The sequence below is a fragment of the Nocardiopsis sp. LDBS0036 genome, from assembly GCF_041228755.1.
Lineage (GTDB): Bacteria > Actinomycetota > Actinomycetes > Streptosporangiales > Streptosporangiaceae > Nocardiopsis > Nocardiopsis dassonvillei.
Genome location: NZ_CP141103.1, coordinates 1,483,943 through 1,541,613 on the forward strand (window position 1 = coordinate 1,483,943; position 57,671 = coordinate 1,541,613).

The 57,671-nt window shown below is 74.4% G+C and carries 38 protein-coding genes (2 of these 38 running past the window's edge); 21 read left to right on the forward strand and 17 right to left on the reverse strand.

What is annotated here, in order from left to right; genetic code table 11:
• The 5 genes from UIS43_RS06255 to UIS43_RS06275 form a co-directional block, all read left to right on the forward strand.
• Positions 1 to 15,493, forward strand: the 3' portion of a protein-coding gene (locus UIS43_RS06255) for an ADP-ribosyltransferase (RefSeq protein ID WP_370012738.1). 7,328 nt of this gene lie to the left of the window's left edge; 15,493 of the gene's 22,821 nt are visible here — the last part of the coding sequence; its start codon lies beyond the left edge, outside the window; its stop codon occupies positions 15,491 to 15,493.
• 13 nt (positions 15,494 to 15,506) lie between these two features.
• Positions 15,507 to 15,932: a hypothetical protein gene (locus UIS43_RS06260; protein WP_013153555.1), complete on the forward strand. Its 426-nt coding sequence runs from the start codon at positions 15,507 to 15,509 to the stop codon at positions 15,930 to 15,932.
• Positions 15,933 to 16,063: 131 nt separating this feature from the next.
• Positions 16,064 to 16,438: a hypothetical protein gene (locus UIS43_RS06265; protein WP_231972682.1), complete on the forward strand. Its 375-nt coding sequence runs from the start codon at positions 16,064 to 16,066 to the stop codon at positions 16,436 to 16,438.
• 410 nt (positions 16,439 to 16,848) lie between these two features.
• Positions 16,849 to 18,642 (forward strand): hypothetical protein, encoded by a 1,794-nt coding sequence (locus UIS43_RS06270; protein ID WP_358454666.1) that lies wholly within the window; start codon positions 16,849 to 16,851, stop codon positions 18,640 to 18,642.
• 269 nt (positions 18,643 to 18,911) lie between these two features.
• On the forward strand, positions 18,912 to 19,139 hold the full coding sequence (locus UIS43_RS06275) for a hypothetical protein (RefSeq protein WP_013153558.1): 228 nt from the start codon (positions 18,912 to 18,914) through the stop codon (positions 19,137 to 19,139).
• A 30-nt stretch (positions 19,140 to 19,169) separates the two neighbouring features.
• Here UIS43_RS06275 and UIS43_RS06280 read toward each other — a convergent pair whose 3' ends face one another.
• Positions 19,170 to 19,748 (reverse strand): TetR/AcrR family transcriptional regulator, encoded by a 579-nt coding sequence (locus UIS43_RS06280; protein WP_041553152.1) that lies wholly within the window; start codon positions 19,746 to 19,748, stop codon positions 19,170 to 19,172.
• 271 nt (positions 19,749 to 20,019) lie between these two features.
• Entirely contained in the window at positions 20,020 to 21,426 is a 1,407-nt protein-coding gene (locus UIS43_RS06285; protein WP_013153560.1) for a GH1 family beta-glucosidase, read from the reverse strand.
• Between the two features lie 252 nt (positions 21,427 to 21,678).
• On the opposite strand from UIS43_RS06285, the gene UIS43_RS06290 reads away from it, so the two are divergent.
• The gene (locus UIS43_RS06290) at positions 21,679 to 23,274 is read left to right on the forward strand and encodes a hypothetical protein (RefSeq protein WP_358454663.1); all 1,596 of its coding nucleotides are present in this window, start codon (positions 21,679 to 21,681) and stop codon (positions 23,272 to 23,274) included.
• Positions 23,275 to 23,289: 15 nt separating this feature from the next.
• A complete protein-coding gene (locus UIS43_RS06295) occupies positions 23,290 to 24,057 on the forward strand; it encodes a DUF1266 domain-containing protein (RefSeq protein ID WP_013153562.1) in 768 nt (255 codons plus the stop codon).
• A 13-nt stretch (positions 24,058 to 24,070) separates the two neighbouring features.
• Here UIS43_RS06295 and UIS43_RS06300 read toward each other — a convergent pair whose 3' ends face one another.
• From UIS43_RS06300 to UIS43_RS06315, 4 genes are all read right to left on the reverse strand, one after another.
• Entirely contained in the window at positions 24,071 to 25,090 is a 1,020-nt protein-coding gene (locus UIS43_RS06300) for a methyltransferase (protein WP_370012742.1), read from the reverse strand.
• A gap of 22 nt (positions 25,091 to 25,112) precedes the next feature.
• A complete protein-coding gene (locus UIS43_RS06305) occupies positions 25,113 to 26,285 on the reverse strand; it encodes a magnesium and cobalt transport protein CorA (protein ID WP_370012743.1) in 1,173 nt (390 codons plus the stop codon).
• Between the two features lie 168 nt (positions 26,286 to 26,453).
• On the reverse strand, positions 26,454 to 27,164 hold the full coding sequence (locus UIS43_RS06310) for an alpha-ketoglutarate-dependent dioxygenase AlkB (protein WP_370012744.1): 711 nt from the start codon (positions 27,162 to 27,164) through the stop codon (positions 26,454 to 26,456).
• Positions 27,165 to 27,217: 53 nt separating this feature from the next.
• Positions 27,218 to 29,020, reverse strand: a complete 1,803-nt coding sequence (locus UIS43_RS06315; RefSeq protein WP_013153566.1) for a hypothetical protein — start codon at positions 29,018 to 29,020, stop codon at positions 27,218 to 27,220.
• 189 nt (positions 29,021 to 29,209) lie between these two features.
• On the opposite strand from UIS43_RS06315, the gene UIS43_RS06320 reads away from it, so the two are divergent.
• Positions 29,210 to 29,632 (forward strand): hypothetical protein, encoded by a 423-nt coding sequence (locus UIS43_RS06320; protein WP_013153567.1) that lies wholly within the window; start codon positions 29,210 to 29,212, stop codon positions 29,630 to 29,632.
• Positions 29,632 to 29,952: a transcriptional regulator gene (locus UIS43_RS06325; protein WP_013153568.1), complete on the forward strand. Its 321-nt coding sequence runs from the start codon at positions 29,632 to 29,634 to the stop codon at positions 29,950 to 29,952. Before UIS43_RS06320 ends, UIS43_RS06325 begins: the two co-directional genes overlap by 1 nt.
• Before the next feature lie 11 nt (positions 29,953 to 29,963).
• Here UIS43_RS06325 and UIS43_RS06330 read toward each other — a convergent pair whose 3' ends face one another.
• Positions 29,964 to 30,950, reverse strand: coding sequence for a DMT family transporter (locus tag UIS43_RS06330; RefSeq protein ID WP_041552740.1), 987 nt, complete (start codon positions 30,948 to 30,950; stop codon positions 29,964 to 29,966).
• Positions 30,951 to 31,042: 92 nt separating this feature from the next.
• Here UIS43_RS06330 and UIS43_RS06335 point away from each other — a divergent pair, with 92 nt between their 5' ends.
• Complete coding sequence (locus tag UIS43_RS06335; RefSeq protein WP_013153570.1) at positions 31,043 to 31,945, forward strand: LysR family transcriptional regulator; 903 nt, start codon at positions 31,043 to 31,045, stop codon at positions 31,943 to 31,945.
• A gap of 69 nt (positions 31,946 to 32,014) precedes the next feature.
• Here UIS43_RS06335 and UIS43_RS06340 read toward each other — a convergent pair whose 3' ends face one another.
• Positions 32,015 to 32,944: a LysR family transcriptional regulator gene (locus UIS43_RS06340; protein ID WP_013153571.1), complete on the reverse strand. Its 930-nt coding sequence runs from the start codon at positions 32,942 to 32,944 to the stop codon at positions 32,015 to 32,017.
• 283 nt (positions 32,945 to 33,227) lie between these two features.
• Here UIS43_RS06340 and UIS43_RS06345 point away from each other — a divergent pair, with 283 nt between their 5' ends.
• From UIS43_RS06345 to UIS43_RS06355, 3 genes are all read left to right on the forward strand, one after another.
• A complete protein-coding gene (locus tag UIS43_RS06345) occupies positions 33,228 to 33,770 on the forward strand; it encodes a GNAT family N-acetyltransferase (protein ID WP_019611128.1) in 543 nt (180 codons plus the stop codon).
• Between the two features lie 220 nt (positions 33,771 to 33,990).
• Positions 33,991 to 35,232: a hypothetical protein gene (locus tag UIS43_RS06350; RefSeq protein ID WP_083555337.1), complete on the forward strand. Its 1,242-nt coding sequence runs from the start codon at positions 33,991 to 33,993 to the stop codon at positions 35,230 to 35,232.
• Positions 35,233 to 35,368: 136 nt separating this feature from the next.
• Positions 35,369 to 37,444, forward strand: a complete 2,076-nt coding sequence (locus UIS43_RS06355; RefSeq protein ID WP_370013233.1) for an FUSC family protein — start codon at positions 35,369 to 35,371, stop codon at positions 37,442 to 37,444.
• Between the two features lie 42 nt (positions 37,445 to 37,486).
• Here the strand turns inward: UIS43_RS06355 and UIS43_RS06360 are convergent, their stop codons facing one another.
• Positions 37,487 to 38,137 carry a cyclase family protein gene (locus UIS43_RS06360; RefSeq protein WP_071622256.1) on the reverse strand — a complete coding sequence of 217 codons (651 nt, stop codon included), beginning with the start codon at positions 38,135 to 38,137 and terminating at the stop codon, positions 37,487 to 37,489.
• A 242-nt stretch (positions 38,138 to 38,379) separates the two neighbouring features.
• Between UIS43_RS06360 and UIS43_RS06365 the strand changes: the two genes are divergently transcribed.
• The 6 genes from UIS43_RS06365 (at position 38,380) to UIS43_RS06390 (ending at position 45,502) form a co-directional block, all read left to right on the forward strand.
• Entirely contained in the window at positions 38,380 to 39,078 is a 699-nt protein-coding gene (locus UIS43_RS06365; protein ID WP_013153576.1) for a 1-acyl-sn-glycerol-3-phosphate acyltransferase, read from the forward strand.
• 380 nt (positions 39,079 to 39,458) lie between these two features.
• Entirely contained in the window at positions 39,459 to 40,805 is a 1,347-nt protein-coding gene (locus tag UIS43_RS06370; protein WP_041552742.1) for an FAD-dependent oxidoreductase, read from the forward strand.
• 379 nt (positions 40,806 to 41,184) lie between these two features.
• Positions 41,185 to 43,665 (forward strand): penicillin-binding transpeptidase domain-containing protein, encoded by a 2,481-nt coding sequence (locus tag UIS43_RS06375; RefSeq protein ID WP_370012745.1) that lies wholly within the window; start codon positions 41,185 to 41,187, stop codon positions 43,663 to 43,665.
• A 498-nt stretch (positions 43,666 to 44,163) separates the two neighbouring features.
• Positions 44,164 to 44,487, forward strand: a complete 324-nt coding sequence (locus UIS43_RS06380) for a hypothetical protein (RefSeq protein WP_071622258.1) — start codon at positions 44,164 to 44,166, stop codon at positions 44,485 to 44,487.
• A gap of 87 nt (positions 44,488 to 44,574) precedes the next feature.
• Complete coding sequence (locus tag UIS43_RS06385; RefSeq protein WP_013153580.1) at positions 44,575 to 44,823, forward strand: hypothetical protein; 249 nt, start codon at positions 44,575 to 44,577, stop codon at positions 44,821 to 44,823.
• Positions 44,824 to 44,926: 103 nt separating this feature from the next.
• Positions 44,927 to 45,502: a CAP domain-containing protein gene (locus tag UIS43_RS06390; RefSeq protein WP_232238468.1), complete on the forward strand. Its 576-nt coding sequence runs from the start codon at positions 44,927 to 44,929 to the stop codon at positions 45,500 to 45,502.
• Positions 45,503 to 45,608: 106 nt separating this feature from the next.
• Here the strand turns inward: UIS43_RS06390 and UIS43_RS06395 are convergent, their stop codons facing one another.
• From UIS43_RS06395 to UIS43_RS06420, 6 genes are all read right to left on the reverse strand, one after another.
• Positions 45,609 to 45,950: a DUF3040 domain-containing protein gene (locus UIS43_RS06395; RefSeq protein WP_071623213.1), complete on the reverse strand. Its 342-nt coding sequence runs from the start codon at positions 45,948 to 45,950 to the stop codon at positions 45,609 to 45,611.
• 219 nt (positions 45,951 to 46,169) lie between these two features.
• Entirely contained in the window at positions 46,170 to 47,372 is a 1,203-nt protein-coding gene (locus UIS43_RS06400) for an ABC transporter ATP-binding protein (protein WP_083555276.1), read from the reverse strand.
• Positions 47,372 to 48,229, reverse strand: a complete 858-nt coding sequence (locus UIS43_RS06405) for an ABC transporter permease (protein ID WP_071622260.1) — start codon at positions 48,227 to 48,229, stop codon at positions 47,372 to 47,374. The genes UIS43_RS06400 and UIS43_RS06405 overlap by 1 nt, the downstream gene beginning before the upstream one ends.
• Complete coding sequence (modA, locus tag UIS43_RS06410; RefSeq protein WP_370012747.1) at positions 48,226 to 49,032, reverse strand: molybdate ABC transporter substrate-binding protein; 807 nt, start codon at positions 49,030 to 49,032, stop codon at positions 48,226 to 48,228. The genes UIS43_RS06405 and modA overlap by 4 nt, the downstream gene beginning before the upstream one ends.
• Positions 49,025 to 49,426, reverse strand: coding sequence for a molybdopterin-binding protein (locus UIS43_RS06415; protein WP_013153586.1), 402 nt, complete (start codon positions 49,424 to 49,426; stop codon positions 49,025 to 49,027). The genes modA and UIS43_RS06415 overlap by 8 nt, the downstream gene beginning before the upstream one ends.
• Before the next feature lie 239 nt (positions 49,427 to 49,665).
• Entirely contained in the window at positions 49,666 to 51,282 is a 1,617-nt protein-coding gene (locus tag UIS43_RS06420; RefSeq protein ID WP_370012748.1) for a glycoside hydrolase family 10 protein, read from the reverse strand.
• A gap of 322 nt (positions 51,283 to 51,604) precedes the next feature.
• On the opposite strand from UIS43_RS06420, the gene UIS43_RS06425 reads away from it, so the two are divergent.
• Entirely contained in the window at positions 51,605 to 52,885 is a 1,281-nt protein-coding gene (locus UIS43_RS06425; RefSeq protein ID WP_041552744.1) for an isochorismate synthase MenF, read from the forward strand.
• A gap of 140 nt (positions 52,886 to 53,025) precedes the next feature.
• A complete protein-coding gene (locus UIS43_RS06430) occupies positions 53,026 to 53,475 on the forward strand; it encodes a GNAT family N-acetyltransferase (protein ID WP_013153589.1) in 450 nt (149 codons plus the stop codon).
• A 111-nt stretch (positions 53,476 to 53,586) separates the two neighbouring features.
• Here the strand turns inward: UIS43_RS06430 and UIS43_RS06435 are convergent, their stop codons facing one another.
• The gene (locus UIS43_RS06435; protein WP_358454647.1) at positions 53,587 to 55,611 is read right to left on the reverse strand and encodes a PhoX family phosphatase; all 2,025 of its coding nucleotides are present in this window, start codon (positions 55,609 to 55,611) and stop codon (positions 53,587 to 53,589) included.
• Positions 55,612 to 56,121: 510 nt separating this feature from the next.
• Positions 56,122 to 57,671 carry the 3' portion of a 2-succinyl-5-enolpyruvyl-6-hydroxy-3-cyclohexene-1-carboxylic-acid synthase gene (menD, locus tag UIS43_RS06440; protein WP_013153591.1) on the reverse strand. It continues 139 nt past the right edge of the window, so the window shows 1,550 of its 1,689 coding nt (coding positions 140-1,689); its start codon lies off the right edge, out of view — the gene reads right to left on this strand; it ends in the stop codon at positions 56,122 to 56,124.

Sequence of the window (57,671 nt, forward strand, 5' to 3'; positions counted from 1 at the left end):
GCCGGTCACGTCGGACGACCGGCGCGGCGTCCTGGACCGGTACCTGGACGACGTGCTGGCCGGGATCGCACGCGAGCACCCTGGCCTGGTCATCCCCGAACTGGCCCGCGACCGGAACACCTACGCCCGCAGGCCCGGACGGGAGGAGGCCTCCTACTTCGAGCGTTCGTTCCGTGAGCGCTGGGGGTTCCGCCGCTCCTACGACACCGCCTACAAGAACACGATGCTGGTGCGCGACACCCTCCAGAGCACCCTGGGCAAGGACGGCCTCGAAAGGCTCGCCCGCCCCGGGGAGGGCCTGCCCGTCCGGCTCCGGGAGTCGGCGACGGTGGACCCGACCCTGATGGCGAGGCTGAAGGAGTTCCTCCGCCCGAACACGGTCACCGTCCGGCTGCACGCGGAGTTCGGCCGGCTGTCCCACGACGGGAAGAGCACCGCCGAGACGGGCCTTCGGGTGCGCGGCACCGCCTCGGCCTCCACCGAGTCCGCGACCGGGAGCGCGTTCACCCTCGCCGTCTCCGCGGGTTCGGGCATGGTGCGCTCGGCCGAGGGCGACGCCCGCGGGTTCGCCCGGCTGCTCGGCGGGTTCATGGCCTCGATGGGCTGGAACCGGGTCGACCACTTCGACGCGGCGTACGGCCTGGAGCACAAGTCCGACGCCCGCCTGTTCTTCCCCGAGGGCTCGGACCGGTGGAGCGGCGAGGTGGTGCTCAGCGCCCGCCTGCACGACCACGACGCCGATGAGCAGGCCCGCGGCACCAGCCGGGGGACGGACCTGCTGGACAGGCCCATCAAGGCCGCCTACTCCGTGGTCACGCCCACCACCGTCGGCGACAACCTGGTCTCCGCGCGGCCGGAACCGGGGCAGGCCGACCGGGAGCGGTCGGAACTGACCCCCGAAGAGGCCCGGGAGATGCTCGACCCCCGTCCGGGGCGCCGCGACTCCCCCGGGGAGGACGCCCCGGGCGCCGAGGACGGGGCCGCGCCGTCCGAGGGGACCGCCCGGACCTCCGGGGCGGAGGGGGAGGCCCCCGCCGACCCGCCGACCGACAACACGCGTGTCCTGCTGGACCACGGCGCGATCATCGAGCACGTCAACCCCCTGCTCCGGGAGGCGGGCGACACGGGACCGGGCCGCAACCTCCTGCGCCGCACCCTCGACGTGTTCTCCCGTCCGCGCCGGTTCTGGTCGGACGGGGGGCGGATGAAGCTCTCCTCCTTCCTGGACGGCGTCGGCGGATCGGCCCTCCTCGCCAACCTCGTGTCCCCCACCGCGGTGGCCTCCGATCCCGCCTCCTTCACGGAGTCGGGCCGCCGCAGGCGGATCGAGATGCGGGGCACCTGGCTGTCCCCCAACGACATGCGGGCCACCGGGGTCACCAAGGTCACGGTCGGCGAGATCATCGACCTGAGGCTGACCAAGGCACAGGTCACCGTCCAGGCCGAGACGTCGTCGACGGCGTCCGCCGCCGTCACCAGGATCAGCGGCTTCTTCGCCCGCTTCACGGGCTTCGCCGGTGGGACCACCAACTCCATCGAGGAGGGCGGGGCCGAATCCGGCGCCGACCGGTCCACCGCCGACGGCATCATCCCCATGGCCGGTCCCTCCCACATCAGGAGCTTCCTCCGCCGCGGCGAGACGACGGACTCCGGGGTCTCCTCCGCCTCGGGGCTCCTCCTGCTGCCCAAGGCGGCGGCCGTCTACGCCTTCACCGCCGCGGGCGCGATCGCGCAGGCGTGGGAGTTCAAGAAGCACCGCGGCCTCAACCTCCCCAACTGGTGGACCCACAGGTACGCCGGGTGGAGGGCCCGGGTCGACGACCTCGTCTCGGGCTACATCACCGCCCGCGACGCCGAACAGGCCGGCGTCATCACCGACGCCGTGACCCACGGGGACGACGGCGCGCCCGAACCCTCGACCCAGGCCAACCCCGTACCACCGCCCCACGCCCGCGTCCGCGCCGGATTCGACAGCGCGGGCAGGCAGGCCCTCCCCGTCGACCCGGCCCGCGCCGTGGACGCGCTGGAGACGAGGCTTCGCGCCCACGGGCTCACCCTCAGCCGCGGGGGCAAGGAGCGCCTGCTCGTGACCCTCTCCGAGCAGCTGGGGACCGCGACGGACGCGCTCCCGCCCGTTCCCGTCAACGTGGTGTCGACGGACCGCAACGCCCACTTCTCCAAGCCCGCGCGGGTCCTGGTGAAGTTGGACAGGACCAACCCCCGGGTGGACTACGTCACCTCGGCCGCCGCCACCGTCGAGGCCCACTCCTGGCAGGCCGAGCACTCGCACGAGGACTCCCGGCAGGCCTCGCACACCACGGGCCTGGACTTCGTCCCCTGGCAGCCCAGCGGCACGAACGGCGGCAGCGACCGGCCGCCGGACAGCAGCCTCCTCTTCGTCTCGCCCGCCGCGGGGGCCGGTGGAACCCGGAACGCGTCCGAGGGGTTGTCCTCGTCCGCGGAGACCACCCACACCATCGTGATGGAGTCCTCCGGCCCCTACGTGAAGATGACGGAGGACGCGTCCCTGACCCTGACCATCGAGGTCGACGGCGACGGGCTCGTGCCCACCGCGGGGGTCAGGCGGGGGGAGAGGGCGCCGTACCTGGAGTACAAGTCGCCGGTGGTGGAGACGGCGACGGTGGACGGAGGACGGATACGCACCTTCCACCTGGGTTCGTCGCTGGACTTCACCCCGCCCGCGGCGCCCGCCGCACCGCTGGACACGGTGCCCGCGCCTCCCACCGCCACCCCCCACGCGGGCGACACCCTCGCGGGCGCCCTCACCACCGCCACCGGGGAGCTCGCCCCGCCGCCGGACGCGCTGCGCGACGCCGTCATCATGCCCACCGCCGTCCACGGACCCGACCTGCGCGACACCGCGCTGCGGACCGTCGCCGCGTCGCTCGGCTGGGAGCCCCCGGCCGCCCCCGACTTCGGAGGCGACCCGACCGCCGAGCAGCTCGACCAGCTCCGCGCCCACCACGCCCGCGCCACCGACGACGCCCGCCGCCACATCGCCGACCGCCTCGAACTCGACCCCCGCTACACCCCCATCGACAACTCCCTCAACCCCGTGGCCCTCAAGGGCCTCCTCTCGCACAACCTCGGCCGCCCCTCCGGTACCGACATCCTGCGGATCGGGCGCACCCAGTGGCGTGTCGCCGCCACCCCCGACTTCACCGGCGCCCGTATCGTCACCGCGCGCCCCGACGCCAGGCTCGTCCACAAGGAGGCCGAAGGGCGGAGCGTCTCCCACAGCCGCTCCCAGGGCGGCGGAACCACCGCCACCACGGCCTTCCGGCCCACCGGCCACCACACCGTGGACCCCGACGACAACGACCGCAACGCCTACCTCACCGGCTCCGGGGAGGCCACGGCGCGCACCATCACCGGTGACTCGCCCACGGGCGACGGCCTGGCCAGCGGAGAGCCCTCCGACATGGAGCGCCAGCGGCTCGGCACCGCCTACCTGGTGGAGTTCGACACCACCTGGACCACCGGCGCCCGAACCGAGGAGAAGGCGTTCTTCGGTGGCACCGTCCCCCGGCAGTTCACCTCCCACCACACCAACAGGACCAGCGCCTGGATCTCCCGGAGCGACGCCGTAGCCCTGGGCGTCCTCACCTCCGAACAGGCAGACGCCGCCGAAGCGCCCATCACCGCCGAGTACGACGCCGCCAAGGCCATGGCCGACGCCGAGGCCGCCTACACCGAGCAGCGCGCCAAACTCCCCGCACTGGTCAAGGCCTACCTCGACGCGTACAAGGCCCACGCCGCCGACCCCACACCCGCGAACCGCGCGGCCCTCGACGACGCCCGCACCGCCTACGGAACCCAGACCACCGCCTACCGGACAGCCCTGGGCGCCTACAACGACGCCGTGACTGCCTGGACCACCGCGACCAACGCCACCGCCGCCCACCTCGCCGATATCACCCCGCCCGACGCCCCGCCGCCGGCGGCCCCCCGTTCCACACCCAGCGCGCCGCTGGAGGAGCAGCTCCGCCCGGTGTTCGGCCTCACGCCCCGGGAGGCTCCGGCCGCGCCCGACCCGAGCGGCACGACGACGGAACCGGACTCGCGCACCCCGGCCCCCGCGGCCGGGCCGCCGCACCCGGGGACCACCTCCCGCACGACCGTCTTCGCCATGACCGACATCGCCGGAGAGGTGCGGGATCCGGACGGGGACGGCACCGGGATGAGCGGCGCCGACCTCGCCTCCCTTGCCCGCGGACTGGGGCTGACGGACACCGACGACCCCGCCGTGTCCGGGACGATCCGCCGACTGCCCACCGGCGCCGAAACCGACCGCTACGGCACCCTCCTGCACGACCCCGCCTACAACCCCAACACCTTCGACGCCCTCCCCACCGCGACCCAGGACGCCGTCTCCGCCTACACCCGCTCCTCCTGGCTCAACCGCTTCGCTCGCCTGAACCCGCTCGACGAAGCGACCGTGCAGGCCGAACTGGACCGCATCCGCGACCAGAGCCGACCCCACCCCGGATGGCAGGTCTACGAGATCGGCGACGGCCGCTGGCCCGACCTCACGCAACTACGAGAAGCCGCGCAGCGGGGCGGGCTGAGCCCCGAGCAGCAGCGGATCGTGCGAGGCGTCCTGGACAACCCCTATCCGCAGGCCGCACTGGACAACCTCCAGGTAAGCTCCGGAAACGCGGGCCGGATCGCCGAATCCCTCGCCCTGCACGGGGAACCGGCGCACTTCCCCGACGCCCCGGAAGTCCTGGCGCTGCTCCGGCGCCTGGACCGCGCCACCGGCCACCCCTTCCCCGAGGGCTTCGAAGCCGTGCACGGCATGTACCACCACCAGCACCTACTGGGCGAGGGCAGCACCGACCCCCACACCCTCGCGGGAACCACACACGTCGAACAGGGCTACCTGTCGGTCTCCCTGGGGACCGTCCCCTCCGCGGCGGGCGGCTCCCCCGTCGACCTGATGCGGCTGACCGTGCCGCACGGCTCCCACGGGCTGTGGGTCGGCGACCGCAGCCAACACCCCGGCGAACGCGAGGTGATCCTCGCCCGGGGGACCCGCTACCAGATCACCGCGGTCGAACCCTGGGGGCGCGGCTACCTCTTCCACGCCCGGATCCTGCCTCCCACCCACGACGACGGGCCCACCACCACGGCCCCGGCCTGGACGGGCCAGGCGCTGGAGCGCATCGACCAGGCCCTGAACGCGAATGACACGGCAGCGGCCCTGACCGGGATACACCAGGCGGCGCAACGCCTCACCGCTGACCTGGCCTCCACTCTCCGGGATGCCGACGGCCCCGACCCGACCACGGTGATCGACCGCCTCGAAGGGCTGCGAGACGCGGCCGAGCACCTGGCGGACCGGGCCGGGGAGATCGCCGACACCGCCCCCGAAGCGGTCACCGCCGCGGTCGCTCTGGCCGCGGACCTGGCCGCCGCCGCGCAGAGCGTGGCCGCGCGCGCTGGCGCCGACGCGGCCGCGGCCCGCGACGCGATCCCCGAACCGTCCGAGGTCGACCCCGAGAACCCGGACCGGATCACCGACGCCGCACGCGAGCGCGACACGGCCCTGACCCGGGCCGGGGAGGCCGACACCGCCCGCCAAAACGCCGAACGCGCCGCCCACATCGCCTACGAGGCCGCCGACACCGCCGCCCGCACCGCCGGGGACGGGGTCCGGGTCGAGGAGGCCCGCGCGGCCGCCCAGAGGGCGGACGCCCATCGCCGCGACGCAACGGCGGCCGCCCAGGACGCGGCCGACCGGCACGAGAGCCTGACCCGTACCGTCAACGTGGCCGCGAACATCGCCGTCGGTATCGCGCTCGGCGACGCGGCCTCCTCCCGCGACGACGCCGCCGCGCGGGCGGCCGCCCTGGACCGGGCCCGGTCCATCGCCGACCTGACCCCTCCGGGCTCCGTCGCGCGCGCGAGGCTGGACATGCGCATGAACATGCCGGGGTTCTCCGGCCCGTTCGGCTCCAACAACCCCGTCGTCATGGCCGTGACCGACATCGCCGGGCAGGTGCGGGACCCCGACGGGGAGGGCACCGGGATGAGCGGCGCCGACCTCGACTCCCTGGCCCGCGGCCTGGGGCTGACCGGCACCGATGACACGGAGCCGAACCCGGCGAAGGCGTCCGGCCCCGCGACCGGCACACCCCCCAGCGCCCCGGCGGACTCGCTCCTGGACACGTTCCACAGCGCCCTGAACACGCAGACCCCGCCCGGCCGGAGCGGACCGGTGACCGGTGAGGAGTCCTCCGACCCCGGGACCGCGCCGTCCCCGCGGCCGGTCCCGACCCGGTCCGCGCCCGAGCCGAACACGGGCGACGAGACCACCGTGTTCCTGATGGAGACGGCCGACGAGGACCCGGCCGAGGAGGGCGGACGCCTCCCCGAACCCGGCTGGACGCGCGAGCGCGAGGACCGGATGGCCGACCTCCTGGGGCTGGAGGACCCGGCCGCCCGCGCCGCGGAGCTCGACGATCCGGGCACCAACCCGCACACCTTCGACGCGCTGCCCCGGGAGCAGCGCGAGGCCGTCGTCGCGCAGGCGGCAAGCGGCTGGCTGTCGTCCCTCACATGGATCCCCTCACTGGACACCGACTCCGTCCAGAACAGGCTGGAGGACCTGACGTACGACGCGGGCGACAACGCGAGCGGTGACGACCTCAACGGCTGGCCGCTCTACGAGAAGAACGGGAACCGGTGGCCGACGCTCACCGAGATCCGGGAGATCCACTCCGACGGCGGGTCCACCCGCACCTTCGACCGGCTCGTCAACGACATCTTCAGGGCGCCCGACCCCGGCCGACGGCTGCGCCACTGGTACGACAACGCGGACGACGCCGGAGCCCTGGCCAAGGCCGCCGGCGGCGCCTACCCGACGGCCGACGAGGTCCTGGACACCCTGCGCATCCTGGACGCCGCGACCGACCGCCCGCTTCCCGGCCCCGTGGAGGTGACCTTCGCGCTGAGCGGGGACGAAGGCCTCCACGGACTCGTCGGATACGTCGAGGGCGACCCCTCCTCGCTGGTCGGCACCGAGCAGCGGGAGGCGGGGTACCTGCGCACCTCGCTGGACCGCTCACCGGCCACCGTAGACGACACCGCGGCCCTGGTCCGCCTGACCGTGCCCGAGGGTGGGCGCGGCCTGTGGATCGGCGACCGGGCGGACGCCTCCGACCCGTACACGCTCCTCCTCACCCGCGGCACCGGCTACCGCGTCACCGGCGTCACGGAGTCGGACGGGATCGTGGAGATCACCGCCGTGGCCCTGCCCGCGGAACCGCGACCGGTGGCCGCACCCCCGGCGGAGCCCGCCGCCGTCCACGACGACGCGGGCCACGGAGGCGACGACACCGGCGACGGCACGGAATCGGACACCTCGGACACGGATTCGGACGCCTCGGACGCGGACACCGACGGCAGGGGCACCCTCGACGAGGACGGCATCCGCCGCTTCGACTCGCCCGGGGAGGTCGACGGGCAGGACCGGTGGCTCCAGGACCCGGCGAACAACCCCCACGCCTTCGACACCCTCACCCCCGACCAGCAAGGGATGGTCGACGTCTACACCAGGTCGGCCTGGATCACCCGTGTCGCCCGCATCCGGCCCTTCCTGCCCCAGACCGTCGCGCGGCAGCTGATGGAGTGGCGCTCCCAGTCCCGGGCCGAGGCCGCCGACCCCGACACGGCGCAGACGGCCCACGGCTGGGACCTGTACGAGGCCAACGGACTGGCCTGGCCGTCCGTGGAACGGCTGCGCCAGATCGCGGCCTCCCCGCGGCCGCTGCCCCCGCGGACCCGGGGGCTCATCCGATACATCCTCGACGCCCCCGACCCCCGTGCCGAACTCGACCACTGGTTCCACAACGCCGGTTACGCGGGGGTCATCGCCCGGCTCAACGGAGGCGTCTACCCCGACGCCGCCGCGACCCGGCGGCTGTTCCGCCTCCTGGACGGCGCGGTGGACCGCCCGCTGCCCGAGGGCATGGCCGTGTCCCGCGGCATGCAGTCGATCGACCACCTCCTGCGCACGACCGGGGGCGCGGACCCCCGACTGCTGGTGGGCACCGTCCACACCGAACCCGGCTACATGTCCACCACCCTGGGCGACTCCCCGTTCAAGACGGACTCGGGCGGATTCCCCTTCCTGCTGCGCCTGGACGTGCCCCAGGGGAGCCGCGGCCTCTGGATCGGTACGCGCAGCCACGACCCGGAGCAGATGGAGCTCACCCTCGGCCGCGGCACCACGTACCGCATCACCGGCGTCCAGGACGGGATCGACCCCGAATCCGGCGGCCCGCAGACAGTGCTCACCGCGACCGTGGTCGTCCTGCCGAGGGCGGTGCCCGACCTCTTCTCGGAGGGGAGCACGGGCGAGGACGGCGTCCGCAGGTTCTGGAACCCGGAGGAGGCCCACTGGTACGGTCACCGCCTCCACGACCCGGCGCACAACCCGTACGCCGTCAACGCGCTCCCCCGGGCGCGGCACGACCTCGCCCGCGCCCTCAGCGCGCTCGCGGGCGGGTTCGACCTCACCCGAACGGACCCGGACGGCGCCCGGGAACTGCTGGACTCCCTGCGCGCGGCGAGCCGTGTCACCCCGGCCTCCACCCCGGCGGACCGGCAGCGGAACCTCGGGTGGGAGCTGTACGAGGCGAACGGCCTCACCTGGCCCTCCCCCGACCGGCTGCTCCAGCTCCTGCCCGTGGAGCAGGGGCGCAACCCGGCGCGGGCGCGGTTCATCACCGACATCCTCAGGCACGGCCCCCAGGAGGCGGCACGCAGGCTCGGCGGGCTGTACAACACGGCCGGGGCCGCCGGGGTCCTGGCCCGCGCGAACGGGGGCGCCTACCCCTCGCCCGAGAGGCTGCTGGACATGCTGGCCTCCTATGAGGACGCCGTCCGCCGTCCGCTGCCCGAGGCGGTCGAGAGCACCTGGTACCTGGGCCACGCGGCGGCGCGGGAGCAGTTGCGCGGATTCGACCCGCGCGACCCCTCCGCGCTGACCGGGACCGAGCAGACCACCCGGGGGTACACCGCGGTCGCGCTCAACCCGCGGCCGACCGGACCGGGCGACGGGGCGGCCGCGGTCGTCCGCCTCGTCCTGCCGTCGGGGGCGCACGGGCTCTGGCTGGGCGACGCGGGCCCCCGCCCCCAGAACCAGGAGGTCGTCCTCCCGCCGGGGACCGCGTTCCGGATCGACTCCGTGGACGCGTCCGGCGGCCTCCCCGTGATCACCGCGCGGGTGCACGCGCCGACGGGCGGCGCCCCCGCTCCCACGGTGGCGGACGGCGCCCCCGCACCCGCGGTGGTGGGCGCGCCGCCCGCCGCCGAGGCCGCGCCCGGCGGGACGAACGACGCCGCCGGCGGGCCGGACGCGCTCCGCGCCGGGCACGGGCCCGGCGACGGACGGGGGTACGTCGACGGGAACGGGATCCGCAGGTTCCGCACCGAGGAGGAACTCGACGCCTACGACCTGTGGCTCCACGACCCGGCCAACAACCCGCACGCCTTCGACGCCCTGGACTCCGAGCACCGGGACCGGGTCATCGGCTACACGATCGAGGGCTGGCTCAACACCGTGGCCCGGGAGTCCATGAACGCGGACCAGGTGGCGATCGTGCTGGACCTGATGCGCCAGGACACCGTCGCGGCGTTCGAGACCAACCCCATGGGCTCGCGCGGCTGGGAGCTGTACGAGATGAACGGCCTCGCGTGGCCGACCCTGGACCGGCTGCGGGAACTCCTGGCGCAGGGGCGCGTTCCGGAGAGGGCCGAGGGCTTCGTCCGGTACATCCTGGACGCGCAGGACCCGCAGGAGGAACTCGACCACTGGTACGTGCACGCCGGTGAGGCCGGGGAGATCGCCAGGTCGAGCGGCGACGTGTTCCCGACCCCCGAACGCGCGCTCGAACACCTGCGGACCCTGACGGAGGCCATCGACAGGCCCCTGCCCGAGGGGATCGAGGTGATCCGCGGCCTGGAGGAACTGGACCACCTCGAAGGCTTCGACGGCAAGGACCCCTACTCCCTCGTGGGGACCGTCCACACCGAGCGCGGGTTCATGTCCACGTCGCTGGGGAACGAGCTCGCCGGGGTCACGGCCAGGTACGCCCACGCGGTGCACCTGGTCCTCCCCCGCGGTTCCCGGGGCCTCTGGATCGGTTCGAAGAGCAGGTACCCCGGAGAGCGCGAACTGATCCTCCCCGCGGGTACGACCTACCGGATCACCCGGGCGGGCTGGGGAGGCTCCCGCGGGCTGGAGGGCCTGTACATCGAGGCCGAGGTGATCGTGCCGCCGCGGCCGGATGCCGACCCGGCCCCGCCGCGGGTCGAGGAGTCCGCCGACCTGCACGTGTTCACCGTGGAGACCGACACGGACGCCACCGTCACCGATGCCGACGAACCCGGCCTCGGCGCGGACGAGGAGGCCGGGCTGGCGGCGCTCCTGGGACTGGAGGACTCCGGGCACGAGAGCGCCGACGACGCCTACGACGACGCCTACGACGACCGCCCCCTCCTCGACCGCTACGACTCCGACGACGACGCCTACGACGACCGCCCCCTCCTCGACCGCTACGACTCCGACGACGACACGCCGACGGCCTCGGCCGCGCGCACCGACCGGACCCCGCTCGACCGCACGGACGACGGCGACACCGCGGTCGCGGCCCCCGAGACGAGCGGCGGGGAGGCCCGCGTCTTCCGCACCCGGGAGGAGCTGGACGCCTACGCGGAGCGGATGGACGACCTGGACGGCGCCCCGCACACCTACGGCGCCCTCCCGCCGGAGCTGCGCGCCCTCATCGGCGCGCACACCGCGAACCCCTGGCTCAGCGAACTCGCCCGGCTCGCGGCCTCCGACCCGGCGTTGGTCCAGGACCGGCTCGACCGGTGGAGCAGGACCAGCCTGGAGAAGGCCGCCGACCCGGACCGTCCCAACGGGTGGGTGCTCTACGAGGCGAACGGCCTGTCGTGGCCCCCGCTCGAACGGGTGCGGGAACTGTACGCCGAGGGAGGCCGCTCCCCGGCGTTCGCGGCGATCGCGGCGGACGTCTTCGGGTCGTCCGAGCCGCGGGCGCGGCTGGACCACTGGTACGAGAACGCGGACGAGGCGGGGGAGATCGCCCGGGCCAACGGCGGCGTCTACCCCACCGGGGACAGGGCCCTGGAGATCATCCGGGACATGGACGCGGCCGTGGACCGGCCCCTGCCCGGCCCGATCGCGGTGTCCTTCGCGTTGGATGTCGACCGGGACCTCGCCGAACTCGACGGATACGACTGGGACGACCTGACCGCCGTGGTGGGCAGGGACCAGCGCGAGCGGGGATACGCCACCGTCTCCCTGGGCGACTCGCCCTTCACCGCCGCGCCGCGCGACACCGTGGCGGTCGTCCGCATGGTCCTCCCCGAAGACGCCCGGGGCCTGTGGGTCGGCGACCGGGGCGCGACGGGCGACCGGTACGCGCTGGTCCTGCCCCGGGACTTCGGCTACCGCGTCACCGACGTCCGGATCACCGACGACGGGATGGAGATCGACGCCGAGCCGGTCCCCCCGGACATGTCGGCGCGGGAGCCGTCGGCGGAGGACCGGGACGACGACTCGGACGCCTCCACGGTCGTCGACGAGGGGACGCGCCTTCCGGCGGGCGACGGCCGCGGACACGTCGGCGACGACGGATACCGGCGCTTCCGCTCCCTGGACGAACTGAACGCCTACGACCGGTGGCTCCACGACCCGGCCAACAACCCCCATGCCTTCGACACCCTGCCCGCCGACCGGCAAGGGATGGTCGACGCCTACACCAGGTCCGCCTGGATCACCCGGCTGGCCCGGATCCGGCCCCTGTCCCCGGCCGGTGTGGCGAGCCAGCTGGAACTGGTGCGGGCCGGGGCCCGGCACGAGGCCGGGCGGGCGGCGACCGTGGCGACCGCCCACGGCTGGGACCTGTACGAGGCCAACGGGCTCACCTGGCCCACCCTCGACCGGCTGCGCGAGATCCGGGCGAACCCGGACGGCCTCCCCCCGCGCACCGCCGGACTCGTCGACTACGTCCTCACCGCACGCGACCCCGCCGCGGAGCTGCGCCACTGGTTCCACAACGCCGGGTACGCCGGGGTCATCGCCCGCCACAACGGCGGGACCTATCCCGACGTGGACCGCGTCCTGGAACTCTTCCGCCTCCTCGACGACGCCGTCGACCGCCCCCTGCCCGAAGGCCTGGTCGTCTCCCGTGGCATGCATTCCATCGACCACCTGCTGCACGCGGTGGGCGGGTACGCCGCCAACGACCTCGAAGGCACGGTCCACACCGAGCCCGGGTACATGTCCACCACCCTGGGCGACCAGCCCTTCAAGACCGACTCCGCCCCCTTCCGCTACCTCCTGCGGCTCAACGTCCCCCAGGGAGCGCACGGCCTCTGGATCGGCTCCCGCAGCCACGATCCCGGGCAGCGCGAACTCACCCTCGCCCGCGGTTCCACCTACCGGATCACCGGTGTCCGGGACGCGTTCGACCCGAACACGGGCGGGGTCGTGACCGTGCTCTCCGCGGAGGTGGTCCTGGGTCCGGAGCCCTTCGCGGACCCGCTCTCGGACGGACGGGTGGACGCGTCCGGTGTCCGGCGGTTCCGAACGCCCGCCGAGGCCGACTGGTACGCGCACCGGGCCGCGCGCGCGGAGCGCGGTATGCCGGTACTGGACACCCTCCCCGCGGAGGCGCGCCGCGTCGTCGCCGCGTTCTCGGACACCCCGTGGCTCGCGGACCTGGCGCTGGTGCCCCCGGACGACATGCGGACGCAACTCGACCGGTTGCGCTCGATGAGCCGTATCGAGCGGCCCTCGGTCGTGGACCCCCACGGCCGCAGCGGCTGGGAGGTCTACGAGGCCAACGGCCTCGCCTGGCCCACCCCGGAGCGGCTGCGGGAGATCGTGGACGCCGCGGAGGAGGGGGTTCCCAGGACGCACTTCCTGCGGACGGTCCTCACGCTGGGGCGACCCGAGGACCGGCTGGCCGAGCTGTACCGCAGGAGCGGTGCGGCCGGGGCGCTGGCCGCGGCCAACGGGGGGACCTACCCCTCCGCCGAGGGTGTGCGGGAACTGCTCGGGACCTACGACGAAGCGGTGGGGCGCCCGCTCCCCGGGGCGATCGAGACGACGTGGGTCCTGCCCCACACCCGCGGCCTCCGGTTCCCGGAGGGGTACGACGAGGGGGATCCCTCCGGCCTCGTGGGCACGGTCCAGAGCAGTCCGGGTTACACCACGGTCTCCGTGAACCCGGAACCGGTGGGCCCGGGACACCCCGCGGCGACCGTCCGGCTGACCCTTCCCGAGGGCGCGCACGGGCTCTGGCTGGGGACGCAGGGCCCGCGGCCGTCGAACCACGAGATCGTCCTGCCCCGAGGCATGTCCTATCGCGTCACCGGCGCGGAGAGGACCGCCCAGGGCCTGCTGCTGTCCGCCGAGGCCATCCTTCCGGAACAGGCCGGCGCCGCGTCCGGGGCCCGGCCGCCGACCGTGGAGGACGCCCCTCCCGCGACCGGCGGGACCGGGCAGGACACGGCCGCTCCCGGCGGGGAGGAGGAACACACGGCCCACACCGACGCCTCCGCGGACACCTCCGTCGCCGGGACCGGGCTCCCGGTCGGCACCGTTCCCGCCGACGACGGCAGGGGGTACGTCGACGACCGGGGCGTGCGGCGGTTCCGCTCCGTGGAGGAGACCGACGCCTACGGCCGCTGGCTCCACGATCCGGCGAACAACCCGCACGCCTTCGACACCCTCCACGAACGGCAGCGCGAGGACGTGCGCGGGTACACGGCCGACGGATGGCTCAACGCGGTCGTCCGCGACGACCTCCCGGCCGAACGGGTCCAGGACGCCCTGGACAGGGTGCGCGAGTCGACCCGCCTCCAGGTCCGCACGGATCCGATGGCGGCCCGCGGCTGGAGCCTGTACGAGCTGAACGGCCTGTCCTGGCCCACCGTCGAACGCCTTCGCGAACTCCTGGCGCGGGACCTGGTCCCCGGACACACCGCGGGCTTCGTCGGGTACATCCTCGACGCGCCGGACCCGGAGGCGGAACTGGCGGGCTGGTACGCGAACGCGGGCGGGGCCGGTACCGTGGCGCGGTCCAACGGGGGCGTGTTCCCCACCGCGGCCGATGTGGCCGCGTCCCTGGGCCGCCTCGACCGAGCCGTCGACCGCCCCCTGCCCGAGACTGTCGAGATGGTCCGCGGCCTGTCCGACGTCGCGTTCCTCGACGGGTTCCGGGACATGGACCCCTACTCCCTGGTGGGCACCGTCCAGACCGAGCCCGGTTTCATGTCCGTGTCGCTGGGCAACCGGCTGGCCGGGCACCACAAGGCCGAATCCCGGCACGTCGTCCACCTGACCGTGCCCGCGGGCAGCCGCGGCCTGTGGATCGGCGAGAGGAGCGACTACCCGGAGGAGCGCGAGGTCGTCCTCGCCCGGGGCACCACCTACCGGATCACCCGCGCGGGCTGGGGCGGATCGTTCGGACTGCCGGGGTTCCACATCGAGGCCGAGGTGGTGGTCCCGCAGCGGCCGGAGACCGCTCCGGCCCCGGAACAGCAGGCGGGGGACACCTCGGACCTCCAGGTGTTCAGCGTGCAGACCAGCACGTACACCACCGTGACCGACCCCGAAGCGGCAGGACTCGGCGACAGCACCGAAACCTTCCTGACCGCGCTCCTGGGGCTGGACGCCGCCGCCGGAACCGATGCCGCGGCCTCCGGGGGAGGTCCCGCCGGGCCGGACCTGCCCGACGACCGACCCGGACACGTCGGCCCCGACGGCGTGCGCCGGTTCGCCACCGACGGCGACGGCGCGGGGTACGGGAAGCTCGTCCTCGGCGGCCGGTTCCCGTCCCTGACCGCGGAGCAGCAGAACTCCGCCCGGGCCTACACGAAGAACGCGCAGTTCTACAACGACTTCTCCCGGCACGCCAGCCCCGAGTCCGAGGTCCTTCGGCTCAGCGAGCACCGGTTCTTCGGCGCGTGGGTCGAGAAGTGGTTCGGCGGGCACACCCCGTCCAAGGAGAACGCGGAGGAGACCTGGGACCTCCTGCGCGAGGGGATGGACATGCTGGACCGGGCCGTGGAGCCGGTTCCGGAGGCGGTCGAGGTACGGCGCTCGGTGTTCGACGTGGGCTTCATGGCCCCGCCGGGGCGGCCCTTCCACGACGCCACGGACCTGATCGGCACGGAGTTCGTCGAACGGGGCTTCCTCTCGGGGTCGCTGGGGGCCGAGACCGTGAACCGGACCGCCGCCTACCAGTTCCACCTGGCCGTGCCCGCGGGGCACCCGGCCCTGTGGATCGGCGACGACAGCGTGCACCGCTCCGAGCGGGAACTCCTCCTGCCGCGCGGAACGCGCTTCAGGATCGACGACGCGCTCCAGGACCCCGACACCGGGCAGTGGACCCTGCGGGTCACCGTGCTGCCGTTCACACCGCGACCGTGACGAAGGAGGGGAGATGGCCGACGAGGAGCGGGCCGCGCGGGACGGGTTCCGCCCGGACTTCGCGGGCGCCGAGCCCAGGTTCGCCGCCGACACCGACGGGCCGGTGCTGCACGTCCCGGTGCTGCGGGGGGACGGGAGCGTGCTGGGCCGCCTCTGGGCTTCGCGGGACGGGGCCGCCGCGGGGTTCCTGCCCGCGCCCGGTCCGGCGGGGCTGAACGCCAAGGGCGCCTGGGTGCGCCGCCTGATCCTGGCCCGGGCCCAGGGGCTGGACGCCCTCGGCGCGCTGGCACGCTGGACCGGGGCCCCTCAGGACGACCGGGCCGGGGCGGTCCCACCGGGGAGCGTGCCCGAGCACGCCGACCGCCTGCTCGGAATCCCTCCCCCTGATCCGGGCGGGGCCCGCGACACCGAGGTGACTGATGGAGACGAGAGGAAGTGAGGACGGCCATGGACGGTGGGAGCTCACCCGAGGACGGGTACCGCACGGACCGGGGTGGGACGGACTCCGAACCGTCCCGCGGGGCCGACGGCCCCGGGGGCTCTTCCCTTGCGCCGGGTGCGGGGCAGGAGGTGTTCGACCGGTGGAGCGACGAGGCGCTGGCCCCGGTGCTGGTCGGCCGCTCCTACGCCCCGACCACGGCAGGTCCCGTGCTGTACCTGCCCGTGCACCGGGACGGCGTCCTCATCGGCTACCTGTGGGCCTCGGACACCGAGGAGGCCAGCGACTTCCAGCCCCTCCTGCCGCCCGACGCGGCGGGCAACGCCGCCCGCGGCTGGTGGACGATGGAGCACGTGCGCCTGCGCGGTGAGGGGCTGACCGCGCTGGAGGCGCTCCGGTCCTGCGCCGGGAGGGTCGACGACCCCCAGGGGGGACGGGTGGACGCCGACGCCCCCGAGTCCCGTGCCGCGAGCCTGGAGGAACTGCGCGCCCTCGCCCGGGGTTGAGGCACCGGCCCCGGGCCTGCTAACGAGTTGGTGCGTGACAGCAGGTGAAGGTCTCGCTGGAGGACGGTGGCATGCTCTGGTCGTGAGTCCCAGCCAGGGACCGGCCACAGCACGAGCAGGCCCAAGCCCACGCGGACAGGGTGCCGCTGTGGTGGCGCACGCACGGCGGACGGCCTCCTCGACCACGGTGCGCGATCAAGGGGGGAGAGTCTCCTCAGGTCTGCTCGTCTCGGTGGCGAAGGGTCCGCGCCAAGGCGCAAGGCCCTGCGCGGCACCCACCCGGACGGGTGACATCCGGGAAAATCCTCTTACACAGGACTTTCAGGGCATAGGCGGCAGGTTTCGGCGTTTCCCGGATGTGGCGGTCCAGGTGTCCCTAGGCTCGCTCGGAACCGTTCCGAGGAGTCCCGATGCCCGCCCTGCCCGAGTCCGGCACACCCCGCCACCCGTACCGCAACCTGGTGCTCCTGTCCCTGCTGACCCTGTCCGGCAGCCGACCCGCGCACGGCCTGCTCGAACACGCGCACCGGCTGGTCACCGGAGCCCTGCCGCGCGGGCGGCGCCGCCCGCGCCCCCAGGCCTACCCCCGGGTGCGCCGCCGGGTGCTGCGCCGCTCCCTGCGCCCGCGCGGTCGGCACCTCAGAGGCGGCGCGGCGGGGCTGCGCCTGTCCCCCGTGGACGGCGCGGGCGGCGAGGCCCGGCTCCTGGAGGGGTTGGACGGCCTGGACCCGCGGGCGCGTGCGGCCTACGGGCTGCTGCGGGTGGAGGGACTGTCCGCCGAGGAGGCCGCCGCCCTGCTCTCCTCGGTCGGCGTGCGCGACGCGTCCGGCGCCGTGGAGCGGGCCCTGGAGGCGGGGGGTGAACACCGGCTCCCCGACCCCACGGTGGTCCGGGTCAGCGGTCGGGGCCCGATCGTGGAACGGCGCGCGCTGGCCGCCGTCGCGGTCCTGGCCGGGCTGGCCCTGGTCGCGCTGTCCCTGGGCACCGCCAGGACGGTCGCGCCCGTGCTGTCCCCGGGCCCGGCGCCGGTGGCCCTGGCCGACGCCCCCGACGAGGGGGTCTGGCGCGAGCGCTTCCGGCTGGACCTGACCGCCTGGCACCCGCGGGGCGACGCGGTCGGCGACGAACAGCTGGTCCAGCGGGCCCTGCGCGCGTGGTCGGCGCACAGCGCCGAGGGCGGCGCGGGTCCGCTGCGGGGCCGGACGGCGCAGGCCGCGGGCGGCGGCGCGGTCCCGGCGCCGCGCGCGCCCCGCCTGGTGTTCGCGGGCGAGGTGGCCGGGGACGAGGTGGTGCTCCTGCACGACGCCCCGTGGGTGGCGCGCTACACCGACGACGGCTCGCACGAGCGGGTGGAGGTGTTCGGCGAACCCGGCAACGGGGTGGCCGACTGGCCCGCCCTGCGCCTGGCAGACACCGCTGAGGGCACCCGTTACCTGCTGCCGCCGTGGGTGACCGAGGCCGCCTCCGCTCCGCTGGGCGGGCAGGACCCGGACTGGACGGACCTGGCGCACGAGGACGGCGTGACCGGGCCCGTGCCGACCGGGGAGCGGTGCGGCGTGGGACCGGCGCTGCGCCTGCGCGCGCCGGAGGTGGCGCACGGGCAGCCCTACACCGCCGTCGACCTGGGCGGTCTGGACACCGCCCACCTGGGGTACATGCCGCCCCCGCCCGGGGAGATCCGTCGCCTGGGCCCGCACGAGGTGCTCGACTCCGACAGCGGCTTCGGGCTGTGGGGGTTGGCGGCCTGCGCCGGGGAGCCGCCCGCCGAACCGGTCCGCACGGCCACGGCCTGGGAGTTCGCCCGTCAGGAACTGCCCGGCGGCGGCACCGGCCGGTGGGTGTGCGTGCGCTACGGGGCCCACGACGGCGGCGGCCTGGCCCGCGCCGTGCTGGTGGCCGACACAGACGGGGGCACCGACACCGTGGTCGCGGGCGAGCGCGAGGGCGGCTGGGAGTGCAGCAACCTCGACCGGCAGGTGGCGGCGGGCGCCTGGTGGCAGGACGGGGACGGCCGGTGGCACTACCTGGCGGCGGCCTCCCGGGAGGCGGACCGGATCAGCGTGCGGGGCGCCGCCAGCGGCAGCGCGGAGGGCGGCGAGGCCCTCGCCGTGGAGGGGCCCGAGGGCGGGGAGCCGCCCGCCGGGGAGGTCGGACTCGTCGCCGTGGACGTGCGCGGGGAGGAGATGACCGTGCTCGCCCGCTGAGCCGCCGGGGCCCCGGGGCCGGCCCAGTCGCGCGCCCGGCCGCCGCGCCGCCGCCCGCGGCCCGGGGAATCCGCCGCCGCGCGGCGGTGGCCGGTTCCGGCCAGCACGCGTGTGCGCGGGCGCCGGAATACCCCGGGCCGCCCGGTGGTATCACTGGTCTGGACTCCCCCGCGCAGACCGGAGCCGACTACCGAAGCGCGACAGGGCCGGGGTTTCCCGGCCCTGGGAACAGTGGACTGCCCGGCCCCGGCCGTAGTGAGGTGTGACCTATGTCGATCTGGTCCCGCGGTGACCGTACCGGAAGGGTCGAGGAAGCCCTTCTGATGCTGGAGGGGCAGGGGATCATCGACGGCCTGGAAATCCTTCCGAGCGAGGCCAAGCCCTACCGCGTGCTCGTGCCCGCGGGCCTGGTCCACATGGACGAGGACGAGGCGTCGATGTTCGCGCTGGGCGCGGTCGTGGGGGCGTTCGGCGCCATAGCCCGCCAGCACGCCTGAGGCCGGGGCCGGCCCCGCCCGGGCCCGGCGCTACCGGGCGGCCTCCGTGCGGCCCATGGTGCGCAGTACCGCGTCCAGGAGCAGGTCCCGGACCATCGCGCGGTGCTCCTCGGTGTGCGCCGCGGTCAGCTCGTTGTTGAACGTGGACAGGCACAGGCCCACCACCATCTCGGCGAGCGGGCGCGCGGGGCGGCCGTCCTCGGGCAGCTCCTCCACGAAGCGGGCGATCTCCAGCGCCTCGCGCACGGCCTCCACCCACGGTTCGGTGCGCTCGCGCCACCAGTCGCGCTGCGGCCCGGGCTCGGAGCCCAGGCCGGAGGCGGCGGCGAGCAGCCCGCCCGACTCCAGCCACAGTCCCGTCCAGGCGTCCACGACGCGGCCCATGTACCCGTCGATGGTCTCCATGCGGCCGAAGGTGAGGTCGAGCCGGGAGGCGAACGCGGCCAGCCGCACGTCCACGGCGGCCTGGAGCACCTGGTTCTTGTGGTTGTAGTACCGGTAGACGGTGGAGCGGTCGATGTCCACGCCCTCGGTGATCTCCTTGTAGGTGATCTGGCTGAAGGGTTTGGCGCGCAGCAGCTCGACCAGGCTGTTCTGCAACTGGAGCATGCGCTGCGCGGCGCGCGGGCTGCCGCTCGTGCTCCGCCCCGCCTCCCTCGGCGCCGCCGTGCCCGACCCGTGCTCCGCCATCTGTCCCCACAGCCCTCGTCGACCGAACCTCCCCCAGCTTGCCGCACCGGGGAGGCTTTCTCCAACACGGCGTTGGGGAGGTCGGACACGTGGTCGCGCGCGGTGCCGCCCGTGCGGGCGGGGCGGGCGGCGGGGGCGGGCCCACCCGGCGCGGTGGGCCCCCTCCCCGCGCGAAGGCGCCGGAGGGCGGCTAACCCTCCCACTGTGTGGCGAGCTCCTGGACCCTGCGGGCGCGGTGCGAGGTCAGGAAGTCGCGGTACCAGTGGTAGCTGTCCTTGGGGTGGCGCTCCAGGCGGTCGTAGTCGACGCGGACCAGCCCGAAGCGGCGGTCGTAGCCGTAGGCCCACTCGAAGTTGTCCAGCAGCGACCACACGAAGTAGCCGCGCACGTCCACCCCCGCGTCGATGGCCGTGGCCAGGGCGCCCAGGTGGTCGCGCAGGTACTCGACGCGACCCGTGTCGCGGACCCGGCCGGTCTCGTCGGGCTGGTCGTCCTCGGCCGAGCCGTTCTCGGTGATGAAGATGGGCGGCAGGTTCGGGTAGCGCCGGTCCAGGTCGATGAGCAGGTCGGCGAAGGTGGCCGGGACCACCGGCCAGTCCATGGTGGTGTGCCGCACGCCCTCGATGCGCACCTGCTCGGTGCGGATGTCCACGGCGGTGCGCGCGGCCGGGTCGGCCTCGCTGTGGGGGGCGTCGCGCAGCATGATGGGCCGGTAGAAGTTGACGCCCAGGAAGTCCAGCGGCTGGCCGATGATGCGCAGGTCGCCGTCGGCCCGGTAGGAGCCGTCGGCCATGCCCTCCCAGACCTCGTCCTCGTTGTCGGGGTAGGCCCCGGCGAAGATGGGGTCGAACCACACGCGGTTGTGCAGGGTGCGGGCCCGCTCCACGGCGGCGCGGTCGGCCTCGGAGTCGGTGGCGGGCAGGAAGTGGTCCGGGTTGAGGGTGATGCCGACCTCCCCGGCGGCGGCCGCGCGCAGTTCGCCGGTGGCCATGCCGTGGGCGAGCAGCAGGTGGTGCGCGGCGGCCAGGGCGGGAGTGCCCTCCCGGGTTCCGGGCGCGTGGCGGCCGACGGCGTGGCCGACGAAGGCCGAGCAGAAGGGCTCGTTGAGGGTGATCCACCGGTTGACCCGGTCGCCGAGGCGGTCGGCGACGATGCGGGAGTACTCGGCGAAGCGGTAGGCGGTGTCGCGGACCCGCCAGCCGCCCTCGTCCTCCAGCGCCTGGGGCAGGTCCCAGTGGTAGAGGGTCAGAGCGGGTTCGATCCCGGCGCCCAGGATGGTGTCCACCAGGCGGTCGTAGAAGGCCAGTCCCTCCGGGTTGGGGCGGCCCTTGCCCGTGGGCTGGACGCGCGGCCAGGCCACGGAGAAGCGGTACAGGTCGACGCCCAGGTCGGCGAGCAGGGCGACGTCCTCGCCGTAGCGGTGGTAGTGGTCGCAGGCGACGTCGCCGCTCTCGCCGCGGGCGACGCGCCCCGGCGTGCGGCAGTAGGTGTCCCAGATGGAGGGACCCCGTCCGCCCTCGTGGACACCGCCCTCGATCTGGTAGGCGGCGGTGGCGGTGCCGAAGAGGAGGCTGGCGGGCAGGGTGGGGTCTTCCATGGTGTTCCTTTCGCGGGAGCGCTCCCAATCGTATCGAAGGTGACCTCCGACACCAATCATCCTTAAGTAATCGAACAAACACCCTGAGAACGCGAAACCCCGGTGTACGGCCTCCTCCCACCGCCTCCGCCCGCCCCGGCCCGGCCGACGGCACGGCTGCGTCACACGGACCGGACGGCCTCCCGTATCGTCGCACTGCACGCGCGCCCCCTCCCCCCGTCGGCCCGCCCGCCCCGCGCGAGAAAGGACCCCATGAGCGACTGGATCGACTACTCCCAGAACCGGAAGATCCGGGAACTGGAGGAGAGTCTGGGCTCGGCCCACTACCAGATGGCCGTCGAACGCCGCAGCATGCGCTCGGAGCTGTCCCGCGTCCGGGGCACCCTCGAACAGAGGCTGGACCGCGTCTCGGCCTCCCTGGACGCCTTCATCGAACTCAGCGACGTGCGCGCCGTCCTGGCGATGTTCGACGGAGCCGCCCTGGCCCGCCACCGCACCCTCCAGATGCTGGACGGCGTACCCCCGGCCCTCCTGGACCTGGAGGACGTCCCCGGCTACTGGCTGGTCCCGGCCGCCCTCGGCCTGCACGCGCTGCTGGAGGGCGACACCGACACCGCCCGCGTCCGCTTCGACGAGGCCGCCCGGCGCGACGCGGAGCGCGCGGGCCACTTCGCGGCGCTGGCCACCGCCCTGACCAGCGCGGGCCACGCCCGCGCCATGGACACCGCCGCGACCGCCGACCTGCTCCCGCACCTGCCCTCCCCCGCCGAGGAGGTGACCCGGGGCCAGCGCGCCCTGTGGCTGCTCACCGCCGACGGCTCCTTCGGCGACGACGCCCGACAGCACCTGCTGCTGTCCACGCTGCGCGCCTGGTCCGAGGCCCAGGTCAGCGTCCCGGCCTCCGCGGGCCTGTCCGCCCTGGCGGCGGACGCCCCCGGCTCCCCGGCCTCCGGCGCGGGGAAGCCCGGCGCCCCGGCCTCCCGGGGGAAGCGGACCGGCGGTCTGGCCGGGCGCGCCGAGGCCGCGCGGCGGATCACCGCGCTGCGCGAGGGCGTCGCCCGCGTCGTCGCGCTCGACGGGCAGGACACCTCCGCCGCCGCGCTCGCCCCCGACGAGGTCAGCGCGGCGTTCCTCAACGAGACCCTGCGCCTGCTGGTGGAGGAGGGCAGCCCCGAGGAGGCCCCGCTGCTGGCCCGCGCCCGCGAACTGCGCGCGGTCATCGAGAGCAGCGGCGAGGGCGCGGCGCCGCGGCGGTGGACCGACCCCGTGGGCACCGTCGCCTCCCTGCTCGGCGACGACCTGGTCCGCCGGGACGGGCCGCCCCACCGCCGCACCTTCGCCCTGGCCCTGCAGCGCTCGGCCGTGGCCGAGCGCGCCGAGGAGTTGGTGCGCGAGGCCGCCGCGCCGGTGGAGGACTCCACGACCCTCCAGGCGCAGGGCGTGCGGGTGACGGTCTCCTCCCACGGCGCCGAACCCCGGGAGCTGGAGCGCGCCCGCACCCAGCTGCGCGAGCGCTGGCGCGACACCGGCCCCGCCCGGACCTACGCCTGGGGCCTCCTCGCCATGGCGGCTCTGCTGGCGCTGCTGGGGCTGACCTCGGGCAGCGGCCTGGTCTGGTTCCTGTGCGTGGCCGCCGCGGCGGGCGCCGGGGTCGCGCTGGTGATCGACCGCTCCAGGCGCGCCGAGGCCCGCGACACCGCCGAGGCGACCGTGCGGCGGCTGGACGTCCAGGTCGCCGAGACCGCCGAGAAGTGGCGCGAGTCGCTGCTGGCCTCGGAGGAGCACGCCGTCACGGCCAGGCACGAGGCGGGACGGATCGACCGCCTGCTCGACACCGGAGAGAAGTAGAGGACACGAGGGGACATGGGACTGTTCTCCGCGCGGACCAGGCTCCGCAGCGACCCGCAGGGGTTCTTCCAGGGCCCGATGGCGCACGCGCTGGCCTCCGGCGCGCACATGCCCACGGCCAACGGCGGGGTGTGGAACGCGGTGCACTCCTCGTGCTCGTGCTGCGACGCCCAGGACGAGCGGGACAAGCTCCGCGACTCCTGGGGCATCACCGACCACGCGGGCTGGGACCGGGCGCTGCGCCGCCTGACCGACGACGCGCGCTCCCCGACGGCGCTGTCGATCGTGCTGGACCTGCGCTCCCTGGCCATGGCTCAGGCCCCCGGGTGGCCCTTCGACGCGGGTGTCTGGCCGGACCTGATCGTGCGCTGGTGCCAGGAGCGGAACGCCGCCCCCGGCCTGTACGAGGAGCTCGTGACGGCGGCCGCGCAGGTCTGGGAGTACGAGGAGCGCATGGTGCGGGACGGGGTGCTGCCCCCGGGCACGCCGGTGCGCACGGTGCGCGCCTACGACTTCGGACGGGCGGTCAACCTCGCGCGGTGGGGCGTCAACGCCGGGTACGCCGACGAGCGCGCGGCGCACGCGCACATCCTGCGGGCGGGCGCGCAGTCCATGCGCTACCACGGGTCGTGGCAGGAGATGTCCGCCGGGTTCGTGCTGGGACGGGCGATGGCCTTCGACGAGGGCGCGTTCGGCCCGTACTACACCGACTCGGTGCGGGCGCACGCGGTGCTGGCCAAGGACCCGCAGAGCCCGTGGCTCCACCTGCCCTGGCGCATGTGAGGGGCGGTGCGGGTCAGGCGTCTCCGTCCACCGGTCCGGCCACGAGCAGGCGCATCTCCAGCGGCAGGTCGCGGATCCCCCGGGTGGTCAGCCCGGCCGAACGCAGCAGCGCCTCGTACTCGCGCTCGGTGCGCTCGGCCCCGGTGGTCATCACCATCATGTGCGCGTCCAGGACGGCCGTGAGCCAGGGGGCGCCGTCGTCGGGCAGGACGCGTTCGGCGATCAGCACCAGCCCGTCGGGGGCCATCGCCTCGCGGCAGTTACGCAGCACGGCGCGGACGTCCTCGTCGGACCAGTTGTGCAGGACCCGGCTGAGCAGGTAGACGTCGGCGTCCCGGGGCACGCCCCGGAGGAAGTCGCCCTCCACCAGCTCGCACCGCCCCGCCTCGGCGTACGCGCCGAGGCGGGCTCGGGCGGCGGCCAGCGCGGGCGGGCGCTCCACGAGCACCCCGCGGGTGTGCGGAGCCCGGGCCAGGACGGTGGCCAGCAGCTCCCCGTCCCCTCCCCCGAGGTCGACCACCGTGCGGGCGCCGGTGAAGTCGTGGACGTCGGGGACGGCGGTGGAGAAGCGGCCGCTCGCGGCCATCCCGGCCGTGTAGCGCGCCGCGTCGCCGGAGTGGCGCTCCAGGTGGGCGAACACGTCGGTGCCGTGGGCGGCCTCGAAGGCGGTGCCGCCGGTGCGCACGCTCTCGCCCAGGCGCGCCCACGCGGCGGTGAACATGTCGCTGTCGTAGAGCAGCGCCAGGTCGGCCATGCCCGAGGGGTGGTCCCGGCGCAGGGCGGCCCCGACCTCCGTGGGCCGGTAGCGCCCGTCGCGGTGCTCCACGACCCCCACGGCCGCGAGCAGGCGCAGCAGGCGTCCCAGCCGGTCGGGGTGCAGGTCCAGTTCGGCGGCCAGGGCCGCCGCGTCGGCGGCGCCCCCGGCGAGGCGGTCGAGCACGCCCAGTTCGACCGCGGTGGCCACCGCCCGGGCCACCCACGGCCCGGTCATGAGCCGCAGCACCTCGCGCTCGGCGGATCCGTCCCCCGTCATCCCCACCTCCGTCAACAGGCTCTCAGAGCCAACCGTTGCGACGGAAGACAAGGTAGAGGCTCAGGCTCGTCAGCGCCATGAGGGCCAGGGACAGCGGCCAGCTGAACGCCCAGTGGTAGTCGCCGCCCGGGGAGATGTTCATGCCGTAGACGGAGGAGATGAGGGTGGGCACGACCAGGATGCCGCCCCAGGAGGAGACCTTCTTCATCGCCTCGTTCTGCGCCTGGTCGATGAGGGCGCTGTTGACCGACATGATGTTCTGCAGCAGCTGGCGGAAGCCGTCCACGCGCTCGCGCACGGCGGCGACGTGGTCGGCGACGTCGCGCAGGCGGTGGTGCAGCTCGCCGCGCCGTTCGGCGGGGATGCGGAAGGGGTCCGCGGAGGCGAAGCCCTGGCGGCGCGCCGGGGGGCGGGGCCCCTCCGGTTCGACGAGGGCGTCGGCGAACGGCCGCGGGTCCGGTGGACCGGGGCGTTCGGGGTCGTGGGCCAGCGGCCCCATGAGCCTGTCCAGGACGGTTCCGAGGGGTTCGACGGCGCGGGAGAGCAGGATGACCTCGCGGGCGAGGCGGTAGGTGCGCCGGGAGGCCCGGGAGTCGCCGCCGAAGACCTGGTTCTCCACCTCGTCGATGTCGTCCTGGAGTTCGGAGACGACGGGCGCGTAGCCGTCCACGACCAGGTCCAGGACGGCGTGGACCACGGCCAGGGTCCCGTGTGCCAGGAGGCGGGGCTCGGCCTCCAGGAAGTCGCGGACGCTCTCGAAGTCCACCTGTTCGGTGTGGCCGATGGTGACCACGAAGTCCCGTCCCGCGAAGAGGTGGATCTCGTCGACCTCGACCGACTCGCGCACGGTGTCGTAGCGGGCCGGGCGCAGCACGAGGAAGAGCACGCCCCGGTAGACCTCGGCCTTGGGGCGCTGGTGGGCGACGATGGCGTCCTCCAGGGCCAGGGAGGGCAGGCCGAAGAGGCGGGCGACCTCGGTGAGCTGGTCGCGGGCGGGGGCGGTCATGCTGATCCAGGCCATGAGGTCCGGATCGCGCTCGGCGGCGCCGCGGGCCTCGGCGACGGTGTCGGTCTCGCGCTCGCGGCGCCCGTCGCGGTAGAGGACCGCGCGGACCGGGCCGGGCGAGCCGCGCTCGGGCAGCGCGGCCCTCCTGCGGCCCAGGTCCATGATGCGTTCCGGCGCGGAGTCGCTCATACGTGGTCTTCCCCTCCCGTGCGTGGTCGGACTGCGCGCCGCCCTGTCGGCACCGGACCGGCGGGCGAGCGCTCTCAGGAGGGACTGCCCCGAACGGGGCGGGGCAGTCCGGCCGGGGCCGTCCTCCACCGGGGAGGGCGCGGCGGCGCCGGGTCCCGGACGGGGCCCTCAGCCGCGCAGCCCCGAGGCGCGGACCGTGATGTTGAGCCGCCCGTCCAGTCCCAGGGCGGGCGGCGCGGTGCCGGGCCGGGTGCGGGGGACGCCGTGGTAGGCCATGCGGGAGGGGCCGCCGAAGACGAACAGGTCCCCGCTGCGCAGTTCGACGTCGGTGTGGGGGCGGTTGCGGGTCTCGGTGTTGCCGAAGCGGAACACGCAGGTGTCGCCGAGGCTGAGGGAGACCACGGGTTCGCCGGAGAGCTCGTCGCGGTCCTGGTGCATGCCCATGCGCGCGTCGGCGTCGTAGAAGTTGACCAGGGCGACGTCGTAGGGGTCGGCGTCCGGGCCGGGAGGGGTGCCGTAGGCGGCCTCCACGGCCCGGGCGGCCAGGTCGCCGAGCAGGTCGGGGAAGGGCTGGACGGGTGTGCCGTCGGGCAGGAGCCGGGCGTAGGAGTAGGCCTGCCGGTGCCGGGAGGGCCCGGGGCCCCGCCGCTCGGCGTGGGGGTTGGGCCCCGGTGACCAGTGCCAGCCCAGACTGACCATGCGCACGCTCATCACCCCGCCGCGCGGCATGGTGTGGCGGCGCATCCCGGCGGGCCCGCGCGCCCAGTCGCGGCAGCGCCGGACCAGGTCGGCCTGTTCCTCGGGGTCCAGCCAGCCGGGCACGTGCACGGCGCCGGGCGCCACCTGCGCGGGCGGGCGGTCGAACAGCGCGTCGCTCATGGGTCCCATGCTGCCCCGCGCGGGCGGTGGGCGCCAGCGCGGGGCGGAGCGGGTCAGCGGCGCAGGAGTTCGCGGACGTTGACCACGAGCAGCAGCACCACGATCACCGCGACGGGGACGGTGATGGCGATGCGCCAGTTGACCACGAACGCGGCCACGACCCCCACGACGAGTCCGACGACCACCGCGATGACCGCCAGCCCGATGAGGTACTGGACGAACTTGCGGCGGGCCACGGAGTCGACGGCGGCGAAGACCACGACCACGCCGATCATCGCGTAGAAGGTGTACTGCCCGTTCAGGACGAACATGGGCAGCGCGAGCGAGATCAGCAGGAGCGGGGTGCTCAGGGCCACCCACAGGTGCAGGAAGCGGGTGGAGCGCTGCGTCCCCGAGGAGTAGGGCAGGTGCGGGGCCTTGAGGTGCCCGGTGGGCGAGGGCACCAGCGGGGTGTCCGCGGCCAGGGCGCGCAGGTGGGTGTCGCGCTCGTCGGCGGTCAGCACGCGGGTCTCGTAGACCTCGCCCAGTTCCATCTCCAGGGCGGCGATGCGCTCGGCGTACTCGCGGGCGCGGGGCCGGGAGTGGGCCTCGCGCTCCAGGACGATGCGGGCCGAGTGGAGCTGGCGCAGGCGGTCGCGGCGGCTGATGACGTCGGCGTCCAGGGTGCGCAGCCGATCGTCCAGGGCGCGCACGTGGGCGCGCAGCTCGGCGCGGGCGGCGGGTTCGGTGGGGGCGACCTTCTGTAGGCCCACCCAGGCCAGCGGGTCGGCCCAGGAGCGGCGGATGGTGCCGTCGCGCTCGTAGCGCGGGCCGCTGGGGGCGCGCTCGCCGTCGAAGAAGTCGCCGGTGTCGCGTCCCCACAGGCCGCGGTACCCCGTCAGCCAGGGGGTGTCGTCGTCGATGAGGACGGCCGACCACTCGCGGTCGCCGCCGGGGCCCAGACGCATGCCGTCGCCGCGGGCGTAGTCGACGAAGGGGACGCCGATGCCGTGCCGGTTCAGGACGCTGTCGGCGCGGAAGATGCGGTGGGTGATCCACCGCCAGGCGCGCATGGGGCCGCGCAGGAAGGAGGGGTCGACCTGGATGAGGTAGTCGCCGGGGAGCATCTGGTGGGAGTGCGACCCCGCGCCGACGTAGACGATGGGGTGGTCGCCGTCCCGGTGCAGGTCGGGGTCGGCCCAGCTGCGGCGCAGGTCGTCGCCGTGGTACTCGTGCGAGGAGGCGCCCACCCAGACGGGGCGGGTGGTGCCGTCGGGGTTGTCCACGACGTAGACGGTGACGCGCTCCCAGTCGGCCTCGTGGTCGTTGACGCCGCCGTAGATGGTCCGCCAGTCGTTCATCGCGTAGAAGAACCAGTACTGGAGGATGGTGTAGCCGCCCTCGCGGGTGACGCGGCCGTAGTAGGTGACGCCGCCGTTGTCGACGCGCTCGCGGTAGCGGGTCACCGCGGCGAAGGTGAGGCCGCCGGGGACGGCCCCGCGGATGAGCAGGGAGAGCTTCATCAGGATGTCCAGGACCCGGCCCAGGACTCCGACGGCGGCCAGGCGGCCGCTCTTGGGGATGACGGTGCGGGCCACGCCCTTGTAGCGGCGGGCCTCCTCGCGCAGGGTCTCCTCCTGGACGAAGCGCAGGTGCTTGTGGCGTCCGGGCCACTCCGCCTCGGCCCGGCCGAGGCGGTCGAGGGTGAGTTCCCCGGCCGGGACGAGGCGGCGTTCGCCGCCGCCCGGCTCCTCGATCCACAGGCTGCAGTTGCGTACGTAGGCGTCCACGTCGGTGGGGAAGAAGAGCTCCCCCTTGGTGCACATGAGCACCGGTTCGTAGGCGCGGAGGAGTTCGAGATCAGATTTCGCGGCCATGGTTCGCACCAAGCTAGTGCATTCCGGAGACGCTCCGTACCGGCGCGGCGAAGTGACGCGAGTGACGGATGTCGCTTGTGGGACGGGGCTTGCGCGTGCGTCCCAGTCTCGCCTTCCAGAGAGTCAATCACTTGCCAAGTTGGAAAGTGAGTGCCATGCTGACAACAGGTTGAGCGAACGGAGAACGGCATGCGCAGGAACGAGGCGCTGGACGCGCTGGAGCGGGCGGAGACGGTGGGGACGCGGACTCGCTCGCGGGGCGGGTGGTACGCGGTCTACGGCGCGGTGTTCGGCGTCGCGACGCTGTCCCTGGTGCTGGTGGTGGGCCTGTTCCCCTCCCCGTGGGCCATCGCCGCCTCCACCGCCGGGTTCGGGGCGGCCATGGCGGTGATGACGGTGTTCGCCGTGCGCCAGCCGGTGCAGCCGCGGGGGTACGCGTCCCTGCACCTGTGGACGATGGGTGTGTGGGGCGTGCTGTACGCGGTCGCCCTCTTCGTCGGCATGTACGCCTTCCCCGGGGAGCCCGCCTGGTGGGTGCCCGCAGCCCTGGCCTGCGCTGCGCCGCCGCTGGCGGCGGCCCACGTGTCCCTGCGCCGGAGCAGGAGCGCCTGATGGAGCACCCCCGCGGCAGGCTGGACGAGGTGATCCACTCCCCCGTGCGCTTCTCGGTCGTGGCGGCGCTGGCCGCCGTGGACCGCGCGGAGTTCCGCTTCGTGCGCGACACCGTGGAGGTCTCGGACTCGGTGCTGTCCAAGCAGGTCACGGTGTTGGAGAACGCGGGCTACGTGAAGGTGCACAAGGCCGCGGTGGGGCGGCGCACCCGCACCTCCCTATCCTTGACCGCTGAGGGGCGGGCCGCCTTCGACCAGCACGTCCGGGCGTTGCGCGAGATCGCCTCGGGAACCCACGTCCGCGTCCCCGAGTCCGAGTGACCGCGGTCCCCTCAGACCGCCCGGCCCGACGCCGCGCCGATCTCCTCCGGCCGTGCTCCCTCCTCGGGCCGGTGCGGGTCGGCGGCGGTGGCCGCCGCCAGGTCGGGCACGGCGGGGCGGCGGGAGCCGTCGCCCCGGGCCGCGCCGGCTCCCGCGACCACCACCAGCACCATGCCGACGACCTGGACCAGGGCGGGCGCCTGGCCGATGACCACCAGGCCCATCACCAGGGCGACCGCCGGTTCCAGACTGGAGAAGGTGCTGTAGGCGGTGCGGCTCATCCGCTGGAGGGCCACCATCTCCAGCAGGAACGGCACCATGGGGAACAGCAGCGCGATGAGCAGGGTGAACAGCACCAGGTCCGGGTCGGGGGCGGCGACCAGGCCGGGGGCGCCCAGCGGCGCGCTGACCACCGCGCCCACGGTCATGGTCAGGGCCAGGCCGTGCACGGCGCCGAACCCGGCGCCCACCCGCTGGGTCAGCACGATGTAGCCCACCACGCAGACCGCGCCGGCCAGGGCGAAGCCGACCCCGACCAGGTCGAGTTCGCCCTGCCAGGGGCGGGTCAGGCAGAGCACGCCCGCGACCGCGGCGAGGATCCACACGAGTTCGCGGCGGCGGCGCATGGCGGCCACGGCCACCACGAGGGTGCCGAGGAACTCGATGGAGGTGGCGGTGCCGAGTTCGATCCGCGCCGTGGCCTCGGAGTAGAACAGCATCATCCCCGCGCTCGCTGTGCCCAGGATCACCACGGCGCCCAGTTCGCGCCGCGACGCCGCGCGCACCGCCCGCCACAGGGAGCGGCCGCCCAGGGCCAGCAGCAGGAGCGCGGCCCAGCTCAGCCGGAGCCAGGTGACGGTGGCGGGGCTGGCCTGGGCGAAGGCCGTGACGGCCAGCGCGCTGCCGGTGTGCAGGGTGAACATGCCGATGAGCAGCATGAGGGGCGCCGGGACCCCGAAGCGGGCACGGCGGAGCGAGGGAGCGAGAGAGCGGATCACCCGACCATTGCACCGACGTGGTCCGTTTCTGTCCACGGACCATTGGTTGATGGATCGTGTAGTTCCGGTGGACGGTCGGGTAGCTTCTGTGGATGGACTTCACCCGGTTGCGCCTGCTGGTCGAACTGGAGCGGCTGGGCACGATGGCCGCCGTGTCCGAGGTCACGGGCATGAGCACGTCGGCGGTCTCCAAGCACTTCGCCGTCCTGGAGCGGGAGGCGGGCGTGCCGCTGATCGCGCCCGACGGGCGGCGGGTGCGCCTGACCCCGGCCGGGCGGCGGCTGGCCGAGCACGCGGTGGGCATCCTGGCGCGGGTGGAGGCGGCGCGGGCGGAGTTCGACGGCGAGGGCGAGCCGGTCGGCCGCGTCGACCTGGTGATGTACACCACGGCGGCGCCCCTGGTGCTGCCCGCGCTGCGCCGTCTGCGGCGCGACCACCCCGGGATCGACGTCCACCTGACCGAGCACGAGTCCGAGCACGCGCTGGAGCTGCTCCAGGACGGGCGGGCGGACCTGGGGGTGGTGTACCAGTACAGCCTGCTTCCCCGGGATTTTCCGGGGACGCTGACGGTGCACCCGATCGGGAGTGAGGACCTGCTGCTCGCCCAGCCCTCGGAGGGCGCCGACAGCCGCACCCTGACCCGGCGGCGGCTGCGGGAGCTGGCGGAGGCGGCGTGGATCGTCAGCCCCTACCGGCGCGACGAGGAGGCGCTGGTGCAGCGCATGTGCGCCGAGGCCGGGTTCACGCCGCGCGTCGTCCACCGCATCGACAACCTGGAACTGTTCGAGCAGCTGGCGGCGGAGGGTCTGGGGGTGGGCGTGGTGCCGCGGTTGTCGGCGGTGACCCGGCGCGGGGTGGCACACGCGCCCCTGGGCGAACTCGGCGGGGTCCGCCGCGTCCACCTGGCGGGCCGCACCGGCGGATGGGCGTGGAAGCCCATCCGCCTGGTGGCGGAGTACCTGCGCGAGTCGGCCGCGGGCGTGCTGGCCGGGTAGGGCGGGGCCCGGCGAGCCGGGACGGAGCGCGGCGTCCGGACGGGACGGGTGGCCGGGCGGGGCGGAGCCTCAGCCCGCGATGGCGAAGGGCCCCACCGACGGCACGGGGACCTTGCTGGCGGCCTCGCGCATGGCGGTGAGCAGGGGTTCGGGCGAGGCGCCCGCGCGGGAGAGGGCGACGATGTGCCGGCGCGCGCTCTCGCGCACGCCCCGCACCACGATCCGCGGCGTGCTCAGGCCGGTCCAGGCCAGGCGCGGCATCAGGGCGATGCCCAGCCCCGCCTGCACCAGGGAGAACACGGCGCTGAAGTCGTCCACGGTGTGCACCACACGGGGCTGGAAGCCCACCTGGTGGGCGGCGCCGGAGACGCACTCGTGCCAGGCGGTGCCGGGCGCGGACAGGATCCAGTCCTCGTCGGCGAGGTCCTCGGCCAGGTGGAGGCTGGTGCGCGCGGCCAGCGGGTGCTGGTAGGGCAGGATCGCGTCGAACAGCTCGACCATGACCGGATCGACGCGAAAGTCCGGGTCGCCGCTGGCGGGCAGGTGGCCGGTGGACATGGTCAGGGCCATGTCCAGGCGGCCCGAGCGCACCATCTCGGCGCTGTGCTCGGGCTCGGCCTGGACGACCTGGAAGGACCAGTCCGGGTGGCTCGTGCGCAGGCGCGCCAGGGCCGGGGCGATGAGGTCGCTGATCCCGGTGGAGAAGGCGCCGATCCGGACGACGCCGCGGTCGCCCTCGGCGTATTCGGCCAGGTCGGCGCTGGCGCGCTCCATCTCCGCGAAGATGACGTGCGCGCGCTTGAGTAGGACCCGGGCCGCGCCGGTGAGCAGGAAACGGCGGCCGTTGCGTTCGACGAGGGGGACCCCGGCCTCCTTGGCCAGGGCGGCGAGCTGCTGGGAGACCGCCGACGGGGTGACGTTGAGCGCCTCCGCGGTCGCCGCCACCGTGTGGTGGTGGTCGAGTGCCTGGAGGAGCTGTAGCCGCCGAACGTCGATCATGGCCTCCAACTTATGGCAGCACGTACAGATTTCAGGGTGGTTTCGTACGCGTTGCGCAGGTTAGGGGCGTGATTCCATGCACATCGTCACCGGACTCCACGCTCAAAGAAAAAACAGATCTTCTTCTCTTTCAGCAATCTCTGACGCCTCTTTCTCCGTGTCGGGCACGTTACGGTCGATACGGACACGTACAGTCGGTGCCACAGCTCAACCACGGGTGAGACCCGGGGGATCAGCACCCAATGCTGGTGGAACGGGTGAGAAAAAGATGCAAAATTCGCTGATGACCAAACCTCGACAGTCCGACGTCGGTGTGCTCAGCTTCCGCTACCTGGGAGCCCACGAGGTGGAGGAACTCGCGGACCTGTGGGGCGCCCTCCACCAGCAGCACACCCTGACGGCCCCGCACCTGGCGGACATCATCGGCCCTGTGAGCCTGGACGAGTCCTGGAGGCGCCGCCGCGCCCAGTACACGGCCTGGCTCTCCGACCCCGAGACCCTGGCGATCCTCGCCGAGAGCAACGGCGACCTGGCCGGGTACGCGATGGTCACCATCCGCGAGAACGCCCAGGGCAGCTGGGACCGCGGCGCGCGGGGCGCGGTGGTGCAGACCTTCGCCATCGACCCCGAGTACACCGGAAGCGGTGTGGCCTCCAAGCTGCTGGAGGAGGTGCGCCGCCAGCTCGCGGGCATGGGCGTGCGCGACATCGAGTTCTCCGCGCTGGCCACGGCCTCCGAGGACATCCGCTTCCTGGAGGAGGAGGGCTTCCGCCCCTTCGTGACCACGATGGTCTGCCGCGTGGACGCCTTCGGCGCCCACGACTAGCGTCCGCGGGAGCCCAAGCCCCCTTTCCGGCCTCCGGGACCGGGAAGGGGGCTTTCGTGTCAGCCCGCGCCCGCGGGCCGCGGTCGGCGGTCCGCCCGAGGGGCCGGCGCGGAACCGCCGGCGGCCGTCCACCCCCGGTGGAGCGCGGGTGCGCGGGTGCCCGGTCGCCGTGCCCGACACACCTCCGCGCCGCGCGGGGGCGAACCGCTACGCTCACCCCGTGGCCTCCGACTCCAACACCTGCAACTTCCCCGGCTGCGACCGGCCCGTGCCCCGTGCCTCCTCGCCCGGCCGTCCGCCGCAGTACTGCGACCTCCCCGAGCACACCCGCTGGCGCGCCTGGAAGGAACGCCAGCGCCAGACCCAGGAGGCCGAACGCCAGGAGGAGTTGGCCCGCGCCGCGCAGGAGCCCTCCGCCGCCGACTCCGCCGCGCCCTCCCCCCACACCGCCGGCTCCTCCCCCGCTTTCAGCACCGAACCGGTCACCTCCGCCCGCCTGCGCGCCGACGACCTGCTCACCCGTTTCGCCGTCCAGAGCGAGCAGCTCACCGCCACCCTCCAGGCGGCCACCGAGGCCTTCTCCACCATGACCGACCCGGCCGCGGCCGAGGCCCAGGTGGAGGCCGCCCGCCTGGCCGGAGCCCGGCACGCCGCCGAGGCCGACGCCGCCCGCCTGGAGGCGGAGAACCGCCGCCGCGAGGCCGAGAGCGCCCGGCGCGTGGCCGAGGACGCCGCCGCCTCCGCCGTCTCCGCCACCCAGGAGGCCGAGCGCATCGCCGAGGAGGCCCTGGCCGCCCGGGACGCCGCCGAGGCCGAGCGCGACCGGCAGCGCGCCCTCGCCGACGGGGCCCGGACCGAACGCGACGCCGCCGTCGCCGAGGCCAACGCCGGGCTGGCCGCCGCCGAACGCCGTATCGCCGAACAGGCCGCCCGCGCCCGCGAGGAGCTGGAGCACGAGCGGGCCGAGGCCGCCCGGCGGCTCCAGCACGCCCGCGCCGAGGCCGAGGGGCTGCGCGCCGAGACCGCCGAGCACGCCCGTCGGCGCGACGAGGCCGTCCTGGCGGCCGAGAGCGCCCGGGCCCGCGCCGAGACCGCCGAGGAGCGCGCGGGCGAGGCCGCCCGGACCCTGGCCGCCGAACGGGAGCGCTTCGACGCCGAACTGGAGCGGACCCGCGAGCGCCTGGAGTCGGACCGCGCGGCGGCCGCCGACGAGCGCGAACGCCTCACCGCCGAGCTGGAACGGCTCCGCGCCGACCGCGAGCGCCTGGCGGCCGACCTGGACACCCAGCGCCGCAACGCCGAGATCACCCTGGCCGAGTCGCGGGAGGCCGCCGCCGCGCGGCTGGCCCTGGCCGAGGAGGCGCGCGATCGGGCCGTGGCCCGCGCCGAGCTGGCCGAACAGCGCGCGGAGAGGGCCGGGGCGCCCCCGGCCGGGCAGGACGCGGAGCGCACCACCACGTAACAGCCCGCTCCGAACGGCCCGGCCCCTGTCCACGGCCCGCCCCTACGGATGTTCAGTAAGTCACCTAAGTGCCGGTTCGTCCCGGTCTAGGATGGGAATCGTGCGAGATCTGGGAACCACTGGAGACACCGGACCGATGAACGTGGGTGGTTCCCCCGGCGAAGGACACGGAGCCGAACGCGTCGAGGTGGCCGAACGACCCCACCCCAGGGTCGACCTGCGGGCGCTGTTCGGACTCCAGCCCGGCGCCTGGGCGTGGACCACCGCGGTCAAGGCCGCCGTGTCCATGTCGCTGTCCTTCGCCCTGGCCACGTGGCTGTTCGGCTCGGAGGTCGGCACCCTGGCCGCCCTGGGCTCCATGACCGTCCTGTACGAGAAGAAGACGCCCTACGCCTACCGTTCGGCGGCCCTGGCCCTGGTCGGCCTGGGCTTCGTCGCCAGCGTCACCCTCGGCTCGCTGGCCTCGGCCCTGGCCTCCTGGGCGCCCGTGTTCTCCATCGGCCTGACCGCCGGGATCGCCACCTGGCTGTGCGCCGCCTGGCGGGTGGACAGACCGGGCCCCCTGTTCTTCGTCCTGGTCGGCGCGATCTCCACCATCGCCCCCGGCAGTCTGGCCGACGTCCCCCTGCACGCCCTGGTGGCCGCCCTCGGCGCGGCCATCGGCTGGTCGGTGTCGATGTCGGGCGCGCCCGTGCGCGCCCGCCACCCCGAGTACCGCGCCGTGGCCGGGGCCTACCGCCAGCTCGCCTCCCTGCTGCGCGCCGTGGGCACGCCCGACCTGGACCACGCCCAGCACGAGGCCTCGGTGGCGGTGGCCGAGGCCTGGCGGATCGTCCTGCTGGCCCAGACCCGCGGCTACCGCACCAGCCCCGAGGCCGCCCGGCTGCGCTCCCTGCTGCGGTGGGTCTCCGACGTGCACCTGGCCACCACCCAGGTGTGCATGGCGCGCCCCACGACCCTGCCCGAGAAGGCCGCCGACTTCGCCGAGCGCATGGCCCCGGCCGTGGCCGACCCCTCCCTGGGCCCCGACCCCGACGAGCTCGACGAACTGCGCCGGGGCCTGCGCCCCCGCTCCCTGGAGGCCCGGCTCTACGGCCAGCTGGCCCGGGCCGCGCAGGCCGCGCGCCGCTTCTCCCACGATGACGACGAGCACGCCGCGACCCTGCACGACGAGCGCTATCCGGCGCTGTGGGACGCGCTGCGCTCCAGCCTGGGCTCGGACTCGCTGGTGCGCCCCACCGCGCTGCGCATGTGGATCACGGTGACCGCGGCGGGCGCGTTCAGCCTCCTGCTGGGCCTGGACCACTACTACTGGGTGGGCCTGACCGCGACCGCCGTCCTCCAGGCGGGCAGCGTGGTCCTGACCATGAACCGGGCCCTCCAGCGGTCCCTGGGCACCCTCGTGGGCGTGTTCATCGGCGCCGCGCTGATCGCGACGCACCCGCCGCTGGCCGTGGTCATCGTGCTCGCCGGACTGTTCCAGGGGCTCACCCAGCTGGTGGTGGGCCGCAACTTCTTCTACGCCTCGGTCCTGGTGACGCCGATGGCGCTGCTGCTGGCCGGAACCGCCGCGCCCGACCCCATCACCGACCTGGCCGGGTCGCGCATCATCGACACCGTCGTGGGCTCGGTGTTCGGCCTGCTGGGCTCGCTGCTGCTGTGGCGCAGGGCGTCGGCGACCCGCCTGCCCCAGGCCATCACGAGCGTGCTGGAGACCTCGCGCGAGTGCATCATGGCGGTCCTGGACCAGGACGTGGAGATCGGCCCCGAACGGCGCTACCGGCTGCGCAGGGACATGCGCGCGGCCCTGGTCAACCTGCGCGGGGTCTACGACAGCGCGATCGGGGACGCGCCGCGCGCGGCGTCCACGCTGCCGCTGTGGCCGGTGGTGGTGGCCACCCAGCGCACCGGCTACCTGGCCCTGTCCGCGCTGGCCCGGGACCGGCCCGAGTCGGCGGGCGTCATCACCCTGCAGCGGGTGGACCTGGCCTTCGGCGAACTCATCTCCTCGATGAGGGAGCGCCGTACGCCCCGCATGGGCGCGATCCCCCGGCTGCCCGCCTACCCCAGGATCAACATGGAGCTGCGGGCGCTGTCCAACGCGATGACCAGCGCGGTCGCCCAGGACGAGCGCGCGGCGCGCCAGGAGGCCGAGCGGCGGGCCCAGCGCGAGCACCGCCGGGCCCAGAAGGATCTGGACGCCGACCTGTGAGCCCGCCCCGCGCCCGCCCCCGGCCTCCGGGGGCGCGGCCGGTCAGTCCACGAGGGCGAAGGCGCGCACGGGGAAGGCGGCCATCCCGCGGATCTTGGCGGGCACCGCGAAGAAGGTGAAGCCCTCCTCGGGGAGCTGGTCGAGCAGGCACAGGTGGGAGACGACGGGGACGCCGGCGGCGAGCAGGACGGCCAGCGCCGGGCGGGCGCCCTCGGCGGCGGGAGAGGGGTCGTCCACGCCGACCGCGTCGATGCCCACCAGGGTGGCGCCGCCGTCCACGAGCGCCTTGGCCGCCGCCTCGGTCAGGTAGGGGTGTTCGGGGTGGCCGTAGGACTCGGTGCGCCAGTGCCGGTCCCAGCCGGTACGCACCAGCACGGCGCGTCCGCGCACGTCCAGGCCGGAGAAGGCCTCCGGGCCGACCCGGGCGGAGCCGACGGAGACGACCACGCCGGGCAGATCGGCCACGCGGGCCAGGTCCAGGTCGGCCAGGTCCGCGCCGTCCCGGTAGCGGTGGGCGGGCGTCTCCACGTAGGTGCCGGTGGCGCCGACCATCGTGACGCGGCCGCTGCTGGTGGCGTGGCCGGGGACGGAGCCCGCGACGGCGGTGCTCTCCTCGACGACGGGTTCCGGCAGGCCCGGAGAGGTGGTCATCCCGTCGGTGATCTGGTGGCTGACGTCGACCAGTTTCGGCATGGCTGTTCTTCCTCGCTCGCGCGTCCGGGGAAAGGACCCCTGACCTGCACCAGAGGTCTAGACCATAGCCTAGCGCGTGTGACCGGCGCCACGGCACCCGCGCCCGGCCCCGATCACACCCTCCGTCCACGTCCTCCGCTCCGCGGCCCCGATAAGCTCGGGAGACACGGACACGGGAGCCCTCCGCACGTCCGTCACCCCCGCGCGGACCACCCCACCCCACCCCGAGAAGAGGCGACCGAGTGACCCTGTACGGAGCGGCCAAGACCGTCATCGCGCCCGCCACCCGTGTCGTGTGGCCCCAGCGCGTGGAGGGCGCGCACCACGTCCCCCGTCGCGGTCCGGTGATCCTGGCCGTCAACCACCTGGCGCTGATCGACCCGCTCTTCATCGGCGTGGCCTGCCCCCGGCCGGTGCGCTTCATCGCCAAGCAGGAGCTCTTCGACGAGGGGACCCTGCCCCGGCGGCTGTTCACCCGCGCGCTGCGGGCCATCGGCCAGCTCTCGGTGGACCGGCGCCCGGGCCAGAGCGCCCAGGAGGCCATGGACAACAGCCTCGGGGTACTGGAGCGCGGCGAGGTCTTCGGGATCTTCCCCGAGGGGACGCGCTCCCCCGACGGCCGCCTCTACCGCGGACAGACGGGGCTGGCCTGGCTGGCGCTGACCACGGGCGCCCCGGTGGTGCCGGTGGCCCTGGCGGGCACCGAGCGGATCCTGCCCCCCGGCCGCAGGGTGCCCTCCCTGAACCGGGTGGGTGTGCGCTTCGGCGAACCGGTGGACCTGTCGCCCTGGGAGGGCCAGGCGGACAGGGCGCGCCCGCGCCGCGAGGCCACCGACGCCATCATGGCCGCCATCGCCAAGCTGTCCGGGCAGGAGCAGGTGCCCCGGTTCGCCGCCTCGGTCAAGGCCGAACTGGAGCGGGGACGCCCCTCGGGCGCGTAGGGTCGGTTTCCGGGGGAGTCGGACTCCCCCTCCCCCCGGTGCGGCCCCCGGCACGCGGGACCGCTCCGGCGGGCGGTGACTTTCTTCACAGCCCGTTCGGAACTGGAGAACCGGTGACGGGGCGTTGACCTCTTGTTGAGGGACCTCTCAGGGCGCCGGCGGCAGCCTCCCGACCTGGTCCTACCGGGTTCCGCCCGGGCCGACGGCCCGCGGGACCCCCGGGGCCCGCCACGCGGGCCCGGGACGGGGAGCGGAATTCTCTACCTTTATAGTAGGTTTTCCCGGTGCCGGCACCGGATAGATTAGGCAAGCCTTACCTTTTGATGGCGTCCGACTCTGGCGCGAAGACTTGGAGCTGTGCGATGACGCGACCACTGCGAGTGGGAATCGTGGGTGCGGGCCCCGCGGGGATTTACGCCGCGGACCTGCTCACCAAGGACGAGACCCTGTCCGCGTGCGGCACGTCCGTCAGCATCGACATCCTCGACAAGCTGCCCTCCCCCTACGGCCTGGTCCGCTACGGCGTCGCCCCGGACCACCCCCGCATCAAGCAGATCCAGGGGGCGCTGCACAAGATCCTGGACAAGCCGGAGATCACCTTCTACGGCAACGTCGAGTACGGCGTGGACCTCAAGTTGGAGGACCTGCGCCACCACTACGACGCGGTCGTCTTCGCCACGGGCAGCGACCGCGACCGGCCGCTGGACATCCCGGGCATCGACCTGCCCGGCAGCCACGGCGCCGCCGACTTCGTCTTCTGGTACGACTCCCACCCCGACGTGTCGCCGTCCTGGCACGTGGAGGGCACCAGCGTCGCCGTGATCGGCGCGGGCAACGTCGCCGTCGACGTCGCCCGCATCCTCGCCAAGAGCGCCGAGGACCTGCTGGAGACCGACATCACCGACAACGTGTACGAGGGGCTGCGCGCCAAGCAGATCACCGACGTGCACGTCTTCGCCCGCCGCGGCATCGCCCAGTGCAAGGCCACCCCCATGGAGCTGCGCGAGCTGGACAAGCAGCCCGGCGTCGAGGTCATCGTCTACCCCGAGGACTTCGACATGGACGAGGGGAGCCTCCAGGCCTGCGAGGACTCCAACCAGGTCAAGACCAACGTCAAGGTCCTGCAGAACTGGGCGATCCGCGACCCGCGCGGCGCCGAGCGCCGCCTGCACCTGCACTTCCTGCACAGCCCGGTGGCCGTGCTCGGCGAGGACCGCGTCACGGGTTTCCGGACCGAGCGCATGGAGCTGACCGGCGACGGCGGCGTCCGGGGAACCGGCGAGTACGTCGACCACGAGGTCCAGGCCGTCTACCGCGCCATCGGCTACCTGGGCTCGCCCCTGGCCGACCTGCCCTTCGACGAGGAGCGCGGCGTCGTCCCCAACGCCGAGGGCCGGGTCCTGGACCTGGACGAGAAGCCGATGGACGGCGTCTACGCCACCGGCTGGATCAAGCGCGGTCCCGTGGGCCTCATCGGCCACACCAAGGGCGACGCCCTGGAGACGGTCACCAACCTGGTGGCCGACCGCGAGGCCCTCACCCCCGCCTCCGAGCCCGACCCGGTCGCCTTCCGCGCCCTGCTGGAGGCCCGCGGCGTCCACTACACCACGTGGGAGGGCTGGCAGCGGATCGAGGCCCGCGAGGAGGAGCTGGGCGCCGAGCGCGGTCGCAAGCGTCTCAAGCTCCTCTCCCGTGACGAGCAGACCAGCATCGCGCGCCAGGGGTGACCTCCGGCTCGCGGGCTTCCCGGCCGGTCCCGCGCCCCTCTGCGGGACCGGCCACCGCATTCCCTCCCCCGGTCCGCGAGTACCGTGAGATTGCGCATGCGCCGCTTCTCGCGGTGGCGGAACAACGGCCCGGCCCGATGGGTTAGAGTCACTGTTGGTCGGTGTGGTAGCAAGTGTCCCCCGGGCCTCAACAATTGCCTTCGCGGAATACCGCGTCCGGCCCCGCCTCCGGGTGGGTGACCGTACGGCCAGGAGCCCCGTTGTGCCCCGCGCCGAGAGGCGACCGCCATGCCGACCCTCACTCTCGTGCCCCGCTCCCACCGAGGTGGGAGCGGGGCATCGTGGTCTCTCCAGCCAACCCAGTGAAGGACGGTCAGGCGTGGACGAACGGTCCCCCCGGCAGCCGGATTCCTCCGGGCCGCCCGAAGCATCGCACGAGCCCTCGGCGCACCCCCCGCGCCCCGCCAACCCCTACCGCATCCCCCAGCGCACCCAGGGGCCTCCGCCCGAGGAACCCGCGGCCCCGTCCGCGCCGGTTCCTCCCCCGCAGCCCGACCTCCCGCAGCGGTCCGCCGGGTCCTGGGACTCCCCCGCCTCGTGGGACGAGCCCCCACACGGAGGAACCACCGACGACGGATGGGGCGCCCCGTCCGCGCACGCCTGGGAGCCCTCCCGGCACGAGGGCTCCGGCGCCCACGGCAACGCGGGGCGCCCGCAGGGGCCCTCCTCGTGGGACGAGCCCCCGCGCGGCCCCGACCGGGGCGGCGCCCAGGACTGGAACACCCCCTACCCCTCCGCGCAGGGCCCCTCCGGCGACTGGGACGGCTCCCGGCCCCGAGGCGACGAGGAGCACGACGCCTGGCAGGACGGGGCGCACGACTCCTGGCAGGAGGCCCCGGCCTCCCGGCACGGCGCGCGCGAGCCCGCAGCCGGACACGGTCACCCGCACGGTCGCACCGACACCTGGGACGACGACCCCTACCCGGGTCAGCCCGTCCACCACGGCGACACCCCCTACCCGGGCGACGCGCCCCCTCCTGCGCCGGACCACGGCGGCCGCGGGGAGACCGGCCCCCAGCACGGCCATGGTTCCCCGGACGGCTTCGAGTACCTCTACAGCGGCGGCGGCCCGGGCTCGGGCGGGCCGGACGACCCCGACCGCCACGGGGACGACGGCTACGACCCCGGTCCCCCGCCGCGCAAGTCGCGGCGCGGACTGCTCATCGGCGTGCTCTCCGCCGTCGTGGTGCTGCTGCTCGTCGGCGGCGGCGCGTCCTGGTACGTCCTGACGATGCCCGAACCCGAGGAGGCCGCCGCCGAGTACGAGGCCGCCTGGGAGGCGCAGGACTACGAGCGCCTGGCCGCGGTCACCCGGGGCGGCGACGCCGCCGCGGTGCTCGGCGGCATCGACTCCGGGCTGGGCGTGGACTCCATCGCGGTGGAGGTCGGCACGGTGACCGCCGACGGCGGCACCGGCAGCGCGCCCTACGAGGTCACCGTGTCGCTGACCAACGCCGACGACTGGGGCTGGGAGGGCGAGCTGCCGCTGGTCCGCGAGGACGGCGAGTGGTGGGTGGAGTTCTCCCCCGAGGTCGCCTACCCCGGCCTGGGCGAGGGCCAGGTCCTGGCCCGCACCGCCGTGTGGGGCGAGCGCGGCAGCGTCCTGGCCGCCGACGGCACCGCCCTGGACGGCACCGTCTCCGGTTCGCTGCAGATGATCGCGGGCTCCCTGGGCGAGGCCACCGCGGAGGACGTCGAGCGGCTGGGCCCGGCCTACAGCGTCGGCGACACCGTGGGCGTCAGCGGCCTCCAGCGCACCTACGAGGAGCGGCTGGCCGGTGAGGCCGCCACGACCATCCTCATGGTCGACGCGACCGCCGCCGAGGACCCCGACTCCCTGGAGGCCACCGAGGAGAACACGGTGGCCACCCTGGACGGCGCCGACGGCGAGGACGTGGTCACCAGCATCGACATGGCCGTGCAGAACGCGGCCTCCAACGCCGTCATCGACTCCGCCGACCCGGCGGGTCTGGTGGCGGTGCGCCCCTCCACCGGCGAGATCCTGGCCGCGGCGAACGTGCCCGGCGGTTTCAACCGGGCCTTCGAGGGCCAGTACCCGCCCGGGTCGTCGTTCAAGATCATCACCTACAGCTCGCTGCTGGACAACGGGATGGGCATGGACGCCGCGATGAACTGCCCCAAGGAGTACGACCTGGGCGGGTGGCCGTTCGTCAACGCGGGCGACGCCGAGTACGGCGCCCAGACGGTGACCGAGGCGTTCGCGACCTCCTGCAACACCGCGCTGGTGGAGCAGGTCGGCGACCGGCTCAGCTCGGACACGCTCCAGGCCAGCGCCGAGCAGTTCGGCATGAACGCGCCGCTGGACATCGGCGTGCCCACGCTCGAACCGTCCTTCCCGCCGGTGGACAGCGCCACCATGCTGGGCGCCCAGAGCATCGGCCAGGGCCAGATCCTCACCTCGCCGCTGCACATGTCCACGGTGCCCGCCGCGGTCGCCGACGGTTCCTGGCGCCACCCGGTCCTGGTGACCGAGCCCGCCCCGGAGGGCCTGCCCGAGCCCCGCGCGATCGCCCAGGCCGAGGCGCTGCGGACGATGATGCGCGCGGTCGTCACCGAGGGCACCGCCGAGGACGTGCCCTTCCAGGGCGAGGTGTACGCCAAGTCGGGTACGGCCGAGTTCGGCACCGCCGAGGACGCCGACGAGGACGGGGAGCTGCCCAGCCACGCCTGGATGGTCGGCTTCAAGGGCGACGTGGCCTTCGCCGTGGTGGTCGAGGGCGGTGGCGGCGGCTCGTCCGTGGCCGGTCCCCTGGCCGCCAGCTTCACCAACGGCCTCTGAGGCCGGATCCGCCGCGCGACGGCGCGCACCGGCACCGCCGGTGCGCGCCGTCGGCGTGAAGGGCGCACGTGCGCCACGCGGTGCTCCCCCGGGGAAGTACGGGGTCGCGGCCCGCGGGCGGGTACGGCCCGCGCTGACCCGGCCGGAAGCGGTCCCCGCCGCGCGCGCCCGCGACGGCGTGGCCTGTGTCGGCTCCGGTTCCCGGCGTCTACGATGCCCCTGGTTCCGCAGCGTGCCGCGGCCCCGTCCCGCTCTCTTCCGGGGCCGGTCGGCCCCCTGTCCCCGGCCGCGGGCATGGGCCCGCCTCAAGCAGGAAAAATCCTACCCAAAACAACCAACTATTACTTTAAGTTATTTAGTGACTACTAAGAGTTAGTGAGCGGGGACCCGGGGCAGATCTACGGATGGCGCCAGGAGAACGGTTCTCCCGAGGGTCGAGCTGGGGGGATCGGTGCCACCGGACCGACAGATCGTCGGTCCGCCTCGAAAGGACACAGGATGAACCGCAAGACTCTCACTCGGATCGCCTTCGCCTCCGTCGCCGTTCCGGCCCTGGCCTTCGGCGCCCCGGCCACCGCTATGGCGGACAGCTTCTTCTCGGGTGAGTCCAGCGCCGCCGGCATCGATGGCGCCGCGAGCCACAGCGTGACCGCTGTCGCCTTCGACGGCAACGGCCACGGCCACGGCCACGGCCACAAGGGCGGCAAGGGCGACAAGGGCCACGACCACTGGGACAACGGCGGCTCCTTCTACAAGAAGAGCGCCACCTGGGCGGGCCACGACGGCGCCGCCTCCCACAGCATCGTGAGCGGTGCGAACTAGGCATCCCGTTTCCGTCGGGCGCGGCGGCCGTGTCGGCCGCCGCGCCCGGCGGGCGTGACCCGACCCAACCCGAGGAGGGGAAGGACGATGGTCCGACTACGACGAGTGCTGTCCCTGACCGGTGTGGCCTTCGGCCTGGCGCTGGGTGCGCCCTCGGTCGCGATGGCCGACGCGGTCTTCGAGAAGGACTTCGGCAGCGCCAGCGCCGAGGGCGCCACCATGACCGTGGTCCACAGCCGCGTCGGCGACGACGGCAAGGTCTACTACGAGTACGTGACCTACACCGCCTCCATGCACGGAGCCACGGTGGACAGGACCACCAGCAAGGCGAACTGAGTTCCCGCGAGGTTGCGGGCGGACGGCCTTCACGGCTGTCCGCCCCTGGTGTGCGCGGGCACGGCGCGGTACACGCTCCCCCGCGCACGGGAGGTGGAAAGACATGCGAAACCTGCTTCGAGGCCGTGCCCTCGCGGGGATGGCCGCGGCGGCCGTGTGCTGCGCGGGTGTGACCGGCGCGGCCGACCCCGGCGACGTGTTCGCCGGCGGCGGGACCCCGTCCGCGGTCCAGGGGGCGGGATCCGGCGGCGGCTGGCCCCCGCCCTGGTCCCAGGAGGAACCGGCCGACCCCTGGACCGAGGCCGAGGCCGAGGTCGTGCGGCTGGTCAACGACAAGAGGCCCGGGTACGGGTGCGGGAAGCTGAGCGCCCACGAACTGCTCACCCGGGCCGCGCGGGAGCACAGCCAGGACCAGGCGGGCGACAGCGGGTTCCCCGGCGGCGGCTTCTTCGGCGGCAGCTCGTCGGCCAGGGACCGGGCCCGCGGCCTGGGCTACGCGCACCCTTCGGGCGAGATCGTGGCCAACGGCTTCGAGACGGCCGAGGAGGCGGTGGAGGCCTGGACGCGCCACGGCCACAACCAGGTCCTCGCCGACTGCGAGGCCGAGCACATCGGCGTGGGCGTGGTGAAGGGCGACGGCGGCCCCTACTGGACCGTCGTCCTCGGCCGCGGAGCCTGAGCCGCACGCGCGCGGTCCAGGGCACGTGACGGGCGGTGTGCGGCGGGTGCACACCGCCCGTCACGTGTCCCGGGAGAGGCCGCGCGGCCGCGGAGCGGGGCTCCGGTCAGGAGGTTCCGACGGTCTCGGGTCCCTCCGGCGCGGGCTCCGGGTCCGGATCGGGCGCCGGGTCGCCGGTGGTCTGCGAGGTCTCGGTGGGCACCGCGGGCGCGGACGGCTGCGGCGTGCTCGGGGTGAGCACGAACAGCATCACGAGCAGGCCCGCGGTGACCGCGGCGATCAGGCCGCACGCCACCCACGGTTTCCAGCCGCCCAGGCCGGGGTCGGCCGGAGCGTCGGGATCCCCCGACCCGAAGGACTCCAGCCGTCCGGCCAGGTCCGGTTCCTCCTCGCTGAGCTGCCGCTCGATCTCCGCGAGGATTCTTCTCTCGTGCTCTCTCAGGGACATGGAACCCTCCTCGGCCACGGGGGGAAGGACAGTCGTCGCCAGACTTACAGTCTCCCCCGGGTGTACCTGAGATATCCAGGTGTGCACAGGTTTTCCGATGTGGGTTTCCATGCCCGATTCTGGGTAGAAAAATCGGTTTCCTCCGGGGGGTGCGACCCGCCGCCCGGGCCCGAACCCCCTCCGCGCCGACGCGGTCCCGAGGATCGGACCCGCCGGGGGTCAACCGGGGTAGCACTCGACCTCGGCGGCCTTGACCCCCGCCCACACCGCGTCCCCCCGGGCCAGTCCCAGTTCGGCCAGGGCCGCCGGGCTGATGTCGGCGGCCAGGGAGGGGTTCCCCGCCAGGTGCACCCGCACCTGGTCGCCGAACCGCTCGATCCCCTCCACCCTCAACCGCCACACGTTGCGCGGACTGCCGTGCGGACGGTGCGGGTACAGGGCCACGGCGCGCGGCGGGAAGGCCACCAGGGCCGGTCCCCGGTGCGCCTCGTGCGCCTCCACCCGGACGGGCCCGCCGGGCCCGTCGCCGTCCAGGGTGACGGTGGTGCCCTCGGCCGCGCCCCGGAAGAGGTTGAGCCCCACCAGCCGCGCGACGTAGGCGGTGCGGGGGCGCCGCGCCACCTCGGCGGGCTCGCCCTGCTGGACGACCCGGCCCTCCTCGATCACCGCCACCCGGTCGGCGAGCACCATGGCGTCGAGCGGGTCGTGGGTGACCAGCACCGTGGCCCCGTCGAACTCCTCCAGCAGGTGGCGCAGCCGGGCGCGCACGTCGATGCGGGTGCTGGCGTCCAGGGCGGCCATGGGCTCGTCGAGCAGCAGCAGGCGCGGGCGCACGGCCAGGGCGCGGGCCAGCGCCACGCGCTGGGCCTGGCCGCCGGAGAGGCGGCGCGGCCGCACGCGCGCGTACGCGGACAGGTCCATGTGGGCGAGCAGTTCGGCGGCGCGCTCGCGGGCCGCCGCCCGCGACAGGCCCTGGCGGCGGGGGCCGAAGGCCACGTTGTCCAGGGCGCTCATGTGCGGGAAGAGCAGGTAGTCCTGGAAGACCATGCCGATGGGGCGGTGCTCCACGGGTGTCCTGGTCTGGTCGCGCCCGTCCACGAGGACGCGTCCGCCGGTGAGGGGCACCAGTCCGGCCAGGGCGCGCAGCGCCGAGGACTTGCCCGCGCCGTTGGGTCCCAGCAGGGCGAGGATCTCCCCCGGGCGCACCGTCAGGGAGGCCTCCAGGGTGAAGGCGCCCCGGCTCAGGCGCAGGTCCGCCTCCAGCGCGGGTACGGGCGTGGACGCGGCCGAGGACGCGGACGTGGACGTGCGTTCGGGCCCGGAGGCGTGTGCGGCCGGGGTCGGGGCCGTGCGTTCGGGCGCTGGTGCGGAGCCGGATCCGGGGTCGGGCGCGGTCTCGTCAGGGCGGTGGTTCGGGGCCATCAGGCGTTCGTCCACCTCTCGCGCAGGGTGGCCAGGACGGCCAGGCAGACCGCCAGCAGGATCAGGCTGAGCACGATGGCGGCCTCGGGGTCGCGCTGCATGGCCACGTACACGGCCAGCGGCATGGTCTGCGTGGTGCCCGGGAAGTTCCCGGCGAAGGTGATGGTGGCGCCGAACTCGCCCAGGGCCCGCGACCAGCACAGGACCGCTCCCGCGGCGATGCCCGGCAGCACCATGGGCAGGGTGACGCGGGCGAAGACGGCCGCCCGGCTGGCGCCCAGGGTGGCGGCGGCCTCCTCGTAGCGGCGGTCCGCGCCGCGCAGCGCGCCCTCCACGCTGATCACCAGGAACGGCATGGCGACGAACACCTGGGCCAGGACCACGGCGGCGGGGGTGAAGGGCAGGGTGATCCCGAACCAGGCGTCCAGGTGGCGGCCCACGATCCCGTTGCGCCCCAGGACCAGCAGCAGCGCCACGCCGCCGACCACGGGCGGCATCACCAGCGGGACGGTGACCAGGGCGCGCACCAGGCGGCGCCCGGGGAAGTCGGTGCGGGCCAGCAGCCAGGCCAGCGGCACCCCGAGGAGCAGGGACACGGCCGTGGCGGCGGTGGCGGTGGACAGGGACAGCCACAGGGCCGCCAGCACCTCGGGCTCGGTCAGGCGACCGCCCATGGTGGACCAGGGCGCGCTGACCAGCAGGCCCGCCATGGGCAGCACGAGGAAGGCCACGCCCAGGAGGGCGGGCAGCACCAGGATCCAGGGCGGTCGGCCGAAGCGCCGTCCCCGCGGCGGACGGCGGCGCGGCGCCGCGGCGGCGGGCTCGGCGGGGGCAGCGGGGGCGCGGTCGGGCGTCATGGCACCTCGAACCCGGCGGCCCGCAGGACCTCCCCGCCCTCGGGCGAGCGCACCAGGTCCACCCAGGCGGCGGCGAGCACGGCGTCGGAGGTGGTGGAGACGACCCCGATGGGATAGTCGTTGACCACCTCGTTGGACTCGTCGAACGCGATGCCCTCGACCCGGTCGCCCGCGGAGACGACGTCGGTGGCGTAGACGAGTCCGGCGTCGACCTCACCGAGTTCGACCTTGGTCAGGACCGCGCGCACGTCCTCCTCGTAGGTGTCGGGGGTGATCTCCAGCCCGGCCTCGTCCAGGACCGCGGCGGTGGCCGCTCCGCAGGGGGCCTCCTCGGCGCAGAAGGCGACGGCGGTGCCCTCCTCCGCGAGGTCGGCCAGTCCCCCGACACCGGCCGGGTTGTCCGGGGGCACGGCGATGCGCAGGGTGTTGGCGGCGAAGACGACGCCCTGTGCGCCGTGCTCCGCGGCCCAGTCGGGGTGCAGCCCCTCGCCCCCGACGACCCGGTCCATGGTGACGGTGTCGGCGGAGGCGAAGACGTCGGCGGGGGCGCCGGAGTTGATCTGGAGGGCCAGGTCGCCGCTGCCCGCGAAGTTGAGGACCACCTCCGTGCCGGGGTGCTCGGCCTCGAACTGCTCGGCGAGGTCGGTGAAGACGTCGGTGAGGGAGGCCGCGGCGAAGACGTTGAGCCGGTCGGCGGACCCCTCCCCCGGGGAGCAGGCGCACAGGACGAGCGCGGCCGCGGCCAGGACGCGGACCAGCCGGGGAGCGCCGGAGCGGGGGCTGCGGGTGGCGGGCTCACGCATGGCGTTCCCCGGTGGTCTCCACGACCACGTTGGTGGACTTGACCACCGCGGTGGCGACGCTGCCCACCTCCAGACCGAGCTCGTCGGCGGCCTCGCGGCTCATCAGCGAGACCACCCGGTGGGGTCCGGCCTGGATCTCCACGCTGGCCATCACCCGGTCGCGGACGACGTCGGTGACCAGGCCTCGGAAGCGGTTGCGGGCGGAGGACAGGCGCCGGGCCGGGTCCTCGCCGGCACCCGCGCTCATGAACCCGGCCAGGTCCGCGCCCTCGATCAGACGCCTTCCGGAGGCGTCGCGGGTAGCGGACAGGCGGCCGGAGTCGACCCAGCGCCGGACGGTGTCGGCGCTGACGCCGAGGAGGTCGGCGGCCTCGCTGATGTGGAAGGTCGGCATGGGGCCAACCTATATCCGGCACCTGCTGGGGCAAAAGGGGCTTTCCGCTAGCAGATGCTTACTTTTTCTCCCTTGTCTTGGGATTTTGCGACAGACGTGCGGGCGGCACCGGACCGCGCCCGGGAAGAAGCCGGACCGGGCGCCCCGGAGAGGGACCGGGGACCCACGCCCCGGCGAACGGAACGGGCTCCGGCCCGGGGACGCCTCCCCCGGCCGGAGCCCGCGCGCCCGGTGTCCGTTCAGCCGCGCACGTCGGCGACCTCGCTGACCGGTCCCTGGGCGCGGTAGTCGTCCAGCGCGGTGACCACGTACCCGGCGCCGTCCTCCAGCGGCGCGGTGTCGGTCAGCGCGGTCCGCCCGGTGAGGCCCACGAGGTTGTCCGCGGTGACCGCGGCGCAGCGCTCCTCCTCGGACCCGGCGGCCGCGTCGGCGGGCAGCCGGTAGACGGCGTAGAAGCGGGCGCCGTCCACGGCCTCCCACGCCACGTCGACACCCTCGTCGGCGGCCCGGGCCGTGACGCCGCCGACCGCGCCGACCAGCGGCCCCCGGCCCCCGGGCGCGTCGGAGAGCGGCGGCAGGGCGGGGGCGCCGTAGTGCTCGTCGGCCAGCGCGGCGTAGGCGTCGGCGGCCTGCTCGCGCAGGTTCTTGATGGAGAAGTAGACGTCGCCGTCCACCTGGGGCAGCTCGCCGGAGTAGTCCAGCTGGGTGCTGAGCGCGTCCTCGCCGGTCCAGCCGTCCTCGCCCACCCGGTAGGCGGCCTGGCCGATGTACAGGTCCACGCCGGTGCCCTCGACCTCCCGGGCCCACCAGTCGGCCAGGACCTCGTAGTCGGCGGTCTCGAAGCCCCGCTCCCAGTACAGCTGCGGCGCGACGTAGTCGACCGTGCCCTCCTGGATCCAGGTGCGGGTGTCGGCGTGCTGGGCGTCGTAGGACTGCAGGCCCGAGCTGGACGAGCCGCTGGGGTCGGTGGAGTCGTTGCGCCAGATGCCGAACGGGGAGATCCCGAAGCTCACCCAGGGCTTGGTGGCCTCGATGCCCTCGTGGACCCCGGCGATGAGCTGGTTGACGTTGTCGCGCCGCCAGTCCTCGCGGGCCTCGAAGCCGTCGCCGTGCTCCTCCCAGGAGGCGTCGTCGTCGAACTCCTCGCCCTCCTTGGGGTAGGGGTAGAAGAAGTCGTCGAAGTGCACGCCGTCGACGTCGTAGCGCTCCACCACGTCGAGGATCACGCGGGTCACCCACTCGCGGACCTCGGGGTTGCCGGGGTCGAAGTAGGCCTCGACGCCGTAGTCGACGAGCCACTCGGGGTTCTCCCTCGCCGGGTGGTCCTCGGCCAGGTTCTCGACGTCGGGGTCCTGGAAGCCCACGCGGTAGGGGTTGAACCAGGCGTGCAGCTCCAGGCCGCGCTCGTGCGCCCCGGCCACCGCGTACTCCAGCGGGTCGTAGCCGGGGTCGCCGCCCTGCTCGCCGGTGAGGTAGCGCGCCCACGGCTCCAGGTCCGACTCGTAGACGGCGTCGGCGGTGGGCCGCACGTGCAGGAAGACCGCGTTGAGCCCCATGGCGGAGGCGTCGTCGAGGTAGGCGTCGAGTTCGGCCTTCTGCTCCTCGGCGGACAGGCCCGGCTCGGAGGGCCAGTCGATGTTGCGGACCGTGGTCAGCCAGGCCCCGCGCATCTGCCGCTGCGCCCCGCCGTCCCCGCACCGCAGGGTGGCGGCCGCCCCGGACGCGCCGTCGGCCGGTGGCTCCTCGTCGGCGCCCCGGCCGGTGCACCCCGCCAGCAGGACGGTGGCCGCGGCGGCCGTCGCGGCCCACCGCAGCGCGGCGCGCGTCGGGGTCACGGCACGGGCCACTGAATCCATGGAACAGGTCTCCTCTGAGGGGATGGGTCGCGCACCGCCGTCACCGTGACGTCGCACCGCGAACCAGAGTAGGCCAGACAGTCAATTTTCGGACACGATTGCGCCAATCTGTGGACAACCTCGCACCCCCGGTGCCGGAGGGCCGTTCCGGCAGGTCGACGGAGCGCCCGCGGGGGCGGCGGCGGAGCACCGTCCCCGCCGGGCGGCGGCGAGGGCCGGTTCACGACGGCGGCTCCACCCCGGGAGGGAGCACGTGCGCACCCCGGCCACCACGGCCGATACCGGACACACCGCCCCAGACGAGGTTCTAGACTCGGGGACCGTGAACGCCCTCCTGAGCCCGCCACGCCTGTCCGTCCGCACCGTCGCCCTGCGCGACGACACCGCCAGCCTGGTGCACCGCCTGCCCGCGGACTCCCCCCTGGCCTGGCTGACCGGCGACGAGGGCGTCGTGGGCTGGGGACAGGCCGCGCGGCTGGACCTGGACGGTGAGCCCGAATCGGCCGAGCCCACCGACACCACCCGCTTCACCGAGGCGGCCCGCTGGGTCGACGCCCTCACCGAGCGCGCCGAGGTCCACGACGAGGTGGGGGTGCCCGGCACCGGCCCGGTCGCGTTCGGCACCTTCGCCTTCTCCCCCTCCTCCGCGGGATCGGCCCTGGTGGTGCCGCGCGTGCTGGTCGGGCGGCGCGGCGGCCGCTCCTGGCTGACCACCGTCACCGAAGCGTCCGGGGCGCACCCGGCCGAGCCGCTCGGCCCGACGCCGGAGCCGCGGCCCGTCGGTCCGCTCTCCTGGAGCGCGGGGTCGCTGACCGGCGAGCAGTGGATGGGCGCCGTGGCCGGTACCGTCGAGCGCATCCGCACGGGAGAGCTCGACAAGGCCGTGCTGGCGCGCGACGCCCTGGCCGAGGCCGACGCCCCCATCGACGTGCGCACCCTGCTGGAGCGGCTGCGGCTGCGGTTCCCCGGCTGTTTCACCTTCTCGGTGGACGGCATGGTCGGAGCCACCCCCGAGCTGCTGCTGCGCCGCGAGGGCGACCAGCTCTCCTCGCTGGTGCTGGCCGGGACCCGCCCCCGGGGCGAGGACCCCGACGCGGACCGGCTCCTGGCCGAGGAGCTGCTGACCTCGGCCAAGGACGTGGACGAGCACCGCATGGCCGTGGAGTCCCTGCGCACCGCGCTGGAACCGCTCACCGAGGAACTGGACGTGCCCGCCCGGCCCCGCCTGCTCGCGCTCGCCAACGTGCAGCACCTGGCCACGCCGGTGCGCGCCCGCCTGTCCCCCGGGGTCTCGGCGCTGGAGGCGGTCGCGGCCCTGCACCCCACCGCCGCCGTGGGCGGCACCCCCACCGCGGCGGCCATGCGGCTGATCGCGAAGGCCGAGGGCATGGACCGGGGCGGCTACGCCGGTCCGGTCGGGTGGCTGGACGGCGCGGGCAACTCCGAGTGGGGCATCGCCCTGCGCTGCGCCCGCGTGGAGGGCGCGCGCGCCCGGCTCTTCGCCGGAGGGGGCATCGTCGCCCAGTCCGAACCGGAGTCGGAGCTGGCCGAGACCGAGTCCAAGTTCCGGGTGATGCGCGAGGCCCTCACCGACCCCGTCTGAACCGGGGCGGGAGCGCGCTCCGGGCCGGGCTCCGTGGTACGCGCGCGGGCGGCGCTGAGCGGGGGTGACGCCGCGCACAGAGGCCGCTGCCCGGACGGGATTTCACGGCCGCGAAACACGGCGCCGCTAGCGTGGCGCCCATGCGTGTCCACGAGGTTTCCTGGGACGATCCCGACGCCGCCGCCCTGCGGGCCGGCCAGCGGGCGGAGATCGCCGAACGGTACGGCACCGCCGACTCCGAGCCGGGGGTGGCCCCCTCCGCCGGGGACATCGCGGTGTTCGTGGTGGCCCGCGACGCCTCGGGCGCGGCCGTGGGCTGCGGCGGCCTGCGCGACCTCGGCGACGCGGCGGGCGAGGTCAAGCGGATGTACGTCCGGCCCGACCGGCGCGGCTCGGGCGCGGCGGCACTGGTCCTGGCGGCCCTGGAGGAGTGGGCCCGTGAGCGGGGCTGGAAGTGCCTGCGCCTGGAGACGGGCGACCGGCAGCCCGACGCGGTGCGGTTCTACACCCGTTCGGGGTACACGCCCATCCCCGGTTTCGGCGCCTACGCCGACGAGCCCTCCTCGCTCTGCTTCGAGAAGACTCTCTGAGGCCCGCGCGCCCCGGGCGGGGGCCCGGACACGAGGAACCGGCCCCGGCAGCCCCCACGATGGAAGCCGGGGCCGGTGGTCGTCGTCCCTACCGGCGGGAGGGCGGCCGGGCTACCTGCCGACCTCGCGGCCCGCGGTGTGCCAGATGCACACCACGGACGGGCGCGGGAACTCGCCGTCGGGCCAGGTGCTGGTGGGAGCCTCGAAGCTGCCGCCGTCACCGGGGTGCTGGGGGGCCAGGAACACCGTCTTGCTGTCCTTGGTGACGAAGGGGCCGCAGGCCTCCGCGCCGACCGGGACGGTGGCGAAGGTCTTCAGCTCACCTCGGAAGCGGCCCTCGACCGGCATGACGTGCAGGCCGTCGTTGATCCCCAGGGCGCCCGGCTGGCCGTCCGTGGAGATCCACAGGTTGCCGTCCTTGTCGAAGGTCAGGTTGTCCGGCGCGGAGATCGGCATGACCTTGGACTTGTCGAAGCCCGCGTAGTAGGTGTCGTCGTCCTCGGGGTCGCCGCACACCAGCGGCACGTTCCAGGCGAAGGTGGTGGCGGCCGCGTCGTTGCCGGACTCCACGATCTCCAGGACGTGGCCGTGCCGGTTGGGGCCGCGCGGGTTGGGCTCGTCGGCCTGGCCGGGCTCGCGGGCGGAGTTGTTGGTCAGCGCGCAGTAGACCTTGCCGGTGACCGGGCTGGGCTCGAAGTCCTCGGGGCGGTCCATCTTGGTGGGGCCCACGGCGTCGGCGGCCAGACGGGTGTGGATGAGCACCTCGGCGACGCTGAAGCCGGGGACGAAGCTCTCGGTGTCGGTGCACAGCGCGACCCACTCGCCGGAACCGTCGAACTCGCCGTCGGCGGGCAGCGCGCCGGAGCCGTCGAACTCCTCGGCGGGGCTGTTGCCGGACAGGCGCGCCACGTACAGCGTGCCGGTGTCCAGCAGGGAGAGGTTGTGGCGCCGGGAGCCCTCGACGTACTTCTTGGCGCTGACGAACTTGTACATGTAGTCGAAGCGCTCGTCGTCGCCCATGTAGGCCACGACCCGGCCGTCGTCGGCCAGGCGGGTGGTGGCGCCCTCGTGCTTGAAGCGGCCGAGCATGGTGCGCTTGAGCGGCTCGGACCCGGGGTCGAGCGGGTCGACCTCGACGATGTAGCCGAAGCGGTTGATCTCGTTGGGGTGCTTGGAGAGGTCGAAGCGCTCCTCGAAACGCTCCCAGCGGCGTCCCGTGGCACCGGTGCCGACGCCGTAGCGCCTGGTCTCGGCGGACCCGGAGCCGTTGGCGAAGTACTGGTTGAAGTTCTCCTCGGCGGTGAGGAAGGTGCCCCACGGGGTCATGCCGCCCGCGCAGTTGTTGAGCATGCCCCTGACCAGGGTGCCGGTGGGGTCCTCCGCCGTCTTGAGCAGGTCGTGCCCGGCGGCGGGGCCGGTGAGGCGCATGGGGGTGTCGGCGGTGATGCGGCGGTTGAAGGAGCGCTCGCCCGTGGAGAGCACCCACTTGCCGGTGCGGCCCTCGCGCTGGAGCTCGACGATGGAACCGCCGTGGGCGGCCATGGCGATGCGGACCTGCTCCTCGGTGGCGGCGTCGCCCCCGGCGTACCCCGGGAACATGAGTTCCTCGTTGGTGTACTCGTGGTTGACCCACAGCAGGGCGTGGTCGTCGTCGAGCTGGTGGAAGCCGACGTAGTCGCAGTTGTAGCCGAACTGCTGGGCCTGCGCCTCGGCGGTCTGGTCGTACACGTCGAACTCGGGAGCGCCGGGCAGGACCGGCTCGCCCCAGCGGATGATGACGTGCTGGTCGTAGCCCCGGGGGATGGTGATCTTGTCGTCGTTGTTGGGCTGGACGCTGGTGAAGGTGGGCCGCGGCGAGGGGTGGGGGCGGTCGGGGCCGCGACGGTCGGCCGAGGCCGGGCTGAGCGCGGCGAGTCCGAGCGCGCCCGCTCCGGCGCTCACGGCACCGGCCTGGATGACGGAGCGGCGGGAGAGCGCCTTGGCGAAGATGTCCCCGAAGTAGGGGTTGTCGCTGGTGTTGGGAGCCGGGTGGAAACAGGCGTCGCCGCAGCGCAGTCTGCATGTCGCACGGGAACGACCGCCACCGACCTGGCCGATCAACGGCAGCTGGCGGCGGCGGGGCGCGGATTCGGGCACACCTTCTCCTTGGGGATCGTGCTGCTCCCACGCGCTCCGTCGGTGCGGGGTCTGACCGGGGCGCGCGGATTGTCTCCTGGTCCGGCGGGGTGCTCCCCCGGACGCTCTCGACCTTGGCCGAAATTCCAAACGCGCAGGTGAAACCAAGATGAACGCGCCTACAACTCCGGCGCATGCCCTGGTAGGTCACGCTGGGAATCCGGAGGGCCACGCATCGTCGGGTTCCGGTCGTGATCATGGCGCACCGTACCCGCCGAATCCACATGACACGCCCGTAACCGTCCCCGGAGTTATCGGCCCTCCCGTGATTCGGCGCCGGGCGCAGCGGTGCGGCGCGGGGCCGGGGAGGAGCGGAGACGGGAAAACGGTTGCCGATCGAAGGGGTTTAGGGCATGCCGACATCGGGACGGGCGAGGGGTCGAAAAGGGGGACGGGTACGACGCCCGGCGCCCCGGTGGACGGCCCCGGCCCGCATGGTGGTCCCCGCCCGCTTCGGTCAGGGGCGTGCGCTCAGAGCGCCCCGTCCACCGCGGCGTCCACCGCGGCCTGGATCCGGCGGCGCAGCGCGGCGCTGCCCGCGCGGTGCGTGCACACCTCGATCAGGCGCGGCCCCTCGCCCAGCAGCGCCTTGGGCAGGTCGGTCGCCCACTCCAGGCGGGTGTAGGGCACGTCGGCCACCGCCGCCACCCGTTCCATCGACGCCCCGTGCGGGGTGCCGAACACCCGCTCGAAGTCGGGGTGCCCGGCCTGCTCCAGACCGGAGAAGATCCCGCCGCCGTCGTTGTTGACCACGACGATCGCCAGGTCCGGGCGAGGCTCCCCCGGGCCGATCAGCAGCCCGTTCTGGTCGTGCAGCATCGCGAGGTCGCCCAGCAGCGCGTAGGCGTGCCCCCCGCCCCCGGCCTGGTGGGCCAGCGCCGCGCCGATGGCCGTGGAGACCGACCCGTCGATCCCGCTGACGCCCCGGTTGCCCACCAGGCGCACGCCGCAGCGCGCCCGCATGGTGGCGTCCAGGTCGCGGATGGGCATGCTCGAACCGGCGAACAGCAGCGAACCGGTGGACATGTGCGCGACCAGGTCGCGGGCCAGCCGCGGCTCGCTGAGCACCTCCTCCTCGTCCAGCACCGCGTCCAGGGCGGCGCGGGCCACCGCCTCCGCCTCCGACCAGGTCCGCGACCACTCGGTGCTCCGCGGGGAGCCGGGGTCCAGACCGGCGGGCGGCGCGACCGCGGCCACCACGTCGGTGGCGGTGCGCACCGGGTCGGAGAAGGCGTCGAGCGCGCCCGCGCCGACCACCACGTGCCGTTCGGCCCGGCGCAGGTAGGCCAGGATCTGCCGGGACAGGTTGGGGCGGCCCACGCTCACCACCAGCTCCGGCGCCGGCCGCGCGACCACGCGCGGCGAGGCCAGCAAGTGCCGGTAGGTGGACAGCGCGCCCGCCCGGCGGGCGTTGGAGGTCGGTTCGGCCAGCAGGGGCCACCCGGTCGCCTCGGCCAGCGCCAGGAACGGCACCGGGTCGTAGTCCCCGTCGCCGCACACGATCACACCGCGCTCGACGTCGGGCAGGGCGAACGGCGCGGGTTCGGTCAGCGGCCCCGGGCGGCCGATCCACGCCCGGCCGCCGTCGCGCCCCTCCAGGGGCTCGGGCCACGCGCCCGTGTCGGCGTCGGGGGTCAGCGGGTCGCGGAAGGCCACGTTGAGGTGGACCGGACCGGGGCGTCCGCCCAGCGCCGAGCCCCACGCGCGGCAGGCCAGCGACCGCCAGTAGGCGACCATGCCGGGCACCGGGTCGGGGGTGCCGACCTCGGCGAACAGGCGGACCGCGCCGCCGTACAGGCCGATCTGGTCCACCGTCTGGTTGGCGCCGGTCCCGCGCAGCTCCGGGGGCCGGTCGGCGGTGAGCACCAGCAGCGGCACCCCGCTCTCGTCCGCCTCCATCACCGCCGGGTGGAAGTTGGCCGCGGCCGTGCCGGAGGTGCACACCACCGCGACCGGGCGGCGCGAGACGCGGGCCAGACCGAGGGCGAGGAAGGAGGCCGAGCGCTCGTCGATGCGCACGT

Bases quoted from the DNA above. Each gene is read 5' to 3' on its own strand.
- UIS43_RS06260 (WP_013153555.1), top strand. From the start codon at position 15,507: ATGGCCGACGAGGAGCGGGCCGCGCGGGACGGGTTCCGCCCGGACTTC.
- UIS43_RS06270 (WP_358454666.1), top strand. From the start codon at position 16,849: ATGCCCGCCCTGCCCGAGTCCGGCACACCCCGCCACCCGTACCGCAAC.
- UIS43_RS06275 (WP_013153558.1), top strand. From the start codon at position 18,912: ATGTCGATCTGGTCCCGCGGTGACCGTACCGGAAGGGTCGAGGAAGCC.
- UIS43_RS06280 (WP_041553152.1), bottom strand. From the start codon at position 19,748: ATGCTCCAGTTGCAGAACAGCCTGGTCGAGCTGCTGCGCGCCAAACCC.
- UIS43_RS06285 (WP_013153560.1), bottom strand. From the start codon at position 21,426: ATGGAAGACCCCACCCTGCCCGCCAGCCTCCTCTTCGGCACCGCCACC.
- UIS43_RS06290 (WP_358454663.1), top strand. From the start codon at position 21,679: ATGAGCGACTGGATCGACTACTCCCAGAACCGGAAGATCCGGGAACTG.
- UIS43_RS06295 (WP_013153562.1), top strand. From the start codon at position 23,290: ATGGGACTGTTCTCCGCGCGGACCAGGCTCCGCAGCGACCCGCAGGGG.
- UIS43_RS06300 (WP_370012742.1), bottom strand. From the start codon at position 25,090: ATGACGGGGGACGGATCCGCCGAGCGCGAGGTGCTGCGGCTCATGACC.
- UIS43_RS06305 (WP_370012743.1), bottom strand. From the start codon at position 26,285: ATGAGCGACTCCGCGCCGGAACGCATCATGGACCTGGGCCGCAGGAGG.
- UIS43_RS06310 (WP_370012744.1), bottom strand. From the start codon at position 27,164: ATGAGCGACGCGCTGTTCGACCGCCCGCCCGCGCAGGTGGCGCCCGGC.
- UIS43_RS06315 (WP_013153566.1), bottom strand. From the start codon at position 29,020: ATGGCCGCGAAATCTGATCTCGAACTCCTCCGCGCCTACGAACCGGTG.
- UIS43_RS06320 (WP_013153567.1), top strand. From the start codon at position 29,210: ATGCGCAGGAACGAGGCGCTGGACGCGCTGGAGCGGGCGGAGACGGTG.
- UIS43_RS06325 (WP_013153568.1), top strand. From the start codon at position 29,632: ATGGAGCACCCCCGCGGCAGGCTGGACGAGGTGATCCACTCCCCCGTG.
- UIS43_RS06335 (WP_013153570.1), top strand. From the start codon at position 31,043: ATGGACTTCACCCGGTTGCGCCTGCTGGTCGAACTGGAGCGGCTGGGC.
- UIS43_RS06340 (WP_013153571.1), bottom strand. From the start codon at position 32,944: ATGATCGACGTTCGGCGGCTACAGCTCCTCCAGGCACTCGACCACCAC.
- UIS43_RS06345 (WP_019611128.1), top strand. From the start codon at position 33,228: ATGACCAAACCTCGACAGTCCGACGTCGGTGTGCTCAGCTTCCGCTAC.
- UIS43_RS06355 (WP_370013233.1), top strand. From the start codon at position 35,369: ATGAACGTGGGTGGTTCCCCCGGCGAAGGACACGGAGCCGAACGCGTC.
- UIS43_RS06360 (WP_071622256.1), bottom strand. From the start codon at position 38,137: ATGCCGAAACTGGTCGACGTCAGCCACCAGATCACCGACGGGATGACC.
- UIS43_RS06380 (WP_071622258.1), top strand. From the start codon at position 44,164: ATGAACCGCAAGACTCTCACTCGGATCGCCTTCGCCTCCGTCGCCGTT.
- UIS43_RS06385 (WP_013153580.1), top strand. From the start codon at position 44,575: ATGGTCCGACTACGACGAGTGCTGTCCCTGACCGGTGTGGCCTTCGGC.
- UIS43_RS06390 (WP_232238468.1), top strand. From the start codon at position 44,927: ATGCGAAACCTGCTTCGAGGCCGTGCCCTCGCGGGGATGGCCGCGGCG.
- UIS43_RS06395 (WP_071623213.1), bottom strand. From the start codon at position 45,950: ATGTCCCTGAGAGAGCACGAGAGAAGAATCCTCGCGGAGATCGAGCGG.
- UIS43_RS06400 (WP_083555276.1), bottom strand. From the start codon at position 47,372: ATGGCCCCGAACCACCGCCCTGACGAGACCGCGCCCGACCCCGGATCC.
- UIS43_RS06405 (WP_071622260.1), bottom strand. From the start codon at position 48,229: ATGACGCCCGACCGCGCCCCCGCTGCCCCCGCCGAGCCCGCCGCCGCG.
- modA (WP_370012747.1), bottom strand. From the start codon at position 49,032: ATGCGTGAGCCCGCCACCCGCAGCCCCCGCTCCGGCGCTCCCCGGCTG.
- UIS43_RS06415 (WP_013153586.1), bottom strand. From the start codon at position 49,426: ATGCCGACCTTCCACATCAGCGAGGCCGCCGACCTCCTCGGCGTCAGC.
- UIS43_RS06420 (WP_370012748.1), bottom strand. From the start codon at position 51,282: ATGGATTCAGTGGCCCGTGCCGTGACCCCGACGCGCGCCGCGCTGCGG.
- UIS43_RS06430 (WP_013153589.1), top strand. From the start codon at position 53,026: ATGCGTGTCCACGAGGTTTCCTGGGACGATCCCGACGCCGCCGCCCTG.